The organism is Dyella sp., assembly GCF_036568765.1.
Classification (GTDB): domain Bacteria; phylum Pseudomonadota; class Gammaproteobacteria; order Xanthomonadales; family Rhodanobacteraceae; genus GSA-30.
In genome coordinates, this window is record NZ_DATCRY010000167.1 from 1 (window position 1) to 46,567 (window position 46,567).

Annotated in this window: 42 protein-coding genes and 1 tRNA gene; 7 read left to right on the forward strand and 36 right to left on the reverse strand. The window is 61.4% G+C overall.

Annotated elements, in window-relative coordinates; translation table 11 throughout:
• From odhB to pilH, 5 genes are all read left to right on the forward strand, one after another.
• Positions 1 to 855, forward strand: an 855-nt coding sequence (gene odhB, locus VIM98_RS11630; RefSeq protein ID WP_331993275.1) for a 2-oxoglutarate dehydrogenase complex dihydrolipoyllysine-residue succinyltransferase, incomplete at its 5' end; no start/stop codon positions are given.
• A gap of 135 nt (positions 856 to 990) precedes the next feature.
• Positions 991 to 2,415, forward strand: coding sequence for a dihydrolipoyl dehydrogenase (gene lpdA / locus VIM98_RS11635; RefSeq protein WP_331993276.1), 1,425 nt, complete (start codon positions 991 to 993; stop codon positions 2,413 to 2,415).
• A gap of 213 nt (positions 2,416 to 2,628) precedes the next feature.
• Entirely contained in the window at positions 2,629 to 3,225 is a 597-nt protein-coding gene (locus tag VIM98_RS11640; protein ID WP_331993277.1) for a TIGR00730 family Rossman fold protein, read from the forward strand.
• Positions 3,226 to 3,239: 14 nt separating this feature from the next.
• Positions 3,240 to 4,244 carry an acryloyl-CoA reductase gene (locus tag VIM98_RS11645; protein WP_331993278.1) on the forward strand — a complete coding sequence of 335 codons (1,005 nt, stop codon included), beginning with the start codon at positions 3,240 to 3,242 and terminating at the stop codon, positions 4,242 to 4,244.
• 68 nt (positions 4,245 to 4,312) lie between these two features.
• A complete protein-coding gene (pilH, locus tag VIM98_RS11650) occupies positions 4,313 to 4,678 on the forward strand; it encodes a twitching motility response regulator PilH (RefSeq protein WP_331993279.1) in 366 nt (121 codons plus the stop codon).
• 230 nt (positions 4,679 to 4,908) lie between these two features.
• Here pilH and VIM98_RS11655 read toward each other — a convergent pair whose 3' ends face one another.
• Together VIM98_RS11655 and VIM98_RS11660 are read right to left on the reverse strand one after the other, a co-directional pair.
• Positions 4,909 to 5,805 carry a DnaJ C-terminal domain-containing protein gene (locus VIM98_RS11655; RefSeq protein WP_331993280.1) on the reverse strand — a complete coding sequence of 299 codons (897 nt, stop codon included), beginning with the start codon at positions 5,803 to 5,805 and terminating at the stop codon, positions 4,909 to 4,911.
• Positions 5,806 to 6,037: 232 nt separating this feature from the next.
• Positions 6,038 to 6,475: an Hsp20/alpha crystallin family protein gene (locus VIM98_RS11660; protein WP_331993281.1), complete on the reverse strand. Its 438-nt coding sequence runs from the start codon at positions 6,473 to 6,475 to the stop codon at positions 6,038 to 6,040.
• 223 nt (positions 6,476 to 6,698) lie between these two features.
• Between VIM98_RS11660 and VIM98_RS11665 the strand changes: the two genes are divergently transcribed.
• The gene (locus VIM98_RS11665; RefSeq protein WP_331993282.1) at positions 6,699 to 7,181 is read left to right on the forward strand and encodes a peroxiredoxin; all 483 of its coding nucleotides are present in this window, start codon (positions 6,699 to 6,701) and stop codon (positions 7,179 to 7,181) included.
• Between the two features lie 53 nt (positions 7,182 to 7,234).
• On the opposite strand, the gene gyrA is transcribed toward VIM98_RS11665, so the two are convergent.
• The 15 genes from gyrA to VIM98_RS11740 all read right to left on the reverse strand — a co-directional run bounded on the left by gyrA (position 7,235) and on the right by VIM98_RS11740 (position 26,365).
• On the reverse strand, positions 7,235 to 9,841 hold the full coding sequence (gene gyrA, locus VIM98_RS11670; RefSeq protein WP_331993283.1) for a DNA gyrase subunit A: 2,607 nt from the start codon (positions 9,839 to 9,841) through the stop codon (positions 7,235 to 7,237).
• 137 nt (positions 9,842 to 9,978) lie between these two features.
• Positions 9,979 to 10,389, reverse strand: coding sequence for a GtrA family protein (locus tag VIM98_RS11675; protein WP_331993284.1), 411 nt, complete (start codon positions 10,387 to 10,389; stop codon positions 9,979 to 9,981).
• The gene (gene mtnA / locus VIM98_RS11680; protein ID WP_331993285.1) at positions 10,386 to 11,396 is read right to left on the reverse strand and encodes an S-methyl-5-thioribose-1-phosphate isomerase; all 1,011 of its coding nucleotides are present in this window, start codon (positions 11,394 to 11,396) and stop codon (positions 10,386 to 10,388) included. Before mtnA ends, VIM98_RS11675 begins: the two co-directional genes overlap by 4 nt.
• Positions 11,397 to 11,482: 86 nt before the next feature.
• Positions 11,483 to 13,063, reverse strand: a complete 1,581-nt coding sequence (locus VIM98_RS11685; protein ID WP_331993286.1) for a tyrosinase family protein — start codon at positions 13,061 to 13,063, stop codon at positions 11,483 to 11,485.
• Between the two features lie 148 nt (positions 13,064 to 13,211).
• Positions 13,212 to 13,403, reverse strand: coding sequence for a PspC domain-containing protein (locus VIM98_RS11690; RefSeq protein WP_331993287.1), 192 nt, complete (start codon positions 13,401 to 13,403; stop codon positions 13,212 to 13,214).
• Between the two features lie 22 nt (positions 13,404 to 13,425).
• Positions 13,426 to 14,493, reverse strand: coding sequence for a class III poly(R)-hydroxyalkanoic acid synthase subunit PhaC (locus tag VIM98_RS11695; RefSeq protein WP_331993288.1), 1,068 nt, complete (start codon positions 14,491 to 14,493; stop codon positions 13,426 to 13,428).
• A gap of 9 nt (positions 14,494 to 14,502) precedes the next feature.
• A complete protein-coding gene (locus VIM98_RS11700) occupies positions 14,503 to 15,537 on the reverse strand; it encodes a poly(R)-hydroxyalkanoic acid synthase subunit PhaE (protein WP_331993289.1) in 1,035 nt (344 codons plus the stop codon).
• A gap of 372 nt (positions 15,538 to 15,909) precedes the next feature.
• Positions 15,910 to 18,015, reverse strand: coding sequence for a polyribonucleotide nucleotidyltransferase (gene pnp / locus VIM98_RS11705; protein ID WP_331993290.1), 2,106 nt, complete (start codon positions 18,013 to 18,015; stop codon positions 15,910 to 15,912).
• Positions 18,016 to 18,033: 18 nt separating this feature from the next.
• A complete protein-coding gene (rpsO, locus tag VIM98_RS11710) occupies positions 18,034 to 18,303 on the reverse strand; it encodes a 30S ribosomal protein S15 (RefSeq protein WP_331993291.1) in 270 nt (89 codons plus the stop codon).
• Positions 18,304 to 18,456: 153 nt separating this feature from the next.
• Positions 18,457 to 19,383 (reverse strand): tRNA pseudouridine(55) synthase TruB, encoded by a 927-nt coding sequence (gene truB / locus VIM98_RS11715; RefSeq protein ID WP_331993292.1) that lies wholly within the window; start codon positions 19,381 to 19,383, stop codon positions 18,457 to 18,459.
• A gap of 125 nt (positions 19,384 to 19,508) precedes the next feature.
• Positions 19,509 to 19,886 (reverse strand): 30S ribosome-binding factor RbfA, encoded by a 378-nt coding sequence (rbfA, locus tag VIM98_RS11720; protein WP_331993293.1) that lies wholly within the window; start codon positions 19,884 to 19,886, stop codon positions 19,509 to 19,511.
• Between the two features lie 162 nt (positions 19,887 to 20,048).
• Positions 20,049 to 22,865, reverse strand: a complete 2,817-nt coding sequence (gene infB / locus VIM98_RS11725; protein WP_331993294.1) for a translation initiation factor IF-2 — start codon at positions 22,863 to 22,865, stop codon at positions 20,049 to 20,051.
• A gap of 125 nt (positions 22,866 to 22,990) precedes the next feature.
• The gene (gene nusA / locus VIM98_RS11730) at positions 22,991 to 24,496 is read right to left on the reverse strand and encodes a transcription termination factor NusA (RefSeq protein WP_331993295.1); all 1,506 of its coding nucleotides are present in this window, start codon (positions 24,494 to 24,496) and stop codon (positions 22,991 to 22,993) included.
• A gap of 50 nt (positions 24,497 to 24,546) precedes the next feature.
• On the reverse strand, positions 24,547 to 25,068 hold the full coding sequence (rimP, locus tag VIM98_RS11735; protein ID WP_331993296.1) for a ribosome maturation factor RimP: 522 nt from the start codon (positions 25,066 to 25,068) through the stop codon (positions 24,547 to 24,549).
• Positions 25,069 to 25,420: 352 nt separating this feature from the next.
• On the reverse strand, positions 25,421 to 26,365 hold the full coding sequence (locus VIM98_RS11740) for a LysR family transcriptional regulator (protein WP_331993297.1): 945 nt from the start codon (positions 26,363 to 26,365) through the stop codon (positions 25,421 to 25,423).
• A gap of 103 nt (positions 26,366 to 26,468) precedes the next feature.
• Between VIM98_RS11740 and VIM98_RS11745 the strand changes: the two genes are divergently transcribed.
• Positions 26,469 to 27,794 (forward strand): D-serine ammonia-lyase, encoded by a 1,326-nt coding sequence (locus VIM98_RS11745; RefSeq protein ID WP_331993298.1) that lies wholly within the window; start codon positions 26,469 to 26,471, stop codon positions 27,792 to 27,794.
• Between the two features lie 103 nt (positions 27,795 to 27,897).
• On the opposite strand, the gene VIM98_RS11750 is transcribed toward VIM98_RS11745, so the two are convergent.
• From VIM98_RS11750 to mltG, 19 genes are all read right to left on the reverse strand, one after another.
• Positions 27,898 to 27,974: transfer RNA gene (locus VIM98_RS11750), tRNA-Met, on the reverse strand.
• Positions 27,975 to 28,129: 155 nt separating this feature from the next.
• The gene (nuoN, locus tag VIM98_RS11755; RefSeq protein WP_331993299.1) at positions 28,130 to 29,575 is read right to left on the reverse strand and encodes an NADH-quinone oxidoreductase subunit NuoN; all 1,446 of its coding nucleotides are present in this window, start codon (positions 29,573 to 29,575) and stop codon (positions 28,130 to 28,132) included.
• Positions 29,576 to 29,587: 12 nt separating this feature from the next.
• The gene (locus VIM98_RS11760; protein WP_331993300.1) at positions 29,588 to 31,099 is read right to left on the reverse strand and encodes an NADH-quinone oxidoreductase subunit M; all 1,512 of its coding nucleotides are present in this window, start codon (positions 31,097 to 31,099) and stop codon (positions 29,588 to 29,590) included.
• 12 nt (positions 31,100 to 31,111) lie between these two features.
• Entirely contained in the window at positions 31,112 to 33,205 is a 2,094-nt protein-coding gene (gene nuoL, locus VIM98_RS11765) for an NADH-quinone oxidoreductase subunit L (protein ID WP_331993301.1), read from the reverse strand.
• 4 nt (positions 33,206 to 33,209) lie between these two features.
• Positions 33,210 to 33,515 (reverse strand): NADH-quinone oxidoreductase subunit NuoK, encoded by a 306-nt coding sequence (gene nuoK, locus VIM98_RS11770; RefSeq protein ID WP_331993302.1) that lies wholly within the window; start codon positions 33,513 to 33,515, stop codon positions 33,210 to 33,212.
• Positions 33,512 to 34,159: an NADH-quinone oxidoreductase subunit J gene (locus tag VIM98_RS11775; protein WP_331993303.1), complete on the reverse strand. Its 648-nt coding sequence runs from the start codon at positions 34,157 to 34,159 to the stop codon at positions 33,512 to 33,514. The genes nuoK and VIM98_RS11775 overlap by 4 nt, the downstream gene beginning before the upstream one ends.
• Before the next feature lie 13 nt (positions 34,160 to 34,172).
• Entirely contained in the window at positions 34,173 to 34,664 is a 492-nt protein-coding gene (gene nuoI / locus VIM98_RS11780; RefSeq protein ID WP_331993304.1) for an NADH-quinone oxidoreductase subunit NuoI, read from the reverse strand.
• 8 nt (positions 34,665 to 34,672) lie between these two features.
• Positions 34,673 to 35,701 carry an NADH-quinone oxidoreductase subunit NuoH gene (nuoH, locus tag VIM98_RS11785; protein WP_331993305.1) on the reverse strand — a complete coding sequence of 343 codons (1,029 nt, stop codon included), beginning with the start codon at positions 35,699 to 35,701 and terminating at the stop codon, positions 34,673 to 34,675.
• Between the two features lie 5 nt (positions 35,702 to 35,706).
• Positions 35,707 to 38,034, reverse strand: a complete 2,328-nt coding sequence (gene nuoG / locus VIM98_RS11790; protein ID WP_331993306.1) for an NADH-quinone oxidoreductase subunit NuoG — start codon at positions 38,032 to 38,034, stop codon at positions 35,707 to 35,709.
• The gene (gene nuoF / locus VIM98_RS11795) at positions 38,031 to 39,341 is read right to left on the reverse strand and encodes an NADH-quinone oxidoreductase subunit NuoF (RefSeq protein WP_331993307.1); all 1,311 of its coding nucleotides are present in this window, start codon (positions 39,339 to 39,341) and stop codon (positions 38,031 to 38,033) included. Before nuoF ends, nuoG begins: the two co-directional genes overlap by 4 nt.
• A 10-nt stretch (positions 39,342 to 39,351) precedes the next feature.
• A complete protein-coding gene (nuoE, locus tag VIM98_RS11800) occupies positions 39,352 to 39,879 on the reverse strand; it encodes an NADH-quinone oxidoreductase subunit NuoE (RefSeq protein ID WP_331993308.1) in 528 nt (175 codons plus the stop codon).
• Between the two features lie 18 nt (positions 39,880 to 39,897).
• Positions 39,898 to 41,157 carry an NADH-quinone oxidoreductase subunit D gene (locus VIM98_RS11805; protein WP_331993309.1) on the reverse strand — a complete coding sequence of 420 codons (1,260 nt, stop codon included), beginning with the start codon at positions 41,155 to 41,157 and terminating at the stop codon, positions 39,898 to 39,900.
• Positions 41,158 to 41,159: 2 nt separating this feature from the next.
• Positions 41,160 to 41,888, reverse strand: a complete 729-nt coding sequence (locus VIM98_RS11810; RefSeq protein ID WP_331993310.1) for an NADH-quinone oxidoreductase subunit C — start codon at positions 41,886 to 41,888, stop codon at positions 41,160 to 41,162.
• Positions 41,889 to 41,900: 12 nt separating this feature from the next.
• Positions 41,901 to 42,458, reverse strand: coding sequence for an NADH-quinone oxidoreductase subunit B family protein (locus VIM98_RS11815; protein ID WP_331993311.1), 558 nt, complete (start codon positions 42,456 to 42,458; stop codon positions 41,901 to 41,903).
• Positions 42,449 to 42,805 (reverse strand): NADH-quinone oxidoreductase subunit A, encoded by a 357-nt coding sequence (gene ndhC / locus VIM98_RS11820; protein ID WP_331993312.1) that lies wholly within the window; start codon positions 42,803 to 42,805, stop codon positions 42,449 to 42,451. The genes VIM98_RS11815 and ndhC overlap by 10 nt, the downstream gene beginning before the upstream one ends.
• Positions 42,806 to 43,303: 498 nt before the next feature.
• Entirely contained in the window at positions 43,304 to 43,660 is a 357-nt protein-coding gene (locus tag VIM98_RS11825; protein WP_331993313.1) for a PilZ domain-containing protein, read from the reverse strand.
• Between the two features lie 80 nt (positions 43,661 to 43,740).
• Complete coding sequence (locus VIM98_RS11830) at positions 43,741 to 44,670, reverse strand: PIG-L family deacetylase (RefSeq protein ID WP_331993314.1); 930 nt, start codon at positions 44,668 to 44,670, stop codon at positions 43,741 to 43,743.
• Between the two features lie 8 nt (positions 44,671 to 44,678).
• Entirely contained in the window at positions 44,679 to 45,614 is a 936-nt protein-coding gene (holB, locus tag VIM98_RS11835) for a DNA polymerase III subunit delta' (protein WP_331993315.1), read from the reverse strand.
• Positions 45,611 to 46,567, reverse strand: a 957-nt coding sequence (mltG, locus tag VIM98_RS11840; RefSeq protein ID WP_331993316.1) for an endolytic transglycosylase MltG, incomplete at its 5' end; no start/stop codon positions are given. The genes mltG and holB, both read right to left, overlap by 4 nt.

The window sequence follows — 46,567 nt, forward strand, 5'->3', positions numbered from 1 at the left end:
GCCGCACGCCGTGCCGCCGAAGAAGGCAAGGTCGACACCAGCGGTATCGCCGGTACCGGTCGCGACGGCCGCATCATCAAGGAAGACGTCGTCAATGCGCCGAAGCCGGTCGCGACGTCCGCTGCCGCACCGTCTGTCAAACCGACGCCCGGCGCTCGCCCGGAAGAGCGCGTGCCGATGACGCGCATTCGCGCGCGCATCGCCGAACGTCTGATGCAGTCGAAGAACTCGATCGCGATGCTCACCTCGTTCAACGAAGTGAACCTCGCCGAAGTGACCAAGATGCGCAAGACGCTGGGCGAACAGTTCGAAAAGACCAACGGCGTCAAGCTCGGCTTCATGAGCTTCTTTGTCAAGGCCGCCGGCGAAGCGCTCAAGCGCCATCCGGTCATCAACGCCTCGGTCGACGGCAACGACATCGTCTATCACGGCTACCAGGACATTTCCATTGCGGTCTCGACCGACAAGGGCCTGGTGACGCCGGTGCTGCGCGACGTGCAGAACATGAGCTTTGCCGATATCGAGTCGGGCATCGTCAACTACGCCAAGAAGGCGCGTGACGGCAAGCTGGGCCTGGACGATCTCCAGGGCGGCACCTTCACCATCACCAACGGCGGCACTTTCGGCTCGCTGTTGTCCACGCCGATCGTCAACCCGCCGCAGAGCGCGATCCTTGGCATGCATACCATCAAGGAGCGCGCCATCGTCGAGAACGGCCAGGTCATCGCCGCCCCGATGATGTATCTGGCCCTGTCCTACGACCATCGCATCATCGATGGCAAGGACGCGGTGCTGTTCCTGGTGGATATCAAGAACCAGTTGGAGAATCCGCAGCGGATGCTGTTGGGCCTGTAACGATTTCAGCCGGGACTCGGGACTCGGGACTCGGGACTCGGCTAAAAAATACGAGGGCTCGGGACTGTGTGGAAGACTTGCTCTTCCGAGTCCCGAGTCCCGAGTCCCGAGTCCCGCTAAAAAGGACTCTTCTCCATGTCTGAAAAATTCGACGTCATCGTCATCGGCGGCGGCCCCGCCGGCTACCATGCAGCGATTCGCGCTGCGCAGCTCGGCCTGAAGACCGCCTGTATCGACGCCTTTGCCGGCAAGGACGGCAAGCAGGCGCTGGGCGGCACCTGTCTGAACGTGGGTTGCATCCCATCCAAGGCACTGCTCGATTCGTCCAAGCAGTTCTACAACATCGCCCACAACCTGCCGGTCCACGGCATCACAGTGGAGAATGCCAAGGTCGACCTGGGCACCTTCATCGGCCGCAAGGACAAGATCGTCAAGCAGTTCACCGGCGGTGTCGCGCAGCTGTTCAAAGCCAACAAGATCGCCAGCTACTTCGGCAAGGGCAAGCTGCTGAAGGGTAATAATGTCGAGATCATCGGTGCCGATGGCCAGAAGCAGACCATCAGTGCCACCAATGTGATCCTGGCCTCCGGTTCGGTGCCGATCGAGCTGCCGTTCGCCAAGTTCGACAACAAGTTCATCATCGACAACGCCGGCGCATTGGACATCAACGAAGTGCCCAAGCGCCTGGGCGTGATTGGTGCGGGTGTGATCGGTCTGGAACTGGGCAGCGTATGGCGCCGTCTGGGTTCGGAAGTCACCGTGATCGAAGCACAGCCGGATTTCCTCGGTGCCGCCGACGCGGATATCGCCAAGATCGCCGCCAAGGAATTCGCCAAGATGGGCTTGAACATCAAGCTCGGCGCCAAGCTCACCAAGGCCGAAGTCAAGGGCAATGAAGTGCACCTGACCTATAACGACAAAGATGGCGATCACGACCTGGTCGTCGACAAGCTGCTGGTGGCCGTCGGCCGCCGCGCCTACACCGATGGCCTGCTGGCCGACGATGTCGGCGTGAAGCTGGACGAGCGCGGCCGCATCGTCGTCGACGAGCATTGCCACACCGGCGTTGACGGCGTCTGGGCTGTCGGTGACGCCGTGCGTGGCCCGATGCTGGCGCACAAAGGCTTCGAAGAAGGCATGGCCGTAGCCGAGTGGATCGCCGGCAAGGCGGGTCACGTCGGTTACGACACCATGCCGTGGGTGATTTACACCGAGCCGGAAATCGCTTGGGTCGGCAAGACCGAAAAACAGTTGAAGGACGAAGGCGTTCCGTACAAGGTCGGTACCTTCCCGTTCGCCGCCATCGGCCGCGCTGTGGCGATGAACGAGGCTATCGGCCAAGTCAAGATGATTGCCCATGCCGAAACCGATCGCATTCTCGGCGTGCACATGGTCGGCCCGGGCGTGTCCGAGCTGATCGCCGAGTGCGTTGTCGCGATGGAATTCAAGGGCTCCTCCGAGGATCTGGCCCGCATCGTCCACGCACACCCGACACTGTCGGAAGCCGTGCACGAAGCGGCGCTGTCTGTGGACAAGCGCGCAATCCACAAGGGCAACTGATCGCCCGATGCACCAGCTTCGGCCCGCTCGTGGCGACATGGGCGGGCCGTTGTCGTTTATCGAGGGACCAGTAGCGAGGGCGCTACGACCAGAGACCGGTGCCAGCTCTAAGCTGGCGACCATTCCAGCCATCTTGCACACTGGCGAAGGGCGTTCGAACCTGCGCCCTCGCTACTCGCCTCTCGCCCCTATTCCATAATCACCGGATCAGCCATGCCCCAACCCACCGCCCTCTGCGTTTACTGCGGCTCCAACAGCGGCACACATCCGGACTACGTCGACACGGCCAAAGCGCTTGGCGCTGAAGTGGCTCGACGCGATATCACGTTGATCTACGGCGGCGGCAAGGTGGGACTGATGGGCACCGTCGCCGACGCCGTGCTGGCTGCCGGTGGCAAAGTCATTGGTGTTATTCCTCGCCAGTTGGTCGAACGCGAAGTTGCGCACACGGGGTTGACCGAATTGCAGGTGGTCGAAACCATGCACCAGCGCAAGACACGCATGTTCGAGCTATCCGATGCCTTTGTCGCCCTGCCCGGCGGTTATGGCACGATGGACGAAATCTTCGAGATGCTGACCTGGGCGCAACTGGGGCTGCACCGTTATCCGTGCGCGTTCTATAACGTGCGCGACTACTACACGCCGCTGCGCGGCATGATGGACCATATGGTCGACGAGGGTTTCGTACGTCGCGAACAGCGCGACAACATCTGGTTCGGTCAAGGCCTGAATGCCATGTTCGACTGGATGGGCAGTTACGAGCAGGGCTACACCTCCAAGTGGATCGACAGCAGCAGCGTCAAAGCATAAAGGGAGTGCTATCCATGAGCTCGGTAACGTTCCACGCATTCCGCATCCATAGCGACGACCTGGGCTATCGCGCCGGCGTCGAGGACATCACGGCCGATGACTTGAGCGCGGGCGAAGTACTGGTCGAGGTCGCCTATTCGTCGATCAACTACAAGGATGCCCTTGCCGGTACTGGCAAGGGCAAAATCCTGCGCAAGTATCCGCTTAACGGAGGCATCGATGTTGCCGGCCATGTCGTCGCCTCCACCGACCCCGCCTTCAAGGAAGGCGACAAGGTCTTGTGCACCGGCTGCGGGCTATCGGAGACCCGGGACGGTGGCTACGCCCAATACATCCGCCTGCCCTCGGCTTGGACGATTCCCCTGCCGGCTAGCCTGAGCCTGCGCGAAAGCATGATCCTGGGCACGGCCGGCTATACCGCAGCGCTCGGCCTGCTGCAGATGGAAGCCAATCGGCAGGTACCGTCACTGGGCCCGATCGCCGTCACCGGCGCCACAGGCGGCGTGGGCATGCTGGCGATCGATATCTATACCCGTGCCGGTTACGAAGTACATGCCATCAGCGGCAAAGCCGACCAGTTCGATACCTTACGTGCCCTGGGTGCCCGGGAGTGCCTGGATCGCAACCAATTGACCTTCAGCGGGAAGCCGATGGATTCAGCGCGGTTCGGCGGCGTACTGGACAATGTCGGCGGCAAGATGCTTGCCGGCTTGTTGCCTCTGATCCAGCCCTACGGCAACGTAGCCGTCTGTGGCAACGCCGGCGGTATCGGCCTCGAAAGTACCGTGATGCCGTTCATTATTCGTGGCGTCAACCTGCTAGGCGTGGCCTCGGCCGGCTCAGCACGCGACGTCCGCGACGCAGTCTGGCACCATCTGGCAACCGACTGGAAACCGCGGCACCTGGACCGCATCGCCACCCGTGAGGTTGGACTGGACGGCTTGCACGGCGTGTTCGAATCTATGCTGGCCGGCGAGTCGTTTGGACGCACCTTGGTGCGAATCGGCAAAACTGCCTAGACAAGCTGCTTCAAACCCGCGATAAACGCAGTTTGGAACCACGAAATAATTAGGGGACCCCATTCCTTATGGCACGCATCCTGATCGTCGACGATTCGCCGTCGCAATTGCTCGGTATCAAGCGCATCGTCGAAAAGCTCGGGCATGAGGCAGTGACGGCCGAAGACGGCGCCGCCGGCGTCGAAGCCGCGAAGCGCGAAATGCCCGACCTGATCCTGATGGACGTGGTGATGCCGAACCTCAACGGGTTCCAGGCCACCCGTACGATCAGCAAAGATCCCGACACTGCCCATATTCCGATCGTGCTGGTCACCACGAAAGACCAAGACACGGACAAAGTGTGGGGCATGCGCCAGGGCGCCAAAGCTTATGTGACCAAGCCGATCCGCGAGGAAGAGCTGGTGACGACCTTGAAGACGTTGTTGCCTGCGTAGCAACGATGGCGGCTTCGCTAGTGAGAAAACGGCATCTTTGCAGGTGCCGTTTTTTTTGGCCGCCCTAGAGGGGCGAGGGAGCGGTAGCGAGGGCGTAAATCCGTTCGCGTGAGGCTTACCCCAAGTCCGCTAACCTGTCTTCGCACCATCGACGATTGCCCGCCAGATTACGATTTTAGCGCCCGCGCTACTTACCTTCGTCCCTGCCGCGCTACGTCAAGCTCCCCACCTCAAGCCCGCGGATCGAAACCTTCGAACTGGTCCTTCAAGGCCTCGTAAGCCGCACGCTGCTCGTGGGTATCGGCGACCGGTGCGCGAATCGACAACTCTACGAGCTGATCCCCGGGTGTCGGCCCGGGCATGCCTCGCCCCTTCAAGCGCAGCTTGCGGCCCGACTGCGATCCGGGCGGGATGCGCAAGTCCACAGTGCCAGCGAGCGTCGGCACGGGCACCGTGGCGCCCAAGGCTGCCTCCCAGGGCGCGATCGGCAATACATGGGTGACATTGCGGCCGTCCAGACGGAAGCGAGTGTCGTCGCGTATGCCCACCTCCAACAGCAGGTCGCCGCTAGGGCCTCCGCCGTGACCCGCGTGGCCCTGCCCGCCAAGGCGAATCACCTGGCCTGACTGAATACCCGCCGGAATCTTCACCTCAAGCGTGCGTTCGCCGCCGTGGCCGTCCTGCAGAACGAGGCGTGTGCGACCGCCATCGAACGCCGTCTTCAAATCGATCTGTACTTGCGCCTGTACATCGCTACCGCGCCTTGCGCGAGGGCTCGCGCGACCTGCGCCACCGGCGCGACCGCCGAAGAGGCTTTCGAAGAAATCGCTGAAATCGCCATGGCCGGCGTCGCCGAAATCGAAACCCTGCCCCCAGCCGGGCGGCGGACGGAACTGCTCGCCACCGCGATAGCCGCCAGCACGCAGCTGATCGTAGGCGTCGCGTTTTTCCTTGTCACGAAGCACTTCATTGGCTTCGTTGATCGCCTTGAACTTTTCTTCCGCGCCGGCTTCCTTGTTCTTATCGGGATGGTACTTGCGCGCAAGCTTGCGATAGGCGGCTTTGATATCCGCCTCGCTCGCGTCCGGCTTCACGCCCAGAATGTCGTAGTAATCCTTGAATTCCACCGTCAAATCCCCGCCAAAACGCCCTCATGATCGGACGCCACGGCGCTGGCTGCAAGCCGCGCCGAGTATTCCCAAGGTGAGCCCATCACGATGCCTGCTGCCCGCTATCGCTTAGTACCCCATGCAAATGCGCCCATGCGGGGCGCTGGCCAGCGCCCCGCATGGGCAATCCCTATCGCCCCTCCGGCTGCATGCGCAACAGGCGCTACGCTACCGAACGCTACGAGCGGACTCAGTGTGCCGTTTCGATGGCGATACGGCGCGGCGCCGCCTGGGCCCGCTTGGGAATCGCGATCTCCAGCACACCATGCTTGCCCGTCGCGGTAATACCCTCGGCATCGGCACTCTCAGGCAGGGCGAAACGGCGATGAAAACTGCCTGAGGCACGCTCGATGCGGGTAAATTGACCAGCCGACTCCTGCGGTTCGCTGCGGCGCTCGCCCTTGATGCTCAACACGTTCTTATCCATGCTGACTTCGATCGATGCCGGGTCGACCCCAGGGACGTCGGCGAGGATCACGAAGCGACCCTCCTCTTCTTTGATGTCCACGCGCGGCACCCAAGCGCCAGCCTGAGCATCGTCCTGGCTCAAAAACCGATCCAGGACATCACGTACATCACCAAAACCGCGCAGCGTCCGACGGGAAAAGGGAGCGGAGATGTAATTCATGGGTCATTCCTCAAATTAGGATGCGGCCATTGCCGCTTGGAGAGGAAGATAAGTGCCGGGTACGCGGTTTCAAGGCACCCATCAGGCCAGCCCGCCGCATGAAGCTTTGTTTATTCAGTCGCCATTGGCTTGGCCCGCCCGATACACTTGCCCTGCCCCGGCAAGCCCTAGAACGGCCCGCCGCAGCATCGCCGATCCCAAAACCCAAGAGCAGGAAGCGAACATGATCCAGCTGGGCGAAAGCCTTCCCGATGTCGAAATCCGTCTCGCCGGCGATGAAATCACTACGGCGCAAACGCGTGATGTGTTCGCCGATCGACGTGTCGTATTGTTCGCTGTCCCCGGCGCATTTACGCCGACCTGTTCGAACAAACATGTCCCCGGCTATGTGAGCCATCTCGACGATTTTGCCGCACGCGGTATCGATGTAATGTGTCTTTCGGTCAACGATGCTTATGTCATGCAGGCCTGGGCGAAGAGTCAGAAAATTCCGGCACGCCTGCTGATGCTGGCCGATGGCAATGGTTTGTTCACGCGCTCGCTCGGTCTCGAGCTTGACGGCACGGCCTATGGTATGGGGCTGCGCGCTCGTCGTTTTGCGCTGTACGCCGAGAATGGCGTAGTCAAGGATCTGCATCTGGAAGCGCCCGGGGAATTCCGGGTCTCGACAGCCGAAGCCATGCTCGCAGCACTTCCCCAAACCTAAACAAAAAAGCCCGGCCTGACGACCGGGCTTTTTCTAGATCAAGGCACGCGAACTCAATCTTCGCCTGCGGGCTCGACCGTCGCATCGGCATCGCCTTGCGGCAACGTATCGCCAGCCTCGCCATCCTCGGCACCTTCCTCATCCGCATCCAGCCGAACGACACTGACCAACGCCTCAGTCGCCGGCAGGCGGATCAGGGTCACGCCCTGAGTGTTACGCCCCAACTGCGAAATTTCCGCCACACGGGTTCGCACCAGCGTGCCCTGATTGGAGATCAGCATCAGCTCGTGTGCTTCGGTGACTTGCGTCGCCGCGACCAGGGGACCGTTACGCTCGGAGCACTGGATGCCGATCACACCTTGCGTACCGCGGCCCTTCTTGGGGAACTCATCCAAGGCGGTACGCTTGCCGTAGCCACGCTCGGTCGCAGTGAGAATATCGCCGTCGGCGGCAACAATCAGCGACACCACCTCGGTCTGCTCGGCCAGGCGCATGCCGCGCACACCCGTCGCCGTGCGTCCCATCGAACGCACTTCGTCCTCGTCGAATCGCACTACCTTGCCGTTCGATGCAAACAACAGTACATCGCTCTTGCCATCGGTCAATGCCACATTGACCAGTGCATCGCCTTCGTCGAGGTTGATGGCGATCTTGCCCTTCTGCAACTGGAAAGCGAACTCGGTGAGCGGCGTCTTCTTGACCGTGCCCTGGCGTGTGGCAAAGAACACAAAGCGATCGGCACTGTACTCATGTACAGGCAGCACAGCCTGAACTTTCTCGCCTTCCGACAGCGGCAGCAGGTTCACCATCGGCTTACCGCGCGTATTCGGACCGGACTCGGGCATCTGATACACCTTCAGCCAGTACACACGCCCCGTGCTGGTGAATGTAAGCAGCGTGTCATGGGTATTGACCACCCACAACTGCTCGACGAAATCCTCCTCCTTCAACGCAGACGCCGAACGGCCCTTGCCGCCGCGCCGCTGCGCACGGTAGGTGCTGGCGGGCTGCCGCTTGACGTAGCCGGCATGCGAGAGCGTGACGACGACGTCTTCCGGAGCGATCAGGTCCAGGACATTGAGATCTTCCTGCGAATGCTGGATTTCCGTGCGGCGCGTATCGCCGAACTCGGTCAGGATGTTCTCAAGCTCCTCGCGAATGACCGCGAGCAGACGCGCCGGGTCTTCCAGGATTTCGATCAGACCGCGGATCGTGTCAAGGATCTGGCGATACTCGTCGGAAAGTTTTTCCTGCTCCAGGCCGGTCAGGCGGTGCAGGCGCATCGCGAGGATTTCCTGCGCCTGCGCTTCGGAGAGCTGATAACCGTCGCTCTTGAGGCCATCGCGCGGATCCATATCCTCCGGACGCGACATATCGGCACCGGCCGCTGTCAGCATGGTGCTGACGAGGCCGGGCTGCCACTTGCGTGCCACCATGCGCTCGCGAGCTTCCTGCGGCGAAGCGGAGGTGCGGATCAGCTCGATCATCTCGTCGATGTTCGCCAGCGCTACCGTCAAGCCTTCCAAGATATGCGCACGCGCACGTGCCTTGCGCAGGTCGAAGATGGTGCGGCGAGTCACCACTTCACGGCGATGGCGAATGAAGGCTTCCAGGATATCCTTCAAGTTCAGCAGCTGCGGCCGGCCATCGACCAATGCCACCATGTTGATACCGAAGGTGACCTGCAGTTGGGTCTGCTGGAACAGATTGTTGAGCACCACATCGCCCATCGAATCACGGCGGATCTCGATGACCATGCGCATGCCGTCCTTGTCGGACTCGTCACGCAGCTCGCTGATGCCTTCGAGCTTCTTTTCCTTGACCAGTTCGGCGATCTTCTCGATCAGGCGCGCCTTGTTTACCTGGTAAGGCAGCTCGGTAACGATGATTGTTTCGCGGCCGTTGGACTCGGTCTCGATCTCCGCCTTGGCACGTACCAGGATGCGGCCACGACCGGTGCGATACGCTTCGACGATGCCCGAGGAGCCATTGATGATGCCTGCGGTCGGGAAATCCGGGCCCGGAATGTGCGTCATCAGTTCGTCGATGCCGAGCGACGGATCGTCGATGAGTGCGATCGTCGCGGCAATGACCTCGTTGATATTGTGCGGCGGCACATTGGTCGCCATGCCCACGGCAATACCGGCCGAACCGTTGATCAACAGATTCGGCACGCGGGTGGGCAGCACCAGCGGTTCATTTTCGCTTTCGTCGTAGTTCGGCCCGAAGTCGACGGTTTCCTTGTCGATGTCGGCAAGGAGCTCATGAGTGAGCTTGGACATGCGCACTTCGGTATAACGCATGGCCGCCGCGCTATCGCCGTCGACCGAACCGAAGTTACCCTGGCCGTCGATCAGCATGTAACGCAGCGAAAACGGCTGCGCCATGCGCACGATGGCATCGTACACCGCCGTATCGCCATGCGGATGGTACTTACCGATCACGTCACCGACCACGCGGGCCGATTTCTTATAGGGCTTGTTCCAGACGTTACCCAACTCGTTCATCGCAAAAAGCACGCGGCGATGTACCGGTTTGAGACCATCGCGGACATCCGGCAATGCGCGCCCCACGATCACGCTCATGGCGTAATCGAGGTAGCTCTGACGCATTTCGTCTTCGATGCTTACGCGAATGACTTCTTTGGCGAGTTCTGCCATCAATCAGTTCCCTGGACGAAGAAAAGGTCGCGGACGACGCCCCCGAGCGTCTGCCTCAGCGACCTGGAATTTCAGTAAGCGAAGTGTACCACGAACGCGCGTGGAAATACACTATTTTTTCCAATAAAATCAATATCTTATATTGATGTTTCAGAACGCCTGAAAAGAGCGCTCCTGGCGGTCAGGAAATTGACCGCAGCAGCTACCGCCGACCCTGCCGCGGTAGGGATGGCTGGCCACGGATGCAGGGCCGGAACGAGCCAGAGCAGCAAGGCGAAAACCCCGTAATTGACTGCCGCACCGAACCCCATCAGCACCATCCAGTGCGACCATTCGGCGATAGCCGAGCGCCCGCTGGGTCGATGCGCAAACGTGCGACGACGGTTCCACCACCAAGTGATCGTGGCGGCAAGCGCGAACGATACGATACGTGCGCCATAGGGATTCCAGCCAAGCCCGCTGACAAGCGCCTGGACCACGCCCGCGTCGACGATAAGGCCCAATATACCGCCGACTGCGAAGAGCAGGAGCTCCTGGCGCAGTCTCACCGGCCGAACATCGCTTGCATGGCCGCTGCGGTTGGACGCTCGATGACGCCACGTTCGGTTACGATGGCATCGATCAATTCGGCCGGCGTCACGTCGAATACCGGATTCCAGGCTTCGGCACCCTCGACAACGGTACGCTGGCCACCCACGCTCAATAGTTCGGCAGCGTCGCGCAATTCGATCTCGATGTCGTCGCCCGATGCAGTCGCCATATCCACCGTGGACGAGGGCGCGACGACCATGAACTTCACGCCATGATGGCGCGCCGCGATGGCCAGCTGATAGGTACCGATCTTGTTTGCCGTGTCGCCGTTGGCCGCAATGCGATCGGCACCGACAATGACCCACTGGACCTCACCGCTGCGCATCAGGTGGGCGGCCGCCGAGTCGGCAATAAGCCGCGCGGGAATCCCGTCGCGCACCAGTTCCCACATGGTCAGGCGCGCCCCCTGCTGCCAGGGGCGTGTTTCACCGGCATAGACGCGCTCGATTCGGCCGTTGGCGGCACCGGCACGGATAACGCCCAGGGCCGTGCCGAAACCGGCAGTCGCGAGCGAGCCGGTATTACAGTGCGTGAGCACGCCCGAACCTGGTGAAATCAATGCGGCGCCGAGGTCGCCCATGCGGCGATTGGCTTGAAGATCCTCGTCCTGGATGGCCTGCGCCTCGCGTTCCAGCGCCGTGGTATCGGCCCCCTGAGCGATAGCGGTTTTCATGCGGTCCAACGCCCACATGAGATTCACGGCAGTCGGACGTGCCGCACGCAATTCCGCGAGCGGAGCGTCCAACGGCAGCCCTTCACGGGCAGCCAGCACGACACCCCAGGCCGCAGCAATACCGATGGCCGGTGCGCCACGGACCGCCAGTTCTTTGATGGCTTGCGTCACTTGCCGATAATCACGGCATTCGAACCAGCGTTCCTCGCGCGGCAGGAGACGCTGGTCCAGCAGGCGCAAACGATCGCCTAGCCATTGCACGGCACGGATGGAATCGTAAGTCATGGTCATCGGGCTATTATGCCCGATGACCCTTCCAAGACGGGAGACTAATGTCTCCCCTGCCGAATTCGAGTTCCGTTGTCACGGAATACGGCTCAAAAGATATCGGCACCGAATGACATAACCTGCAGCTTCGCTCTCGTGGAGGCATTCGTAACACGGGCGACTACCTCGCTATTGCGTGGGGCGAGTTTCAGCCTCAGCGATAGAGCGCTTTGCAGGTCCAGGCTTCCAGATGCATGAAGTTTGCGTATCGCCTTCGCCAGCGAAAGTGTGAAATTCAAGGTAGCTCCGTGGTGGCCCAGCCCATGGGTGCCGAATACCTCGAACCTTCCCGCCCATTCCACTGCCTCCCCGTTAGAGGCAACCACTTCAAGATCGAATGCCCACTTGGATGCAGCATGCGCATCGCTGACGTGCAGGCTCGCGTTCAAGGCTCCGCCTTGCAGTACACCCAACAACAGATCCGCTGGCACGTTCAGTGACAGGATGGCCGGCACCTCTGTGCTCAGGTCGGCTTGACGCACTATGCCAGGGATATAGCTGTCACCCAGGCGTAAGGGAGGAAGGCGCGGCGGCACGCGGGTACCAGGCTCGAATTCATACTCGAACATATCCGCGCGCGTGTAATCCAGTGAGCCATAGCCTTCGACCGGCCTGCCACGCTCATCGGTAAAGAACGCAAACGGTTCGTCTTGCCAGACTCTCAGTGCATCTCCCTCAGGTACGATGGGGAGTGCTTCCTCGCTCTGCAGTTGCATCCAGTCTGCCCATAAGCGATCGATATTGGCGTGATGCAACCAGAATATGGGATCGAAGGGTGAAAGGAATTCCCCCATGAGACCACCTATACCCGTATGTACCTGATTGTGTGGACTGCTTTCCAGAAGACTTATTTTTTTGGATTCGCTGTGCTGCGAACTGATTTCACCGCCAAATTTGGCAAAGGTCCTTGGTGCAAATGCAGAAACAAGTGTCTCGAGCGATACCGCGTTACGCACACTTTCGCCAAGCTCCGGCGCCGTAGCAGAAAGCTGCCGCGCTCGCTCCCCCAGCCGTTCAGTCTTCTCAACCACAGAATCCCACAACGAATCGAACGTCTCGTAGCCGCGCTGGTAGAGTTGCTCGCGTTGAAGCGACGTCAAGCTGCTCCAATAGGCCTGCATTGGAGCATGAAACGCTGCTGCGAAAGCTTCCGATGTCATAAAGAAAGCTTTACCGGCAGGATCCAATACACCTTCGAAAAACGGCCGCGGCAATACGGGGGACGCGGTCCAATCCCAGTATGGCAAGGCGAAATCGGAACGCCCCGTCACTTCCCGGCAAATACGCTCAAACCATCCCAGATAGCCACGGTGCCAAGGCAGGAACCATCCATTGGCATGCGGACAATCGAGTAGATGCACCAGCCCCAGGCGATACCAATTGCGAGGGTCGGAGGGTGGAAGGGCCAGCAGGCGAGAAACCGCTAGGCGATAGGTATCCAGCATTTCGGCAGGAAAATCCGGCGCAAGCAGATTACGTCGCTGCCAACGAGCCGCACGGCCCGGCACATTCGGCAAATGTGCAGCTCGAGGAACTGCCAAGCCCGATACCGCAAAGGCGGAGAACGCCACTGCGGTACCGCAAAGAAAGTTACGCCTGGAGGTCGAACAGAGGTTTTCTTTATCGCTCATGACGCATCATGGTTGCTGTAGGGCAACCATGATCGCGATTCAGACATACCCCATGAATCGGGCCCAGCCGATGCTTCACGCCTGTTTCGTCCGATTTCGGGCGCGGCGTGTACAACGCCTCATTCGTTAAAGCAGTGACAGCTCGGAGCTATGCGTTCTCAGGCATGACTAACCACAAAATCAGATAAAGCAGGATGCCCGAACCGCCGGCGAGCGTGAGGATGATCCAGATTACTCGCACAATGGTTGGATCCCAACCGATATATTCGGCCACGCCACCACAGACGCCAGCAAGCATCCGTTGGCTGCTTGAGCGCGCCAGGCGCTTTTCACTACTCATAAACCCACTCCCCCGTCGATGATCAGCCGCGCGAACGCAGCCATTCGTGGATAGCCGGCGGCACGTCGCGCTGGGCGCGCCCAGAAACATAGATTCCGATGTGCCCCCCCTTGAACGCCAGCTGCGTGTAATCGGTCGTACCCACATGACGCCCGAGCGCACGCGACGCGTCCGGTGGCACGAGATGATCCTGTTCGGCAAAGATATTCAACACCGGCTGAGTGATCATCCCCAGATCCACGGGCTTGCCGCCGATGGTCAGCGTACCTGCAACCAGCTTGTTGCCCTGGTAGAAATCCTTGATGAACTCACGGAAAGCCTCGCCGGCTTGATCGGGAGAATCGAAAATCCAACGCTCCATGCGCAGGAAATTTTCCAATTCTTTCGGGTTGTCGAGGATATCGACCAGGCCGACGTATTTCTGCTGGTTCAGGCGCACTGGCTTGAGCGTGAGGTAAACCCAGTTCATCAACTCCGCAGGGATGTTGCCTAGCGTGTCGACAAACAGATCCACATCGAGGTTGCGTGTCCAGTGCGAAAGCATGTTGTCCGGTGTGTGGAAATCCACCGGCGTCACCATCGTGATCAGGTTCTTTACTTTCTCTGGCCGGATCGCCGTATAGCAAAGCGAAAACGCACCGCCCTGGCAGATACCGAGCAAGTTGATCGCATCCACATCGTGACGCTTACGCACGGCGTCGACGCAGCGGTCGAGATACCCATTGATGTAGTCATCCAACGTCAACCAACGATCGGCACCGTCGGGATAGCCCCAGTCGATCAGATAGACGTCTTCACCTTGCGCCAGCAGATTGCGCACCAGGGAGCGGTCGGCTTGCAGGTCGGTCATCCAGGCTGTGTTGACCAATGCGTAGACGATCAACAATGGCGTCTTTGCCGTCGGCGGCCGCTCGCCCTTGAAATGCCACACAGTGAGCTTGTCCTCGCGATAGACGGCTTCGCGCGGCGTGTTGGCGTACTCAGGTTCGGTCATTCCACGCAAGTTGCTTATACCGGCGGCAAGCTTGTTCTGGAACGTGCTGATTTCGGCAAGCAGGTTGGCCGGATCGAAGGGCAAGGGGTTGTTCATCGCGGCTCCTTATTTGTTGCCACGCGCGGCGGATCGGCCGGCGGCTGCCTTCTTGGCGGTTTTCCGCGGCGTAGCCACGCGTGCCTCAGGCACGGGCTTGCCAGGCTTGGCTTGGGATTTCTTCTCCGCTGCGGCGAGCTTGCGTTTCAGTTCGGCGACTTCGGCGCGTAACGTGGTGGCATCATCGCCTGCCGGCGCGTCCCTTCCGGCAGCATTCGCACGTACTTCGCGACGCAATTCCTGCAGCCGTTTGCCCAGCGCGGTGACTTCGCTGCGTGTAGGCAGACCCAGCTCACGGCAAACAGCTTCGAGCTGTTGCTGCTGCAACTGGCGCACCTTCATCTGCGCATTGACCATAGCGCCGTAGACCTGTTTGAACTCGTCCGACAAGGCGATCTGGGCGTAGCATTCTTCGGCGGCATCGACCCATAGGTCGTACAACGCCTTGAGCGATTCGATGCGCTGATCGGTGCTGGCCATTTTGCCGAGCTGCTCTTGCAAGCGCTCGAAGCCCTGCAGATTGGCTTGCTGAATCAGTGCTTGATAGCGCGATGCCAGATCGGCGTATTCGCGCATGGCGTTGGTCAGCGCCTGCTGTTGCAACTGGCGCTCACGGGTGTAACCGAAGGCGGCGAAATCGCCCAGGCCGCCGGGCATCTGTCCCGCTAACGGATTGAGGCCCGCCTGGGCATTGAGCCAATGCTGCCATTGCTGCATGAAGCCCTGGGCCGCGGCGCTGTCCAGTCCGGCATAGGCCTGTGTAAACGGCTGGCCGCCTAGCCCGGCAAAGAGATTTTGCATCTGACGCTGCCAATCGTTCCCCTGCCCCAAGCCACTACCGCCGGCACTGCGCAGCCAGTCGGAATATGCCTTGGCACCAGCCATGCTACGCGTCAGGAGATCGTCGGCGCGCGCGCCCATCCCCGCAGGTGCAAATGGCGATACCGCAGCGGGTTGCTGCTGCAAATAGCGGGTCCATGCATCCCAGGACTGCTGCGCGAGCGCCTGATAATTGGTGAGAAAATCCGTTGCCTGGTTACTCATGCTGCCTCCTCCATCATGTAGGTGAATGGTAGCAGGATGTAAGTGATGGGCTTTTGAGCGCGGTGGGGAATGAGAAGTTTCATGTGTGGGGGAGAGTTATTTGCGCAGTGTGCACCGATCTTCTGCGCAGGTGCAGATTACTGCTTGCTTGCGCATCGCGAGCTTGCCCCCTCTCCCCCCTCCCCGGTCAAGGCAGGGAGAGGAAGCCTGACTGGAGCAAGGTTCGGTGTGTCGCATTCACGTACTCTGCTCTTTCTCGCCCGGCTTGCCGGGGGAGAAAGGCTGGGGTGAAAGGGCAACCCTCAGTCCAACACTCCAAAAAAAAGCCCGGCAATGCGCCGGGCTATTTTCATACAACCATCAGGCAAGCATTCAGGCGTTGGCGCCTTCGTCCTCGGTCACCGCCTTCATGGAGAGGCGGATACGGCCCTGCTTGTCCACTTCCAGCACCTTGACCTTGACGATATCGCCTTCCTTGAGCTTGTCGGAGACCTTCTCCACGCGCTCGTTGGAAATCTGCGACACGTGAACCAGACCGTCCTTGCCCGGCAGGATCGTCACAAACGCACCGAAGTCCATCAGCTTGGCAACCTTGCCCTCGTAGATGCGGCCCGGCTCGACGTCGGAAACGATCTGCTCGATGCGCTTCTTCGCTTCGTCAGCCGCCATGCGGTTGACCGAGGCGATCACGACCGTGCCGTCGTCGCTGATGTCGATGGTGGTGCCCGTCTCTTCGGTGATCGAGCGGATCGTTGCGCCGCCCTTGCCGATGACTTCGCGGATCTTGTCCGGATGAATCTTGATGGTGAGCAGACGCGGAGCGTACTCGCTCATTTCCGAGCGAGCCGTGCTCATCACCTTGGCCATTTCGCCGAGGATGTGCAGACGGCCACGTTTGGCCTGCTCCAGCGCCACCTTCATGATTTCTTCGGTGATGCCGTCGATCTTGATGTCCATCTGCAGCGCGGACACGCCGTCGGCGGTACCGGCCACCTTGAAGTCCATATCGCCCAAGTGGTCTTCGTCACCCAGGATGTCCGACAGCACGACATAGTCGCCGCCTTCCTTCACCAGGCCCATGGCGATACCGGCCACCGGCGCCTTCAACGGCACGCCCGCGTCCATCATGGCCAGCGAGGAACCGCAGACCGAGGCCATCGACGAGGAGCCGTTCGACTCGGTGATTTCCGAGACGACGCGGATTACATACGGGAACTCTTCCATGGTCGGCTTGACGGCCTGCACGCCACGCTTGGCGAGACGGCCGTGGCCGATTTCGCGACGCTTGGGCGCGCCGAAGCGGCCAGCTTCGCCCACCGAGAAAGGCGGGAAGTTGTAATGGAACAGGAATGGATCCTTCGACTCGCCTTCCGGCGCGTCGATGATCTGCGCGTCACGGGCGGTGCCCAGCGTGGCCACGACCAGCGCCTGGGTCTCGCCGCGCGTGAACAGCGCCGAACCATGGGTGCGCGGCAGCACGCCTACACGGACCGAGATCGGACGGACGTCGTCGAGCTGGCGACCGTCGATGCGGACTTTGGTCTTCAGCACGCCGTCGCGCATGGTGCGGTATTCGATCTCGGCAAACGCGTTGCCGATATCCAGGTCGCTCCAGCCGTGGCTCAGCGCGGTCTGCGCGATACCGGTCTTGATGTCGCCCTTGAGAGCGGCGATAGCGTCGCGACGCTCCAGCTTGTCACGTATCGCAAAAGCCTTCTGCAGGCGATCGCCCAGGATCGAGTTGATCGAATCGAACAGCGCGTCGTTACGCGCCGGGGCTTCCCACGTGAACGACTTGCGGCCGGCTTCGGCCACGAAAGCGTTGATGGCGTCGATGGCGACCTGCATCTGCTTGTGGCCGAACACCACGGCGCCGAGCATGACTTCTTCGGTCAGCAGCTTGGCTTCGGACTCCACCATCAGCACAGCGTTGTGCGTGCCGGCCACGACCAGATCCAGATCCGAGGTCTTCAGCTCGGTGGCGGTCGGGTTGAGCAGGTACTGGCCATTGGCATAACCGACGCGAGCGGCACCGATCGGACCCTTGAACGGGATGCCAGCCAGCGTCAGCGCAGCGGAGGCGCCCAGCATGGCAGGGATATCGCCATCGATTTCGGGATTCAGCGAAACGACCTGGGCGATGACCTGGACTTCGTTCTTGAACTCTTCCGGGAACAGCGGACGCACCGGGCGGTCGATCAGACGCGAAGTGAGCGTTTCCTTCTCGGTCGGACGGCCTTCGCGCTTGAAGAAGCCGCCGGGAATGCGACCGGCCGAGTAGAACTTCTCGACGTAGTCGACGGTGAGCGGGAAGAAGTCCTGACCGTCACGGGCCTTGGCGGCCGCCACGGCGGTGACCAGCACGACGGTACCGCCCATGCTGACCATGACGGCACCGGACGCCTGGCGGGCGATTTCGCCCGTCTCCAGTGTGACTTCGTGATTACCGTACTGGAATGACTTGGTTACTTTCGCCACGTTATTGTCCCTTGTCGGTTAACGGCGCAGGCCAAGACGCTCGATCAGGCTCTGATAGCGCGGCAAGTCGCTGTCTTTCAGATAGCCCAGAAGGCGCTTGCGCTGATTAACCAGCTTCAGCAGGCCGCGGCGCGAGTGGTGATCCTGCTTATGGGTCTTGAAGTGGTCGGTCAGGTGGTCGATACGGGCCGACAGGAGGGCCACCTGGACTTCCGGCGAACCGGTGTCGTTCGGCACGCGGCCGTACTCAGCAATGATCTTGCCGGTCTGTTCTGCAGTGAGGGACATGAGAATCTCTTCCTTAAAAGGCGATGCGAAGCTTGCGCCATGTCACATCGATGACATCGCGCAAGCTTCGCCTTGTGAATGAATGATTTGGAACAAGCTCGCTATTCTAACGATTGAGACGGTAAGACAACAAGAGCATGACAGTGCCCCGGCTCAGCAAATTGCGCCCCCGGGCGGCAGATTGAAGCCTCGGGCGATGCGAAGCACCCCATCCGGGCCGATATCGGCCAGGGCCAGCAAGCGGCCGTCGTCGGCAAAAACCGCGTGCCGTGTGATGTCGGCTAACGGGAGCACCTGAATCTGACGCCCCTGTGAGACAGCAATACTTTCGGCGGCGTCCAATCGCAGCGCCGGGAGGTCGGTCAGACCATCCGCAATCGGGCGAACAAGCGCCAGCAAAGCCTCATCGCCTCGGCTGGCTGCCTCGACTAGCATGTCGAGGGTTATCATGGCCCGTTCGCGAAACGGTTCCACCCAAAGGCGCCGCAGGGCGGTCAGATGTGCACCGCAACCGAAATCTTCGCCCAGGTCCACCGCCAAGCTGCGGATATAGGTACCCGAGCCGCACTCGACATAGAGCTTCAGCCGATCGCCATCGTGCTCGAGCAGGTCCAGGCGGAAGATATCTACCTCACGAGGCGGCGCTTCGACCGCTTCGCCACGCCGGGCCTTCAGATACAACGGTTCCCCATCCTGTTTGAGCGCGGAATAGACGGGTGGCACCTGAACGATGCGTCCGCGAAATCTGCCAAGCGCCTGTTCGATGCGTTCGGCATCGAGGATGGGTACCGGGCGTTCCTGAACAATCTCGCCCTCGAGATCCGCGGTCGCCGTCGTCACGCCCAGGCGGCATTCGGCCAGATAGGCCTTGCGCGAACCCAGCAGGGTTCCGGCGACCTTGGTCGCCTCGCCCAGGCATAACGGCAAAAGCCCCGTAGCCAGCGGATCGAGCGCACCGGTATGGCCGCCCTTCTCCGCGCGCAACAGCTTCCGGGCCGCCTGCAGCGCCTGATTGGAGCTCATATGCAGGGGCTTATCCAGAAGGACGATGCCGTGGAGGGAGCGGAAACGGATGCGCATGCCAATCAATTTAGCTTCAAGAACCTTGGCCACCTTGCAGAAGCGAATTCAGCCGCGACGCACAATGACGTGTCGGTTTGTCGCGGCGGGAGCCGCTCCTGGAAGATACGCAGTCCCGGTCGGGATCAGTCTTTGTCTTCAACCTGCGGCGGCACAATATCGCCCGAATCGCGCAACAGCTTTTCGATTCGCTCACCCTTGTCGACCGAGTCGTCGTATTTGAAACGCAGCTCCGGCACACGACGGATGCGCATACTGCGCGACAGCTCGCGGCGAAACTCGCCGGCAAGTTCGTTGAGCGCCTTGACCAGATCCTTGGATTGATCCGGCAACAACGCCGTCACCCACACGGTCGCGAAGTCGAGATCCCGGGTGACCTCCACATCCGACACGCTCGAGGATGGCAGGCCATGATCGCGCACGGCTGCGTGGACCAGCAGGCCCAGTTCACGCCGAAGCTCGGCGCCGACACGATCGGTTCGTTTGAAATCGCGGGAAGGCACGGATCCTCCTTGGCCCTTTTAGGGACGAGGGACGAGCTGCGAGGGCGCAGGCTCGTGAAGTTACCGAAAACACGAAGCCCGGACAGCACCTGTCCGGGCCTCGCAATGAAACGGACGTGGGATTTTCGCGCCCTCGCGACTCATCCCTCGCCCTTTGCGGCATTACAGCGACCGAGCTACCTCGATACGCTCGAAGCACTCGATCTGATCGCCTACCTTCACGTCGTTGTATTGCTTCACGGCGATACCGCATTCCATGCCGTTACGCACTTCGTCGACAAGGTCCTTGAAGCGACGCAGCGATTCCAGTTCGCCCTGGAAGACCACCGTGTTGTCGCGCAGGACGCGGATGGGCTTGCTGCGCTTGACCGTGCCTTCGACCACCATGCAGCCTGCCACGGCGCCGAACTTGGAGCTGCGGAAGACTTCGCGCACCTGGGCGATGCCGATGATCTCTTCACGCACTTCCATGCCCAACAGGCCGGAAGCCGCCTGCTTCACCTGGTCGATGACGTCGTAAATGATCGAGAAGTAACGGACGTCCAGGCCCGCCGTATCGATCACCTTGCGCGCCGAAGCGTCGGCACGGACGTTGAAGCCGATCACCAATGCCTTGGAGGCGGCGGCGAGCGTCGCGTCGGATTCGGTAATGCCACCGACGCCGGCAGCGATCACATTGACCTTCACGTTCTCATTGCCGATCTGGCTGAGCGATTCGCGCAGTGCCTGTACCGAACCCTGCACGTCTGCCTTGACCAGGATGTTGAGCGTCTGCTGCTCATTGCCCTGGCCCATCTGCGCCATGATGTCTTCCAGGCGGTTGGCCTTGCTGACCATGCGCGTTTCGCGGCGCTTGAGCTGGCGTTCGGCAGCCACTTCGCGTGCCAGGCGCTCGTCGGCCACGACGACAAAGTCATCGCCCGATTCCGGCACGCCAGACAGGCCCAGCACCTGCACCGGGATCGAGGGACCGGCGGACTGCACGGTCTTGCCGTTCTCGTCGATCAACGCACGCATGCGGCCATACTCGATACCGCAGACGACGAAGTCGCCGCGCTTGAGCGTGCCCTGTTGCACCAGCACGGTAGCCACCGGGCCTCGACCGCGGTCGAGGCTCGATTCGATCACCACGCCGGAGGCCGGACCGTCCTCTACCGCCGTCAACTCCATCACCTCGGCCTGAACAAGGATGGCGTCGAGCAGGTCGTCGATGCCCATGCCGGTCTTGGCCGACACCGGTACGAACGGTGTGTCGCCGCCCCACTCTTCCGGAATGACTTCCAGGTTGCCCAGGCCTTGCTTGACGTTGTCCGGATTGGCGTCGGACTTGTCCATCTTGTTGACCGCGACGATCAACGGCACCTTGGCGGCACGCGCGTGCTGCACGGCCTCGGCCGTCTGCGGCATGACGCCGTCGTCGGCCGCCACCACCAGCACCACGATGTCCGTCGATTGGGCACCACGGGCACGCATCGAGGTGAACGCCGCGTGGCCGGGCGTGTCGAGGAACGTGACCACGCCCTTGGGCGTTTCCACGTGATAGGCGCCAATGTGCTGGGTAATGCCGCCCGCTTCGCCCGAGGCGACCTTGGTGCGGCGGATATAGTCCAGCAGCGAGGTCTTGCCGTGATCGACGTGACCCATGATGGTGACTACCGGCGGACGCGTTACCTTCTCGCCATCGAGCTCGGCGTTCTGGGTATGCGCGGCCAGCGCGGCCTCGGCGTTGTCCTGGCTGGCTTCGACCGGCTTATGGCCGAGTTCTTCGACGACCAGCACGGCGGTGTCGTGGTCGATCGTCTGATTGATGGTTGCCATGACGCCCATCTTGAACAGCGCCTTGACCACCTCCGAACCCTTCACCGCCATCTTGGCGGCCAGCTCGGCCACGACGTTGTTATCGCCCACGACCACTTCGCGCACGACCGGAGCGGTCGGGCGCGAGAAGCCATGTGCGCCTGCCGCCGCCGACGACCCGCCGCGCACGGCATCGCGTGAATTACCGCCCTTGCCTGGCTTGCCACGCTTATTCGAACGACGCGCGCGATCGGCGTCGCTCAAATGCAACTCGCCCGCAGCAAAACGCTTGCCGCCTGGACCTTCGTCACGTTCGCGACCATAGCGCGTCTTGTTGGCCGATGCAGCCGCAGGAGCGGGTGCTGGCGCGGGGGCCGGCGCGGGCGCGGGCGCCGGTGCCGCAACCGGCTTGGGTTCGCGGCGACGCGGTTCGTGAATGCGCGGCAGGATCATGCCCAGCGCCTTCGGATCGATTTTCTGCACCGCCGGAGCCGCTGCGACAGGAGCCTTCTCCTCGACCAGGGGCGCGGGAGCCGGTGCGGGAGCAGGAGCTGGTGCCGGCGCGACGACCTCGGCTGCACGCTGAGCTTCGCGCGCAGCCGCTTCGCTGGCTTCACGCTCACGCTGCTCGGCCGCCTCACGGGCTTCGGCTTCCGCCTGCAAGCGCTGGCGCTCCGCCGCCTCGGCCTGCTCGCGTTCCTCGTGGGCGCGCTGCTCGGCTTCGGCGTGACGGCGGCGCTCGCTTTCGATCCGCTCGTTCTCTTCGTGTTCGCGCTGCTGCTGCGACTCCTGCAGCTTGCGCACGGCATCCTCGCGCGTGGCGTCGCCACTGGCTTCCTCGGCGATCACGCTACGCTTGACGTAGGTACGCTTGGCGCGCACTTCCACGTTGACTGTCTTGGCGCTTGCAGCGCCGCGGCCGCCAGGCGTAGCCACCTTCAACTCGCTGACCTTGCGGCGCTTGAGGGTGATCTGGCGCGGCGCGCTGTCTTCGGCCTCGCTGGCAGTCTCGCTCTTGCCATGGGTCCGGCGCAGAAAGCCCAGCAACTTCACCTTCTCGGTGCTGCTGATGACTTGCTCCGGATCGGAAAAGGGCATGCCCGCCTCGGCCAGCTGCGTCAGCAGTCTGTCCACCGGCATGCTCAATACCTGGGCCAATTGTTTAATCGTCACATCTGACATCGTGTTCTTTCTCCGCCGTTCCCGCGCATATCGTCTGCATGGTTCGCCATACAGCTACCGCCATCCTTGGTGAGGAGCATTGCAGCCCGCTCGGCACGCCCATCCCAGGGCGTTGCCGCGTACGGTCAGCCGCCCTTCTCCAGGCGCTCGATCATCGGCGCGCGCGCAGCCATGATCAGCGCCGCGGCGCGTTCTTCATCCATGCCATCGATATCGATCAGGTCGTCCACCGCCAGGTCGGCGAGGTCGTCCAGGGTCACCACTTCGCGGGCGGCCAGCGCATAGGCCGTCGATTCATCCATGCCTGGCAGGTCCAGCAACTCCTGCGCCGGCTGGTGCTCGTCGATGCCCTCTTCCACCGCCAACGCCTCGGTCAGCAGTGCATCGCGAGCGCGAGCGCGCAATTCTTCGACGATATCCTCGTCGAAGCCTTCGACAGCCAGCAGTTCGGCACTGGGTACGTAGGCAATTTCCTCGACGCTGGAGAAACCTTCCTGCACCAGGATGTTGGCGATTTCCTGATCCACTTCCAGCTTTTCCATAAACAGCTGGCGAGCGGCTTCCTGTTCGGCCTCGCTTTTCGCGGCTACCTGGTCCTGCGTCATCACATTGAGCTGCCAGCCGGTGAGCTTGCTGGCGAGGCGGACGTTCTGACCGCCACGGCCGATGGCCTGCGACAGCTTGTCCTCGGCTACCGCGATGTCCATCGAATGCTTTTCTTCATCCATGATGATCGACTGCACTTCGGCAGGCGCCATCGCATTGATGACGTACTGCGCCTGGTTCTCGTGCCACAGGATGATGTCCACGCGCTCGCCGTTGAGCTCGTTGGACACGGCCTGTACGCGCGAGCCACGCATGCCGATGCAGGCACCGATGGGATCGGTACGGGTGTCGTGCGCGACCACCGCGATCTTGGCGCGGTCGCCCGGATCGCGGGCACAGCCCTTGATCTCGACGAGCCCCTGACCCACTTCCGGCACTTCGAGCTTGAAAAGTTCCATCATGAACTCCGGTGCGGCACGCGAAACGAACAGCTGCGGGCCGCGCGCTTCGGAGCGCACTTCGTAGAGATAACCGCGGACGCGATCGCCAACGCGAGCCGACTCGCGCGGAATCGTCTTGTCGCGCGGGATGAAGGCTTCGGCGTTGCCGCCCAGATCTAGATAGACATTGCCGCGCTCGACGCGCTTGACGATGCCGGTGATCAGCTCGCCGACGCGATCCTTGAACGCATCGACCACTTGTTGACGCTCGGCTTCGCGCACGCGCTGCACAATGACCTGCTTGGCAGCCTGCGCAGCAATACGGCCGAACTCGGCGTTCTCGATCTGCTCTTCGATGTGCTCGCCTACCTGCGCATCGGCACGCTCGTCCACGGCATCCATCAGGCGAAGCTGGTGGAACGGCGACTCCATCTCGCCGTCGTCGGCGATGATTTCCCAGCGGCGAAAGGTTTCATATTCGCCGCTCTGGCGGTCGATCGACACCCGGATATCCGGATCCTCATCCGGATAACGCTTCTTCGCAGCCGACGCTAACGCGGCTTCCATCGCCTGGAAGATCACTTCGCGCGAGACGCCCTTTTCGTTGGCAACCGCATCGACCACCAGCAACAATTCTTTGCTCATTGCAGCAACTCCATAGACGCCGCCAAAGCGTCCATCGCTTTTGGATTGAATTACTTCTTCGCAGCTTTCTTGGCCGGCTTCTTGCCGCCCGGCTTGGGCTGCGGCACATAACCGAGCGCCACCCAATCGGGCACCACACGCGCACTTTCCACCGCCGAATGCTCGAACTCGAATGTCTTGCCTTCCGCCTCCAGCGAAATGCGCTCACCTTCCACCGCCAGTACCTTGCCTTTCAGGCGACGGCGCCCTTCCAACGGCGCCTTGAGCAGCAATTTCACTTCCCCGCCCACGAACCTGGCGAACTGCGCGGCGGTAAACAGCGGGCGGTCGATGCCCGGCGAGGACACTTCCAACAGGTAGTGCCCGGGAATCGGGTCTTCCACATCCAGCATCGCCGACAACTCGCGGCTGGCCGCCTCGCAGTCGTCGAGGGTCACTTCGCGGCCCTCGACGTCCAGGTAGACCCGCAGGGTACTCTGCCCTTGCGACGGGGAGAACTCCACGCCGATGCATTCCAGCCCCAAATCGGCCAGAACTTCAGTAAACCGGGTTGCCAGTGCCTGCGTGTCCATAACATTTTCCAGTCGCCAGAAACAAAAAATGGGCTCAAGCGGCCCATTCCCTTATCTCGCCGATGTCCCGACTCGTCCAGATACCTCCCGGGCCCGGCGCCCCGGACCAGGCCGGGCATGACGCACGTGCGGCGCCTCCGTGCGCCCAACAAAAAAGCCTCGCGAGGAGGCTTTCTTGTTCTAAGAAAGATCCTGGTGGCGGGGAGTCGATCAACCTCCGTTGCACGAAGGCATGAACTACCCGGCCCGCTCAGAGCCCGATAAGTATACGGAGAATTGAGCTTTTTCGCAATAAGGCAGGGCCGAAACATTCCAATGGCCTCCTGGCTGGCAGCCGGTGCCAAGCCTTGTGTCAGGCTGTCACGATACCCAGAGCACGGCATCGCCGATCGGCGAAAATCCGCCCCTCGTCGACCAACCAGGACTCCAGCGCTTTCGCCTCTGGCTGCCCTGGCAAATAGACAAAGCGGTAGCCGGCCGAGCTGCGAACGGGCATACCAAAGAGGTCGACAAGACGCCCTGCCAGAACATCCTCCAATACCAGCGCGGTTCTTCCCAGGGCCACGCCCTGGCCGGCCAGGGCCGCATTGACGGCCAACTGCGACAGGTTGAATCGCTGCCCTGGAGAGACGTCGGGCAGGCTCACTCCGGCATGCCGCAACCAGTCGTGCCACTCGTCGTATTCGCCAGCGCCGTCCCACGGCACGCTATCGTGCAGCAACATATCGGCGCGCAAGCCCTCAATCGAACGCAACCGCGGATGCGCCGCCAGATACTCGGGGCTGGCAACCGGCAACAACCATTCCTGCAGAAACTCGCAACTGTGCAGAGACCCCGCATAACCGGTATCGAAACGAATGGCCACGTCGATACGCGCCCGATGCATGCGTGGAACGTCGAGCACCCCAAGATCGCCCTGAATATGCAGATCGATATCCTTATGGGCGCGGAAAAATCCCCCCAGGCGCGGCGTGAGCCAGGTCATGGCAAATGAGGGAGCACACGACAATACCAAGGCACGCCGGTGTACAGGCTGTCGCAGCTGCGCGACCACATCCCCGAGCGTCTCGAACGCCTGACATGCCGCCACAGCCAGGCGGGTACCCTCAGGGGTAAGCACAAGCCCGCGCGGCGTGCGTAGAAATAATGGCCATCCAAGCCACCGTTCCAGTTGTTTGACCTGTTGACTCACCGCCCCCTGGGTAATGTGCAGTTCGCCGGCCGCGCGGGTAAAGCTGCGTTGTCGCGCCGCCACATGAAAACAGCGCAACCAGGCCAGTACGGGAGCGGACAGCATGCTGGGCATCAGTGGAACTAATGCAAGGTATCAGTACAAACGGTTTGTCGCGGCAAAGCATGCGCGACAAGAATGTCCTGGTCTACACAGAGCAACATACGTCATGACCACCGTCCTTATGTCTTCCAACTCCCAATGCCTGCACGATCTTCGTGCGGCGCGACCGACGCTTTGGATCAATCCTCTCCGCGACCCCGCAACGCCGAACGACTCCGCGCCCAGTCTAGCCGATGTAGTGGCCGCACAGGCGCGCTTCAGACGCTTTGCCCCCATCCTTGCGCGGCTGTTTCCGGAGCTTCAGGCCAGCGGCGGCCGCATCGAATCGGCGTTGCTCCGCGCGCCCGGCATGCAGTCCGCGCTGAATCTTCCGCGCGAACAAGGGCGCTTATGGGTCAAGACCGATCATAGCCTGCCAGTGGCCGGCTCGATCAAGGCGCGCGGCGGCATTCATGAGGTGCTGGAGTTCGCCGAATCGCTTGCACTCGAGCATGGGATGATTGAATCCGATACGGATTACACCCCCTTGGTCGCCCCGTCTGCGCGCGCTTTTTTCCAACGTTATCGAATCAGTGTAGGCTCAACCGGCAATCTGGGATTGTCGATCGGCGTCATGGCATCCGCGCTCGGTTTTCGCGCGACAGTCCATATGTCGAGCGATGCAAAACCCTGGAAAAAAGCACGTTTACGCGCACGCGGCGTCGAAGTGATCGAACATGCGGGCGATTATGCCGAAGCTGTCGCCGCCGGACGGCAAGAAGCTCAGCAAGATGCTTATAGCTATTTCGTCGACGACGAGCATTCGCTTTCATTGCTGCTGGGATACAGCGCTGCCGCACTACAACTTCGCGAGCAATGCCAGATGACAGGCATCCGAGTAGACGCCGAACATCCACTGTTCGTTTATCTACCATGCGGCGTAGGCGGTGCCCCAGCGGGCATCGCCCTGGGCTTGCACTACATGTATGGCGCGCATGTGCACACGTTCTTTGCTGAACCCACGCAATCGCCCTGCTTTCTGGCCGATCGACTTTCGCCGGGAAGCTCGGTCTACGACTGGGGCTTGAATAATCGCAGTGACGCCGACGGCCTGGCTGTGCCACGGGCCTCTGCATTGGCAGGGGAAATCATGACCTCCCGCCTGGCCGGTGCGTATACCGTCGAAGACGATACGCTCTTTGAGCATCTGTATCGGTTGGGCGAAACCGCAAATATGCACATCGAACCGTCCGCTGCCGCAGGCTTCAGTGGGCCAGCGATGCTGCTGCATACGGATGCCGGCCGCGATTATCTCGATCGACACGATCTGACGCACCGGCTACGGGGTGCGACGCATCTGGCGTGGACAACAGGCGGCCTGTTCGTGCCGACAGATATCTATACGAGGTTCGCTGAACGTGGCGAACTGATCGCCAAAACACGACGCGATTAAGAGCATCGGCAAGTACTCGATATCGAACCGCGCTGGTATATCCACGATATCTGCACAAACAAAAAGACCGGATCGAAGATCCGGTCTTTTTGTTTGTCTGAACTGGTAGCGGGGGTAGGATTCGAACCTACGACCTTCGGGTTATGAGCCCGACGAGCTGCCAGACTGCTCCACCCCGCATCAGAGTCAAACAGTATAGCGAGCCCCATTAACTGTTGCAAGCTTATTGCGACGAAAATTTCAGATTGCCGAAACGGCCCGAACGCCTTGGTGTATTTCGAACCAATAAAAAGCCCGCACTAGGCGGGCTTTCCGTTTTGGCTATCACTGACCGTTCAGGGACCAAAAGCGCTACGGCACCATGCTAGCAACGGGCTGGAACCGAAGCCCAGCGCCAGCAACGCCAAAGCATTGAGCGACAACACCAGACGCATCGGCATATCGGTTTGTGCCTTGATCTCCACGCCTTCGGCCGGCTGGTCAAAGTACATCACCTTGACCACGCGCAGGTAGTAGTACAAACCGATGATTGCGAACACCGCACCCACCAGGGCCAGCCACAGCATATTGGCGTGGATAGCGGCCTGCAGCACCAGCAACTTGGCGAAGAAACCGAACAGCGGCGGCACGCCGGCCAGCGAGAACATCACCAGCATCATCAAAAAGGCCATCCACGGCGAACGGCGGTTCAGGCCCCTCAAGTCGTCGATGTTCTCGCACTCGAAGCCCGCGCGTGCCAGCAACAGGATCATGCCGAAGGCCGCGCTGCTCATCAGCGTGTAGCTGATCGCATAGAACATCGCCGAGGCATAACCTTCCGGTCCGGCGTTGACCAGGCCGAGCAACAGATAACCCATGTGCGAAATGGTCGAATACGCAAGCAGACGCTTCAAATTGGTCTGCACGATCGCCACCAGGTTGCCGATCGCCAGCGACAGCACGGCCAGCGCGGCGAGCAGCGGTTGCCAATACTGCGACAGGTCGCCGAGGCCCGCATCGAGAAGGCGATATGCCATCCCGAACGCGGCCAGCTTGGGCGCCGAACCGATGAAGATCGTTACCGCGGTGGGCGAGCCTTCGTAAACGTCCGGAATCCACATGTGGAACGGCGCGGCGCCAAGCTTGAAGCCGATACCGACGATCATGAACATCATGCCGAACAGCATCAGGTTATGCATGTCGGTGTGCGCAGCAGCGGCATGCAGCTCGTGCAGATCCAGTGTATGCGCGGCGCCATAGACCATCGACATGCCATACAGCAGCATGCCCGAGGCCAAAGCGCCCAGCACGAAGTACTTGATGGCCGCTTCGGACGACAGACGCGAATCGCGGTTCAAGGCGACCAGCGCATACGACGACAAAGTCAGCAGCTCCAGCCCCAGGTACACGGTGACCAGGCTACCTGCGGAGACCAGCAGCATGATGCCGATGACCGCGAAGATCATCAGCGTGTAGAACTCGCCGACAAAGAGCTTGCGGTCGACCAGATAGGGACGTCCGTAGATAAACACCAGAACCGTCGCCACCAGGGCGAAGACCTTGAGAATCTCGGCTACGCGATCGAGCACGAACATGCCACTGAACGCGGTCAGGCTGACTTCGGGCTGATTGGCGACAACCAGATAGATGGCAATCGCCACCACCGCAATCGACAGCCAATGCAAGACATTTCGCTGCGAGGGCTTCATGAAGGCGTCGATCAGCAGCAACAAGCACGCCGCCACCGTCAGGTAGGCTTCGGGTAGCAGGATCAGAAGGTCATTGAGATTGGGAAGATTCATGATCGATCCTGCTTAAACCTTGTGATTGGCCAGCTGCTGCACGAGCTGCGTCACCGAGGCATCCATCAGATGGATCAACGGTTGCGGCCATACGCCCAGGGCAATGACCGCAGCGGCAAAGGCAATCAGCACGAAGGCTTCGCGGCCATTGATATCCTTCATCTCGTGCACATGCGGGTTGGTGATATCGCCCCACAGCACGCGCTTGACCATCCACAAGGTGTAGGCGGCGCCGATGATCAAGGTGAACGCGGCAAACAATGCGATCCACGGATTCGCGCTGAAGCTGGCCATGATCACGAAGAACTCGCCGACGAACCCACTGGTACCCGGCAGGCCGCTGTTGGCCATGGCAAACAGTACATAAAAGAAGCCGAACCACGGCATGACGTTGATCACGCCGCCGTAGTCCTTGATCTGGCGAGTATGCAGTCGGTCATACATGACGCCGATGCACGAGAACATCGCGCCCGAGACGAAGCCATGCGAGATCATCTGCACCATCGCACCCTGCATGGCAAGATTGGCCGCGTCCAGGTTGTTCTGGCCACGCACCAACAGGAAGGCGATGAAGATGCCGAGAGTGACGAAGCCCATGTGTGCCACGGACGAATACGCCACCAGCTTCTTCATATCGTCCTGTACCAGCGCGATATAGCCGATATAGACCACGGCGATCAGGCTCAGCGCGATCACCAGCCAGGCGTAGTGCTCGGAAGCATCCGGCACGATCGGCAGCGAGAAACGCAGGAAACCGTAGCCGCCGATCTTCAGCATGACCGCGGCCAGCACCACCGAGCCGCCCGTCGGGGCTTCCACGTGCGCATCCGGCAACCAGGTATGCACTGGCACCATCGGTACCTTGACCGCAAAAGCCAGAAGGAAGGCGAAGAACAACCAGCCCTGCTCTTTCATGCTCAGCGGCAACGAAGCCCAATGCGCCAGGTCGAAACTACCGCCGGACTTGTTGTACAGATAGATCAGCCCGATCAGCATGAAGATCGAGCCAAGGAAGGTGTAGATGAAGAACTTCAGCGTCGCATACACACGGCGCGGTCCGCCCCACATGCCGATCAGGATGAACATCGGGATCAGCATGGCTTCGAAGAACACGTAGAACAGCAACGCGTCCGTCGCGCAGAACACGCCGATCATCAGGCCTTCGAGCACCAGCATGGCGGCCATGTACTGATGCGGCTTGTCCTGGATGACTTCCCAGGCGCCGACGATCACCAGGATGCCGACAAAAGTGGTCAGCAGGATCAGTGCGACCGAGATGCCATCCACGCCCAGGGCGTAGCGGACATGGATCGCCTCGATCCAGCTATGGTCTTCGACCAACTGTTTGGTGGCATCCGCAGCGTTGTAGTGCGGCAGCAACGCCAGGCTGGCCAGGAAAGTCAGCACGGCAACGATCAGGGCTATCCAGCGAGCCGTGTTCGGGCGCCCCGAACCGGCGAGCAGCACGGGAATGGCCCCGATGACGGGCAGCCAGATCAGCAGGCTGAGCAAGTGATTGGACATGGAACGTTTCCCTTATTGCCCGACCAGCCAGTACCCGCCAAGCAGCAGGATCAGGCCAAGAATCATCGCGAAAGCGTAGTGATAGAGGTAACCGGATTGCAGGCGGCGCACGCCGCTGGCAATCCGCTGCACCAGCGAAGCCGAACCGTTGACCGCCACGCCGTCGATCACCGCCGCGTCGCCGCCCTTCCACAAGGCACGACCGAGGGCGACACCGCCCTTGGCGAAGATGGCGAAGTAGACGTTATCGACCCAGTACTTGCGATCCAGCACGATCCAGATCGGCTTGAGCGCGGACTTGATCTTGTCGGCCAACGCGATGTTGAACAGATAGATGTAGGTGGTAATGGCGAACGCCGCTGCCACCAGCCAGAACGGCGGTTGCGCAAAACCATGCAAGGCCATGGCAAGCGGGCCGTGGAATTCCTCGCCCAGCTTCTCCAGCACACTACGACCTTCCTGCACGTGGATCGCTCCACCGAACCAGCCACCGTAGAGCATGGGCTGGATCGCCAGATAACCGATCATCACCGAAGGAATGGCAAGCAGGATCAACGGCAACGTTACCACCCAAGGCGACTCCTTCGGCGGGTGATGCAGTACGCCCGGCGTGCCGTGATGCGGCTCGGTGGTCGGATGTTCGTCCGGATGCACGGGCTCGTGTGCACCGCCGGTATGGTCGGCATGCGCGACGTGCCCATGAGCATGAGCGTCATGGTCATGGCCGTGCTCGATGACGAAGCGCTCTTTGCCATGGAACGTCAAATACATCTGGCGGAAGGTATATAGCGCGGTGACGAAGGCACCGGCCAGCACACAGAAGTACGCATAGCCCGCACCCCAGCGATGCGACTCGCCCACTGCCTCGATGATCGCATCCTTCGAGTAGAACCCGGCGAAGAACGGGACACCGCACAGGGCCAGCGAACCGATCCACATGGTGATCCAGGTGATCGGCATGTACTTGCGCAGACCACCCATGTAACGCATGTCCTGTTCATGGTGCATGGCGATGATTACCGAGCCCGCGCCGAGGAACAGCAACGCCTTGAAGAAGGCGTGGGTCATCAGGTGGAACACCGCGCCGGCATACGCCGAGACACCCAGCGCTACCGTCATGTAGCCGAGCTGCGAGAGGGTCGAATATGCGACCACACGCTTGATGTCGTTCTGCACGATGCCGATCAGGCCCGTGAACAGCGCACCGGTCGCACCGATCACCATCACGAAGCTCAGCGCCGATTCGGACAGCTCGAAGAACGGCGACATGCGAGCGACCATGAAGATACCCGCCGTCACCATGGTGGCGGCGTGGATCAACGCGGAAATCGGGGTCGGGCCTTCCATCGAATCGGGCAGCCACACATGCAGCGGCACCTGTGCCGACTTGCCCATGGCGCCGATGAACAGCAGTACACAGATCACGGTCGCCGCATCCCATTGGGTATTGGCCGTGATGTGCAGGGTCTGTCCCACCAGGCTACCGGCATGCGCGAAGGCTGTGGCGTAATCCAGCGTACCCAGGAAATACAGCACCGCCGAAATGCCCAGCAGGAACCCGAAATCGCCCACGCGGTTGACCAGGAAGGCTTTCAGGTTGGCGAAGATCGCGGTCGGGCGTTTGAACCAGAAACCGATCAGCAGGTACGAAACCAGACCCACCGCTTCCCAGCCGAAGAACAGCTGCATGAAGTTGTTGCTCATCACGAGCATCAACATCGAAAAGGTAAACAGCGAGATGTAGCTGAAGAAGCGCTGGTAACCGTCGTCGTCGGCCATGTAGCCGATGGTGTAGATGTGCACCAGCAGCGAGACGAACGTGACGACCACCATCATCATCGCCGTCAGCTTGTCGATCAGAAAGCCCACGCTGGCGCTGAACTTGCCGATCTCGAACCAGGTGTAGATGTTGTGATTGTAGATCTCGGCGCCCGTGCAAAGCTGGTAGAGCACCTGGATCGACAGCGCACAGGAGATCGCCACACCGAGGATTGTCACGGTGTGTGCGCCAGCGCGGCCGATGACCCGGCCCAGGAAACCCGCCAGCACGCAACCGACGAGCGGCGCGAGCGCGATGATCAGCAGGATGGAGGTAGACAGTTGCATCGACTCAACCCTTCATGCTGTCGATTTCGGCGATATTGATCGTGCTGCGATTGCGGAACAGCAACGTCAGGATCGCCAGGCCGATCGCGGTTTCCGCCGCGGCCACCGTAAGGATGAAAAACACGAAAACCTGCCCTGCCACATCGCCGTTGAAGCGCGAAAACGCGACGAAGTTGATGTTGACCGCCAGCAGCATCAATTCGATCGACATCAGCAGCACGATGACGTTCTTGCGATTGATGAAGAGGCTTGCCACCGCGATGCAGAACAGCACCGCGCCGAGCACGATGAAATGCGAAAGCGTGATCACGGGGCTTTCTCCTGTTGCGGTGCCGGTGCCGCCGGCTGTTCGGCCGCCATCTTGACGATGCGCACACGATCGCGCGGATCGATCGCCACCTGCTGGCTGGCCGTCTGGTGGCGGACGCCGAAACGTTGACGCAAGGTCAGCGCAACTGCGGCGACCACGCCGACCGTCAGGATCAATGCGGCAATTTCAAACGGCAGCAGGAACTGCGTATACAGCGCGTGGCCAAGCCACTCGGTGTTGGAAAGCCCAGCCACAGTCGCCGGATTGGCGCCCATTGTCTGGCTTTCCATGGCGCGCACGCCGATCAATGCCAGCATTTCGCCGAGCATGACCAGGGCAATGACGATGCCCACCGGCAGGTACTTGATGAAGCCCTCGCGGACCTGCTCCTGCTTGATGTCGAGCATCATCACCACGAACAGGAACAGCACCATCACCGCACCGACGTAGACCACGATCAGCGCGATAGCGAGGAACTCCGCCTCGGCCAGCAGCCAGATGCAGGCGGTGCTGAAGAACGTCAGCACCAGCGACAGCACGGCGTGTACCGAATTGCGCAGGGTGATCACGCCCAGGGCGGCGATCACGGTGACCGCGCCGAAGGCGTAAAAACAGATGAGTTGGAACAACTGCGGATCGATCATAAGTGCCCCATCCTCAACGGTACGCCGCGTCTTGCGCACGGGCCGCGGCGATGTCCTTCTCGAAGCGGTCGCCGATGGCGAGCAACTGCGGCTTGGTCACCACGTTCTCGCCACGATGCTCGAAGTGATATTCATGGATATGCGTCTCCACGATCGAGTCGACCGGGCAGCTTTCCTCGCAGAAACCGCAGAAGATGCACTTGAACAGGTCGATGTCGTAACGCGTGGTACGTCGCTGGCCGTCGCCGGCACGCGGCGCCGAATCGATGGTGATCGCCAGGGCCGGGCACACCGCCTCGCACAGCTTGCATGCAATGCAGCGCTCTTCGCCGTTGGGGTAGCGACGCAACGCATGCAGGCCGCGGAAACGGTTGGACTTGGGGATGTGCTCCATCGGGTAGCGCATCGTGTACTTCGGGCTGAACATGTAGCGCATGGTCAGGCCCATGCCCTTGAACAGCTCGATGAGCAGCAGGCTCTTGAAATAGTGAGTAATGCGAGACATGGCTTTGCTTAGGCCCCCGTGCCGATACTGACCCAGCCGAAATACTTCATGCAGCCGGCAACCAGGACCCATACGATCGTGATGGGAATGAACACCTTCCAACCCAGACGCATGATCTGGTCATAGCGGTAACGCGGAAAGCTGGCGCGGAACCACAGGAACATGAAGGCGAAAATGAAGGCCTTGACGAACAGCCAGAAGAAACTGCCCTGCCCAATCAAGCCCCACGATGCCGGGAACGGCGACAGCCAGCCACCGAGGAACAGCAGCGCGGCAAGGAAGCTGACCAGGATCATGTTGGCGTATTCGGCCAGGAAGAAGATCGCGAATGCCGAGCCGGAATATTCCACGTGGAAGCCGGCAACGATTTCCGATTCGCCTTCGGCCACGTCGAACGGCGCACGATTGGTTTCGGCCACGCCGGAGATGAAATAGATCACGAACACCGGCAGCAGCGGCAACCAGAACCAGTCGAGCAGGCCCTTGCTACCGGCCTGCGCATGGACGATCGAGGTGATGTTCAGGCTACCGGCCAGCACCAGCACACAAACCAGGCACAAACCCATCGCCAGTTCGTAGGAGATGACCTGTGCGGCCGAGCGCATCGCACCCAGCAACGCATAACGCGAGTTGGATGCCCAGCCGGCCAGGATGATGCCGTACACACCCAGCGAGGTCATCGCCAGCAGATACAGCACACCGGCATTGACGTTGGCCAGCACCATCTTGTCGTTGAACGGGATCACCGCCCAGGCCGCGAATGCCGGCACCAGCGCGATCATCGGAGCCAGGTAGTACAGGAACTTGTTCGCGTTGGTCGGAAGAATCACTTCCTTGAGCAAAAGCTTGAACACGTCCGCGAAGGCCTGCAGCAGGCCCAGCGGGCCCACCTTGTTTGGCCCCATGCGCACATGCATCCAGCCGATGACCTTGCGCTCCCAGTACACGAACATCGCCACCGAGATGATCACCGGCACGGCGATACACAGGATGTAGACGATCGGCCAGACCAGTTGATTGAGAATCTGCTCGCCCATGGATATCAAGCCTTGCTCAAAGTGATGGCCGCGCCATGCGGCGGCAGCGTAGCGGTGACGTCGTGCGCCGCTTCGATCCATGCGGTGCCATCGGGCACCGATGCGTCGACCACGACTGCCAGCGCGACACCGGCCACCGTGGCTTTACCGCCATCGACCAGGCCCTGGCGCGCAGCTTCGCCGGCGCTAAGACGAATCGCCGGTGCGCGGTTGAGCGGATGCTCGCCCAATGCCTTGGCCCGGCGCAGCACGGCGTCGGTGCGATAGATCGGCCAGGTCGCCAACCGGCTCAAACCGCTGAACGACACGCGCTGTGCTACCTCGCGGCGCGTCGCGGCAGCGCGCTCGGCGATGCCGCTGCGTAAGCCGGCCAGATCGTCGAATTCGAAGTTGGCCAGATTGAGCAGGCCGCCCAATGCGCGCAGTACCTTCCAGCCTGGCCGCACATCGCCGGGCGCCTGCGCGCCGGCACTCACGCTCTGCACCATGCCATCGACGTTGACCAATGTCGCATCGATTTCAGGCAGCAGGCCGATCGGCAAAATCACATCGGCGACGTCACGCAGCACGGGGCTGGCATACGCACTGAACGCTACTACTTGTTCGGCGGCATGCAGCGCCTTGAGCACACTCGCGCCATCGACGAAATCGTGCGGCGGCTCGACGCCGTACAGCAAGTAAGCCTTGCGCGGCTGTGCCAGCATGGCCTGTGCGTCGAGACCGCCGTTACCCGGCAGCACACCCACGCGAGCAAGACCCACAGCATTGGCACCCAGCGGTAATTCGTTGTAGCCGGCACCGGTCGCTTCGGCGATGAAGCGACCCAGCGCGCGCAGCCAGGAAGCCTGCGGGTGCATCGCAGCCACTTCGCCGAGAATGACAGAGGCCGCTCCGGACTTGAGCGCGGCAATCGCACCGCGCGCATGCTCGCTCACTTCCACGCCGGCAGCAGCATCGGCGGCGAAAGCCGGCAGCGTCGCGCCACCTTCGGCAGCGGCCTTGGCCAGCGCCAGCAAGGCGTCGACCAAGTGCTGCGGAGCCACCACGGCTTCGTGCGCAAGCGGATAGTTGAAATCGAATTCGACCGGATTGACCGCGAAGACCTTGGCGCCCCTCTTCACCGCCTGATGGACGCGGTGATTGACCAGAGGCAGCTCGCGACGCAGATCCGAACCGATCAGCAATGCAGCCTTGACCTTATCCAGCGCCGCCACTGGCGTGCCGAACGTACCGGCCACAGCATTGTCGGCGAAATCCTGCTGGCGCAGGCGGTGGTCGACATGGGCGCTCCCCAGGCCACGCGCCAGGCGCATCAGCAGATCGCCTTCTTCGTTCGATGTAGCCGGATGCACCAGCACACCCAGCTCGCTGCCCGGCACCTTCTTCAAGGCTTCGGCGGCGACACTCAGAGCGTCCTCCCATGTGGTGGCCGTCCATTGACCGTTCCGCTTGACCTGAGGCGCACGCAGGCGGTCCTCGGCATACATGCCCTGGTGACTATAGCGGTCGCGATCGGACAGCCAGCATTCGTTGACCGCCTCGTTGTCGCGCGGCACCGTGCGCAGCACTTCGCCGCGGCGGGTATGCAGCCACAGGTTCGACCCCAGTGCGTCGTGATAGGCGATCGAGGGCTTGGCGATCAGCTCCCAGGCGCGTGCCTGGAACTGGAACGGCTTATTGGTCAACGCGCCGACCGGGCAGACATCGATGATATTGCCGGAAAGTTCGGTTTCCAGCGACTTGCCGATGTATGTACCGATCTGCAAATTATCGCCACGGCTCAGGCCACCCAGCTCGTAGGTGCCGGCGATTTCGCTGGTAAAGCGCACGCAACGCGTGCACTGGATGCAGCGGGTCATCTCGGTGGCGACCAATGGCCCGATGTTTTCATCGGCGATGGTGCGCTTGCGCTCGGTATAGCGCGACACGCCACGGCCGTAACCTAGCGATACGTCCTGCAGTTCGCATTCGCCGCCCTGATCGCAGATCGGGCAATCGAGCGGATGGTTGATCAGCAGGAATTCCATCACGTCGCGCTGATACTTCAGCGCGGTCGCCGAGCGGGTCTGTACCTTCATGCCGTCGGCCACCGGCGTGGCGCAGGCCGGCTGCGGCTTGGGCATCGGCTTGCCACCCATTTCCACTTCGACCAGACACATGCGGCAGTTGGCGGCGATCGGCAACTTGCGGTGGTAGCAGAAACGTGGAATGGCTACACCGATGGCGTCCGCTGCCTCGATGATCATTGCGCCCTTGCGGATCTGCGTCGGCTTGCCATCGATCTCGATATTGATCAGATCGGGGGCGGTATGTGCTGCGGGCTGCGCACTCATGCGGCGGCTCCAAGCTGATCGTCGACGATCGAACGGCCGTTGACGATGTAGTACTCAAATTCATGCCAGAACTGACGCAGGAAGCCCTGCACCGGCCATGCCGCGGCTTCGCCGAACGCACAGATGGTGTGCCCTTCGATCTGGCCGGCGATCGCCTTGAGGCGATGCAGGTCGTCCATGGTGCCACCGCCTTCGACAATGCGCGTCAACACGCGATGCATCCAGCCGGTACCTTCGCGGCACGGTGTGCACTGGCCACAGGATTCCTTATGGAAGAACTGCGAGATGCGTCGGGTGAAACGCACGGTGCAAACCGTATCGTCCAGTACCACGATGGCACCCGAGCCCAGACCGGTCTTCAGGTCGCGCAGGGTGTCGTAGTCCATCGGCAGGCCCTTCAACTGCTCGGCCGTCAGCACCGGCATGGACACGCCGCCCGGCACCGCTCCCTTGAGCTTGCGGCCCGGACGCAGGCCTCCGGCCATTTCCAGGAGCTCGTCGAACGTGGTGCCCAGCGGCACTTCGAAATTGCCGCCCTTCTGCACGCAACCGGAGACGGAGAAAATCTTCGGTCCACCGTTCTTGGTCTTGCTCTGCGCCAGGAACCAATCGGCACCCTTGCGCAGGATGGCCGGCACCGACGCATAGGTTTCGGTGTTATTGATCGTCGACGGTTTGCCGTACAAACCGAAGTTGGCCGGGAACGGCGGTTTGAAGCGCGGCTGGCCTTTCTTGCCTTCCAGCGATTCCATCAATGCGGTTTCTTCGCCGCAGATGTATGCACCGGCACCGAGCGCGCCGTAGATATCGACATTGATACCCGTGCCCTGGATGTTCTTGCCCAACAGGCCTGCGGCATACGCTTCCTTGAGCGCTTCTTCGAAGTGCTCATAGGGCTCGTGATGGAATTCGCCGCGCAGGTAGTTGTAGGCCACCGTCGAACCGGTGCAATAGCACGCGATCGCCATACCCTCGATGACCGAGTGCGGATTGAAGCGCAGGATGTCGCGATCCTTGCAGGTGCCGGGCTCGGACTCGTCCGAATTGCAGAGGATGTACTTCTGCATATCGCCCTTGGGCATGAAAGACCACTTCAGACCCGTCGGGAAGCCCGCGCCGCCACGGCCGCGCAGATTGCTCTTCTTGATTTCTTCGATCAGTGCCGCCGGATCGGGTTTCTCGGCGAGAATCTTCTTCCACGCCTCGTAGCCACCGACCTGGGTGTAGCTGTCCATCGCCCACGGCTTGTCGAAATGCAGCGTGGTGTAGACGACCTGATGTTCTTGGGGTGCCGGACCGTATGCCATCGCCCTGCCCTTACTTGAGACCGTCGAGGATCTCGTCGACCTTTTCGGCCGTGAGACGCTCGTGGTAATGACCGTTGACGGTCATCGCCGGCGCGCAGGCGCACGCGGCGATGCATTCTTCTTCGCGCTTGAGATAGACGCGGCCATCGGGCGTGCTTTCGCCGAGCTTGATGCCGAGCTTCTTCTCGCAGTGACGCACAAGGTCTTCCGCACCGTTCAACCAGCACGATATGTTGGTGCAAATCGCTACGTTGTTGCGGCCGACCGGCTTGGTTTCCAGCATCGAATAGAAGCTGGCGACCTCGTAGGCCCATACGGCGGGCAGATCCAGATACTTGGCAACCGCGGTGATCAGCTCGTCGGTAAGGAAGCCTTCGTTCTGCTCCTGCGCGGCGAACAACGCCTGGATCACCGCCGAACGCTTGCGGTCCGGCGGGAACTTGGCCACCCATTCATCGATGTGATGGCGGGTGTGGTCGTTGAGTACGACGAGCGGGTCGACATTCTTGACCTGCTCGTAATTTCCGGTGGCTTTCATGGCTAGTGCTCCCCTCGCTCAGCGATCGACTTCGCCGAACACGAGGTCATAGGTGCCGATCATCGCCACCACGTCGGCCAGCATGTGGCCGCTCACGATGGGGTCGATCGACGACAGATGGGCAAAACCCGGCGCGCGCAGATGCACGCGGAACGGCTTGTTCGCACCGTCGGAAACCAGGTAGCAGCCGAACTCGCCCTTGGGCGCCTCGACTGCTGCATAGGTTTCGCCAGCCGGCACGCCATAGCCTTCGGTGAACAGCTTGAAGTGATGGATAAGGGCTTCCATGTCCTCCTTCATTTCCTCGCGCGACGGCGGCGAGACCTTGAAGTTCTTCAGCATCACCGGGCCCGGGTTGGCGCGCAGCCATTCCACGCACTGCTTGATGATGCGGTTGGACTGGCGCATCTCTTCCACGCGCACCAAGTAGCGGTCATAGCAGTCGCCGTTGACGCCTACGGGGATGTCGAAATCCATCTGCGCGTACTTGGCGTAGGGCTGCTTCTTGCGCAGATCCCAAGCGATGCCCGAGCCACGTAGCATCGCGCCGGTCATGCCCCAGGCCTGCGCCAGTTCCGGCGAAATCACGCCGATGCCGACGGTACGCTGCTTCCAGATACGGTTATTGGTCAGCAGCTCTTCGTATTCGTCCACGCGCTTGGGAAAGTCGGCGGTGAACGCATCGAGGAAGTCGAGCATCGAACCTTCGCGCCAGCTGTTCAGGCGCTTCAGGTCGTTGCCCTTGTGCCAGGGCGACTCGCGGTACTGCGACATGTGCCCCGGCAGATCGCGGTAGACGCCGCCCGGACGGTAGTACGTCGCATGCATGCGCGCACCGGAGACCGCCTCGTAGACGTCCATCAGCTCTTCGCGTTCGCGGAAGGCATACAGGAACACAGCCATCGCGCCCAGATCGAGCGCGTTGGAACCGATCCACATCAAGTGATTCAGGATGCGGGTGATTTCGTCGAACATCGTGCGGATGTACTGTGCGCGTTCCGGCGCCTCGATCCCCAGCAGGTTCTCGATCGCGCGTACGTAGGCGTGCTCGTTGCACATCATCGACACGTAGTCGAGGCGGTCCATATAGCCGATCGACTGATTGAACGGCTTGGACTCGGCCAGCTTCTCGGTACCGCGATGCAACAGGCCCACATGCGGATCGGCACGGACGATGGTCTCGCCGTCCATTTCCAGCACCAGACGCAGCACGCCGTGCGCAGCCGGATGCTGCGGGCCGAAGTTCATCGTGTAATTGCGGATTTCTTGGCTCGACATGCTCAATTCTCGCGCCAGTTGTCGGCGGCCTCGGCCTTCGCCTGCGTCAGGTCTGCATCGTCGCGGATGACGCGCGGCACCAGCACGCGCGGCTCGATCGAGACCGGCTCGTAGACCACGCGCTTCTGCTCGGGGTCGTAACGCACTTCGACATTGCCGATCAACGGGAAGTCCTTGCGGAACGGATGACCGACAAAACCGTAGTCGGTCAGGATGCGGCGCAGGTCGGGGTGACCTTCGAAGATGATGCCGTACAAGTCGAACGCCTCGCGCTCGAACCAGTTCACGCCCGGCCAGATGCCCGTCAGCGACGGCACCACCGGCAGCGTGTCGTCATCGCAGAACACGCGCAAACGCAGACGCTGGTTGTGCTCGATCGACAGCAGATGGATCACGGCGGCAAAACGGCGCGGACGATTGACGTCACGCGGACGGTCGGCCCACTTGAAGCGCCCCATGGCTTCGCCTTCCACGCCACGGGAGAAACCCGTGCCGGAAATGGTCTGGGTATCCCACTCGGTTTCGCCGTAGCCAAGGTAATCGACGCCACAGACGTCGACGGCTTCGGAGAAGCGGAATGCCGCTTCGTCGCGCAGCGCGGTGGCGACAGCGATCAGGTCGGACGCTGCCAACTCGGCCGTTGCCTCGTTGCGCGTGACGGTCACCGTCAGCAGATCGCCGAATCGCGCGGCAAGGCGCTCGACCAGCGAGTTCGATTGCGTATCAGTCATGGCCAACAGCTCTTAGGAACGCGCGATGGTGCTGGTGCGACGAATCTTCTTCTGCAACTGCAGGATGCCGTGGATCAGGGCTTCGGCCGTCGGCGGGCAGCCCGGCACGTAGATATCCACCGGCACGATGCGATCGCAGCCGCGCACTACCGAATACGAATAGTGGTAATAGCCGCCGCCATTGGCGCAGCTGCCCATGGAGATGACCCACTTTGGATCGGGCATCTGGTCATAGACCTTGCGCAGTGCGGGGGCCATCTTGTTGACCAGGGTGCCAGCGACGATCATCACGTCGGATTGGCGCGGACTGGGGCGGAAGATCACGCCGTAACGGTCCAGGTCCAGGCGCGCGGCGCCGGCGTGCATCATTTCGACCGCGCAGCAAGCCAGGCCGAACGTCATCGGCCACATCGAACCGGTGCGTGCCCAGTTCATCAGCGCGTCCACCGAGGTGGTGGCGAAGCCGCGCTGCACGATCGGGTTCTCGCCGGCCGGACGCAGGATGTCGTCGACTAGGTTCAAAGGCTGCGGGTTATGCATCACCCGGTCGATGGAGGAGATCACTCCCATTCCAGTGCTCCCTTCTTCCACACGTAAGCGAAACCGATCACCAGCAACAGCAGGAACAGCGCCATTTCGACCAGCGCGATGATCCCGATCTTGTCGAACACCACCGCCCACGGAAACAGGAAGGCGACTTCGAGGTCGAAGATGATGAAGAGGATGGCCAGGAGGTAGTAGCGCACGTCAAAACGCATGCGCGCATCCTCGAAGGCTTCGAAGCCGCACTCGTAGGGCGAGAGCTTCTGGGACTCGGGCCGGCGCGGGCCGGCCAGCAGGCCGATAGCCAGGAGCGCCAGACCCAGGCCGGTGGCGACAGCGATGAAAAGCAGGATGGGCCAGTATTCGGCAAGCACGATGGAACGTACCTCCGCGCCTCGAGAGGCGCATCAGCGAGCCGTTGGGGAACGGTTCGAAAACAACTCGAATCAGGGTCTGCCCGGCCCGCTGGGGTCCGGTTTGGCTCGATTCAATTCATACAATCGGGGCATTGTATCAGTGCGTTCAGGGACGACAAGACTTAAAGCTTGCGAAATCCCCGACGAGATGGCACCCATCGATGTCGGCTCAGGTGTATTTGGCCTTGATTTGCCAGTGAAAACCGCTGTCACGGGAAGAAAGCAAACGTAACAATCTTTTTTACTTGCTTGGACGTCCCTCGAAAGAGGCAAGCAGAGATGCTGCATGCTCGGAGCGTTGCCTGGGGCGCGCTATCGATAGGAGCTGAGGAATGGTTCGTTCTCGTGGAGGCTCCCTGCTCACCCCGTCCCTCTTCCTCGACTTTGTCGGGGGAGGAATGGTGTGAGGGGGTAACCCGCGATGCGCAAGCAGGCAGTCGCCCACGGCACCGCCCCCTACATCGTATGCGTCGGCCGCTCCGAGGCCGAAACGCCTGCCAGCAGGTTCTCGATCCGCGTCCGCGCCACCTCGCCATCGGGCGACTCGTTGAACTGCACGCCGATTCCCGCGGTGCGGTTGCCCTGCGCCCCGACCGGCGACACCCAGACGACCTTGCCGGCCACGGACAGGCGCTCGCCCTCGTCGGTGAGATTGATCAACAAAACCACTTCGTCGCCCAGCGCATAGCGCTGCGCGGTAGGCGCGAACAGTCCGCCGTTCTTCAGATACGGCATATACGCGTTATAAAGTGCCGCGGCATCCTTGATTTTCAAGGAAATAATGCCCTGACGGGCGCTGGCGACGGGATTCATCTTTAGCCCCTGCGGCACGAATAACGTGGATGACATCCTAACGCAGCCACAACCGCTTGGCTGCGCCCTGTTTCGCGCTGTTACGAGATTTCGTGCCAACCCCAGGTGTCGAAGATCCAGGGCGACGGCAGATCCATGTGGAGTTTCACGAAATACGGCCCGGTGTCGGGCGTCGCCTCTGCGATCAGTGCCCAGCGCCCTTCCCGGTCACGGACCAGCGGAGCCCGGCGCCAGGACCAGCGGCGTACGCCTACGGACCCAGCCAGGGTCAGACGCAGTCCCGGCTGCAGCCACACCGGCGGCGACCACGGCAGTTGGCGCGAAAGAAGTGGGCCGCTGCGTGCCGCCTCAAGGCAGGTAAAGGTCTCCGGACGCTCGATCAGACGACGCATGCGTGTGCCGCTGAGCGCAAGCTGGCTTGCATGCGCCTCCATCGCCTGGCGTTTTGCCGCCTGATACGCATCGCTGGACGGCAAGACTTCAGCCTGCTGAGCCGCCGCGCCCCCATGCACCAAGTAAGTCAACAGCGTCGGCGACAGTGCCTCGCGTGCCAGCGCCAGCCGGGTCAATACATGTGCAGTGCCATGGTCGGGATGACGGTCGCCCAGATCGGGAAGCACCACCACATTCGGGCACCACGCACGCAGGCGCGCCTCGAACAAGGTCAACATGGCAGCGAACTGGCCGCGCAGAAGACCGGTGAGCCCCATGTCGGGCCAGCTGAACCCCTCTAGCTGCTCAGGAGCCAGCCCCAGCGCCGACATAGCTTGCACGACCTCGGCACGCCGGCGCCGTCCCCAGCGCTCACGCGCAGCCTGGCCGATCCATATGCGCCGCTCCAGCCAGCGCTGCGGCCAGGGATTGTTGTCGCCGTCGGTAAGCAGCCAAATACGTACTTCGCCTCCCGCCTCGCGGACCTGCTGCAGCAAACCGCCCGCGCCGATCGTTTCGTCGTCCGGGTGCGGCGCGATCACCAGCAGTCGGGTCTGTCGATCCAGAGTGGGCAGCATGTGTCCGGTCAACGCCAGCGAGCCAGCAGCTCAAGCAAAAGCAGATCGCTACGCAGCGGCCCTCGCAAGGCCTCGCGCGTGCGATTGGCGGCGGCGTACCAATCGTCCAGCGCCTCGCGATCCAGCCCGCTGGCACAGGGACCGACCGCTGCTCCGGCCTTGGCACGGGCCTCGTCAGCGGCAGCCTGGGCGGCAAACCAAAGTCGCTGCTCGGGTTCGTTGTCCAGCCAGCGGCGCACCACCTCCATGGTCTCGCCCCGTCCGCCAGCAAGCGCCGCCAGATCGCGGCGTACTTCCTGGCGACGCGCCAATGCGCCCTCTTCCGCCCAGCGCCGCGCCAGCCCGGGATTGCCGTTGGCTGCGTCCAGTGCCGCCGCGGCATCGGCCACGCCCTCGGCTGTCAGCCATGCCAGCGCCTCCTCGTGCGACGGCAACTGGAACTCGATCCGCTGGCAACGGCTGCGAATAGTCTGCGGCAGGCGCCAAGGCGCATCGGCAACCAGCAGCAGCAACGTTTGCGGTGAAGGTTCTTCCAGGGTCTTGAGCAATGCATTGGCGGCGGCGGCATTCATTGCATCGGCTGGATCGATCGTGGCGATCTGCCAGCCACCGAACTGACTGGCCATCGACAGCCGGGCCGACAACTCGCGGATCTGGTCCACCACGATCTCGCTGCGCTGGACGCCGTCCTTGCGCAGGCCATAGCTCAGACTCACGTAATCCGGATGCGTGCCTGCGGCAAACAACTGGCAGCTGCGGCACAGGCCGCAGGCCTCGCCGCCGACGGCCTGCTGACATAACAAGCCGCGCACCAGACGCAGCAAAAAGTCGCGCTTGCCCAGCCCCGCAGGCCCAGCCAACAACAAAGCATGAGGCATCGCGCCACGCGCACGGCGTGCCTGCACACGTTGCCAATGTTCGGCATGCCATGGCATCGACATCATGAGCACCGCTTCAGTTGGAAACAGGCGACGTTACGATTGTGTTCCTCAAGCGTCGATGAAAACACATGACTGCCATCGCCGCGCGAAACGAAATAAAGCTCGCCACTCTTGAGAGGCTGCGTCGCCGCTTTTAAGGCAGGCTTGCCCGGCATGGCGATCGGCGTCGGCGGCAAGCCAGGGCGCACATAGGTGTTGTAGGGCGTATCGGTGGTCAGATCCGTCTTGTGGATTTTGCCGGCGTAGCTTTCGCCCATGCCATAGATCACTGTCGGATCGGTCTGCAGCAGCATGTGCAACTGCAGGCGGCGCACAAAGACACCGGCGATGCGCGCGCGCTCGTCGGCCCGGCCGGTCTCTTTTTCCACGATCGAGGCGAGAATCAGCGCCTCATAAGGAGTCGCCAGCGGCAAATCCTTGTCGCGCTGCTGCCAAGCCGTGTCGAGCGCCTGGCTCATGGCCGCATAAGCACGCTTGAGTATGTCCAGATCGCTGTCGCCTTTGACATAGGCATAAGTTTCCGGCAAGAACCGCCCTTCGGGCATGTCACCGGGGTGGCCAAGCTTTTCCATCAAGGCCTTGTCGTCCAGCACCGCACCATCCTGGCGCAAGCGATCGGCATGCGTCAGAGCCTGGCGCAGATCGTGGAAATTCCAGCCGTCGACGATGGTGAAGTAGCGTTGTACGACACGACCGGCAGCCATGTTCGATAACAGATCGCGCGGTGTCATGCCACCGCTCAGCGCATATTCGCCAGCGTGCAACTTCCCGGCCACCCGCATCTGTTCCGCCAACAGACGCCAATAGAGTGGAGAATCCTGGGTAAAGCCACGTCGACGCAGTTCGCCGACAATATCCTTGAAGCTGCTGCCACGACCGATATCGATACTTTGATTGGTCGTGGTCAGCGTCAACGGCGTGCGGCTGAAGCGCACGAAATCGTACCAGCCGTAGGC

Bases quoted from the DNA above. Each gene is read 5' to 3' on its own strand.
- lpdA (WP_331993276.1), top strand. From the start codon at position 991: ATGTCTGAAAAATTCGACGTCATCGTCATCGGCGGCGGCCCCGCCGGC.
- VIM98_RS11640 (WP_331993277.1), top strand. From the start codon at position 2,629: ATGCCCCAACCCACCGCCCTCTGCGTTTACTGCGGCTCCAACAGCGGC.
- VIM98_RS11645 (WP_331993278.1), top strand. From the start codon at position 3,240: ATGAGCTCGGTAACGTTCCACGCATTCCGCATCCATAGCGACGACCTG.
- pilH (WP_331993279.1), top strand. From the start codon at position 4,313: ATGGCACGCATCCTGATCGTCGACGATTCGCCGTCGCAATTGCTCGGT.
- VIM98_RS11660 (WP_331993281.1), bottom strand. From the start codon at position 6,475: ATGAATTACATCTCCGCTCCCTTTTCCCGTCGGACGCTGCGCGGTTTT.
- VIM98_RS11665 (WP_331993282.1), top strand. From the start codon at position 6,699: ATGATCCAGCTGGGCGAAAGCCTTCCCGATGTCGAAATCCGTCTCGCC.
- gyrA (WP_331993283.1), bottom strand. From the start codon at position 9,841: ATGGCAGAACTCGCCAAAGAAGTCATTCGCGTAAGCATCGAAGACGAA.
- mtnA (WP_331993285.1), bottom strand. From the start codon at position 11,396: ATGACCATGACTTACGATTCCATCCGTGCCGTGCAATGGCTAGGCGAT.
- VIM98_RS11685 (WP_331993286.1), bottom strand. From the start codon at position 13,063: ATGAGCGATAAAGAAAACCTCTGTTCGACCTCCAGGCGTAACTTTCTT.
- VIM98_RS11690 (WP_331993287.1), bottom strand. From the start codon at position 13,403: ATGAGTAGTGAAAAGCGCCTGGCGCGCTCAAGCAGCCAACGGATGCTT.
- VIM98_RS11695 (WP_331993288.1), bottom strand. From the start codon at position 14,493: ATGAACAACCCCTTGCCCTTCGATCCGGCCAACCTGCTTGCCGAAATC.
- VIM98_RS11700 (WP_331993289.1), bottom strand. From the start codon at position 15,537: ATGAGTAACCAGGCAACGGATTTTCTCACCAATTATCAGGCGCTCGCG.
- rpsO (WP_331993291.1), bottom strand. From the start codon at position 18,303: ATGTCCCTCACTGCAGAACAGACCGGCAAGATCATTGCTGAGTACGGC.
- truB (WP_331993292.1), bottom strand. From the start codon at position 19,383: ATGCGCATCCGTTTCCGCTCCCTCCACGGCATCGTCCTTCTGGATAAG.
- infB (WP_331993294.1), bottom strand. From the start codon at position 22,865: ATGTCAGATGTGACGATTAAACAATTGGCCCAGGTATTGAGCATGCCG.
- nusA (WP_331993295.1), bottom strand. From the start codon at position 24,496: ATGAGCAAAGAATTGTTGCTGGTGGTCGATGCGGTTGCCAACGAAAAG.
- rimP (WP_331993296.1), bottom strand. From the start codon at position 25,068: ATGGACACGCAGGCACTGGCAACCCGGTTTACTGAAGTTCTGGCCGAT.
- VIM98_RS11740 (WP_331993297.1), bottom strand. From the start codon at position 26,365: ATGCTGTCCGCTCCCGTACTGGCCTGGTTGCGCTGTTTTCATGTGGCG.
- VIM98_RS11745 (WP_331993298.1), top strand. From the start codon at position 26,469: ATGACCACCGTCCTTATGTCTTCCAACTCCCAATGCCTGCACGATCTT.
- nuoN (WP_331993299.1), bottom strand. From the start codon at position 29,575: ATGAATCTTCCCAATCTCAATGACCTTCTGATCCTGCTACCCGAAGCC.
- VIM98_RS11760 (WP_331993300.1), bottom strand. From the start codon at position 31,099: ATGTCCAATCACTTGCTCAGCCTGCTGATCTGGCTGCCCGTCATCGGG.
- nuoL (WP_331993301.1), bottom strand. From the start codon at position 33,205: ATGCAACTGTCTACCTCCATCCTGCTGATCATCGCGCTCGCGCCGCTC.
- VIM98_RS11775 (WP_331993303.1), bottom strand. From the start codon at position 34,159: ATGATCGATCCGCAGTTGTTCCAACTCATCTGTTTTTACGCCTTCGGC.
- nuoI (WP_331993304.1), bottom strand. From the start codon at position 34,664: ATGTCTCGCATTACTCACTATTTCAAGAGCCTGCTGCTCATCGAGCTG.
- nuoH (WP_331993305.1), bottom strand. From the start codon at position 35,701: ATGGGCGAGCAGATTCTCAATCAACTGGTCTGGCCGATCGTCTACATC.
- nuoG (WP_331993306.1), bottom strand. From the start codon at position 38,034: ATGAGTGCGCAGCCCGCAGCACATACCGCCCCCGATCTGATCAATATC.
- nuoF (WP_331993307.1), bottom strand. From the start codon at position 39,341: ATGGCATACGGTCCGGCACCCCAAGAACATCAGGTCGTCTACACCACG.
- nuoE (WP_331993308.1), bottom strand. From the start codon at position 39,879: ATGAAAGCCACCGGAAATTACGAGCAGGTCAAGAATGTCGACCCGCTC.
- VIM98_RS11805 (WP_331993309.1), bottom strand. From the start codon at position 41,157: ATGTCGAGCCAAGAAATCCGCAATTACACGATGAACTTCGGCCCGCAG.
- VIM98_RS11810 (WP_331993310.1), bottom strand. From the start codon at position 41,888: ATGACTGATACGCAATCGAACTCGCTGGTCGAGCGCCTTGCCGCGCGA.
- VIM98_RS11815 (WP_331993311.1), bottom strand. From the start codon at position 42,458: ATGGGAGTGATCTCCTCCATCGACCGGGTGATGCATAACCCGCAGCCT.
- VIM98_RS11825 (WP_331993313.1), bottom strand. From the start codon at position 43,660: ATGAATCCCGTCGCCAGCGCCCGTCAGGGCATTATTTCCTTGAAAATC.
- VIM98_RS11830 (WP_331993314.1), bottom strand. From the start codon at position 44,670: ATGCTGCCCACTCTGGATCGACAGACCCGACTGCTGGTGATCGCGCCG.
- holB (WP_331993315.1), bottom strand. From the start codon at position 45,614: ATGATGTCGATGCCATGGCATGCCGAACATTGGCAACGTGTGCAGGCA.